Here is a 57671-nt window from a genome sequence, read left to right on the forward strand (position 1 = left end):
GCTGCAGCGAGCGCCTGCGGCGGCGCCCATGGGGCGCCGGCCGGCACGGCGAAGCCGGCCGCGCGCAGCTGCGCCGCTGCTTGCAGCGGCAGCGGCAGCACGCGCGGCCGTGCCGTTGCGCTGCCTGCACTCGCTCCCACATGCCCGCTCGGCTCTGCTCCGCTGCACGTAGCTCCCACACTGCTCGCTTCCGCTCCGCCGCCCACGGCTTGTGCTGCCCACGCCGATGGCGTCATCGTTGCACTAGCAACGCCATTGTCAATAACGATAACGGCGTCAGCGAGCGGCAGCAACGCCTCAAGGTCATGCGTTACAATAACTGCGCCGCCCCCTGCAGCGCGATGCGCTTCTAGCGCGCGACATAGTTGACGCGTACCGTCCATGTCCAGGCCTGCTGTCGGCTCGTCCAACAGCAACCATCGCACCTTGGTCACGAGCAGCATCGCAAGCGCAAGCCGTTTTTGTTGGCCGCCGCTTAACGTCCGTGGATCCTGAGACAGCAGCTCAACAGGCAAACCAACCGTTGATAAGGCCGACGCCATCGCTTGTCGACCAGCATCCACCCCATTTTCAGCCCGATAAGGTTTGAGCGTATAACGGAATTCTGCTTCCACTGTGGGCAAAAACCACTGCGAAGCTGATTGTTGAACAGCAACGCCGGCATGAAGCAGCAACAGTCGATTCAGCTTTTTGCCCCTCCATAACGACTGCTCCCCTAATAAAATGGACCCACTGCTCGGATAACGCAGGCCTGCCATCGTCTCCAGAAAAGTTGATTTGCCTGCCCCATTATGGCCAATTACGAGCGTAATCGTGCCAGGTGCGAACGTAGCGGCAGCTCCTCTTAAGATGTGATGGCCATTCACATGTGCATGAAGCTCATGAATATGCCAGCTAGCTTCCATAGCTCGCCACCGCCTTCACGAACGCATCCATCGATAGTGGCATAGCAGGAATCAGCTCGATGCCTTCCTGCTGCAGCCCCCAAACCGTTTGCACAACATAAGGTGCGATAAGCCCTGCACGTTCACATGGACTGCTTGCCTCACCTTCGAATCGGCCAAAAAATAATGGCGCCGCGCCGTCAAACACTTTATAGCCATTCGCAAGCGCAACGACCCGGTCACCCTCCCGCAGTTCCTCCAACTGCTGTGTAATCCATACGACCGTTGTCCCGCTTCGGTTCAGCTCCCGCACCGCCTGAAGAACCGCAGCGGAAGCTTCCGGATCCAACATAGAGGTCGGCTCATCTAGAATAAGGGCGTCGGCGCCAGAAGCAATACAGCCTGCAATGGCAGCCAATTGCTTTTGTCCGCCAGACAGCTGCCCTATCGGCTTATTTGCAAGGGAACCCAGCCCTGTCCGCTGCAATGCATCCGCCACGCGTGAAGGTATTTCGGCATCTGGAATCGCGAGCTGTTCCAATAGTAACATTGCATCCTCCGCTGCTGTCATGCCGACGATAGCAAGCTCTGGATTTTGCGTGACGAGCGGTGCGAATCCCATATTTCTGCCCCTATTGCTCTGCTCCAAAACCTCATTCGAGCGCTCATCGGCAAACCACGATAGGGCATATGTCTCGATAGATCCCGTAGCCTCATGCTGGCCAAATCCAGCTAGCACTTTCGCCAACGTGCTTTTGCCGCTGCCATTGGCACCGACAAGATTAACCCAATCTCCCGGTCTAATCGCAAGGTCGAGCCCATGCAACAAGCATCGCCTCTCTGCAAAACCATCCATATCTAAGCTATCCTTATTCGATGCTGCTTGCGTTGCGCTCAATGCAACATACACCGGCATAGTCGTATACACATTTACATTTTGTAACAGCCATCGATAGGCATACAAAAAAATCACCTAACCTCTTCCTAAATCGCCATACCTGTGCTATGATTCTGTTTGTTAACCGAAACATATAAAATTAGGTTAACATATATCAGCATACATAGGAAGGTGTCCCGCTCATGACTACATCACGATCCATCCGAAATCTCGTCTTTACCGCATTGTTTGCCGCCTTATTTATCGCGCTCAGTGCTGTCAAAATCCCGCTAAGCTTTAGCTCCGTACCCATTACGTTGCAAAACTTAGCCGTCATGCTCGCTGGCGCGTTTCTCGGCGCACGGCTCGGATTTTCCAGCATTACAATCGTGCTGCTTTTAGCTGCTACGGGACTTCCACTGCTCCACGGACAAGGCGGGCTTGCCTATATGACTGGCGGAACGGGCGGATTTTTGCTCGCATTTCCATTCGCCGCTTTAGCAATCGGATACTTCGTCGGCAAAATCTTGAACAGCCGAATTGCATCCAACCGTATTGCAACGATCATTCTGCTCTTCCTCGTATTCGAAGGATTCGGTTCGCTTGCTACCTATGTACTCGGCGTACCTTGGTTAATGCACGTCTATGATATGACATTTGCTAGAGCAATGACAGCCGGATGTTATCCATTCCTGCCGCTAGATGCATTCAAAGCTGCAGCTGCAACAGCCATTACGATGTCGCTCTTGCCGTTCTTGTCAATCAGCAGGCCACAATCTTCGCCGCAACAATCACTGCAAACACAAACAGGGACGAGCCGTTAATCGGCTCCCCCTGTTTTTTCTATCCCCGATTGTCCAGCTTACAGCTTACAGCGATAGGCGATAAATATCGACCACGTCTTGTTTCGTCAGCTTCCTGAAGTTTCCTCGTGTGCCATCTCCCACTGCTTTCTCCGCCATTTCCTCTAAGCGGCTATCATCGATGCCGTAATCCGCCAGCCGTGACGGTGCGCCGATGCTGTTCCAGAACTCACGCAGTGCTGCAATGCCCGCCTCAGCGATTTCTCGATCCGAATGTCCGTCCTCTTGAATGCCGAATACATTCACTGCGAACTGGCGGAATCGCGCGACGTTGTCGTCTAGCACATATGTCATCCAATTCGGGAACAAAATCGCAAGCCCTCCGCCATGCGGAATGTCATAGACAGCCGAGATCGCATGCTCCATATCATGATTTGCCCAGTCACCGACGATGCCCATCGACAAAGTGCCATTTAACGCCATCGTACCGCTATAAAGAATCGTTTCGCGAAGCTGAACGTTCGTAAGATCGTTTACAAGCTTCGGCGCTGCTTCTACAACAGCACGCAGTATGGACTCACTAAAGCCGTCCTGTACCGGCGTTTGATTATCGTGATGGAAATATTGCTCAAATACATGCGCCATCATATCCACCATGCCGTACACCGTATGGTCCTTCGGCGCAGAGGCTGTGTATAACGGCTCAAGAATCGAGAATGCCGGATACACATGAGGGCTCGCCCAGCCATGCTTCTCCAACGTCTCTTCATTCGTAATAACAGAGTTCGCGTTCATTTCAGAGCCAGTCGCTGCTAACGTTAAAATCGTGCCTAGTGGCAGAGCGGACTCTACAGCAGCCTTACGCGTCACGATGTCCCAGAAGCTTCCCTCATACTTCGCGGCTGCTACGATTGCTTTCGCGCAATCAAGCGTACTGCCGCCGCCTACAGCCAGCACCCAGTCGATGCCGTTCTCGCGAATCAATTCCGCCCCACGATGGACGGTTGACAGGCGAGGGTTCGGCTCTACACCAGCGAGCTCGGTCACTTTCGTACCTGCTTGTCCAAGCAAGCGCAGCACTTCTTCATACAAGCCATTCCGCTTAATGCTGCCTCCACCGTAAACGAGCAGCACACTTTTTCCATACTTCACTGCTTCTCCACTCAAATGCTGGAGCGATCCTTCTCCAAAATATAATCGAGTCGGATTATGATAGGCGAACGGTTTCATAAGTTATAAGCTCTCCTCTCCAAATGTACAGCTGATCGATATCTGTTGGCTCGAGCCATTGTTCCATTATAGTACGAACAATTCAAAAAGCCAAAGCAAGGCAGCATTCATGCAACAAACCGTATTATCGCACAAAAAAAGCTGCTCATTACGAGACAGCTTTTCCATACCCCACCTATTCCTTACACCTACTAGCCAGTTCAGTTAATTAGTTGCTGCACTCCGCTGGTTCTTCTGCTGGCGTAGCGTCTTCTACTTCCAGCTTCTCCGCTACCGTGTCACGTACGACGCCAATAACGAGCTGTAGCAGATAGTTAATATCAGATTGGCTTTGCTGGAACTGCGCAACGATCGGAATGCCATCCAGCTCGTCCTGCAACGATTCCATTTCTTGCTCGATTTTTTTCGCCATCGTTTCATTCTTAAACGTTTTCTCGAAAGCAACAACTTCTTTCTGCTTCTTCTTGAGCAAGCTCATGATCGACTGTACGCGATCATGCCCTTGAATCAATTTTTCCGCGCGGCGATACTGCTCAACTTCATCCGATGTTGTAATTAATTGAGCGAGCTCCTTCGCTTTCGCCAAAATATCTGCCCGTACAATCAGATCACGCGTATGGAAGCTAGGTACTCCGCATCCACCGTGCTCATGGTCATGGCCTTCCGTTCCACATTGTTTCGCCTGCTGCTCTGCCATCTATACTCGCCCCTATTCGATCTAATTAAATTACCGCTTTTTCGGTAAATGATACTGGTTCTGCTTTAATATACCACGTTTGCGCTTCAGTCACCCGAACTTGGATGAATTGGCCAATCCAATCCTTGGGCCCTTCAATGTGAACAAGCTTATTCGTCCGTGAACGGGCCGCCAGCACATTCGAGTTATTTTTGCTCTCGCCCTCTACAAGAACCTCAATCACTTGGCCTACCAGCCTCTGATGCCCGTTACGCCCTAATTCAGCCATTAGCTCATTTAATCGGGCTAGACGCTGCTTCTTCACCGGCATCGGCACGTCATCTTCCATATCGGCTGCTGGCGTACCTTCACGCGGCGAATAGATAAACGTATAGGCATGTTCGAACTCTACTTCCCGAACTAACGAGAGTGTTTCTTCAAACTGCTCATCCGTTTCGCCAGGGAAACCGACAATGATGTCCGTCGTCAGCACAGCATTCGGAATTGCCTGCTTAATCCGGCCAGCAAGTGATAAAAACTGTTCCCTCGAATACTTCCGGCTCATTCGCTTCAAAATCGCTGAGCTTCCCGACTGCACCGGCAGGTGGATATGCTCCACCAGATTGCCTCCGCGAGCGAGCACTTCGATCAATTGATCATCAAAATCTCTCGGATGGCTCGTCATAAAGCGAATTCTCGGAATCGCAATCTGCGAGATGTCTGCCATAAGATCAGCAAACAGATAGCTATTTTCCGTAAAATCTTTGCCATATGCGTTAACGTTCTGCCCTAGCAGCGTCACTTCCTTATACCCTTGCCGCGCAAGCTCGCGTACTTCAGCAATGATATCGGCTGGCAGCCTGCTGCGCTCCTTGCCTCGTGTATAAGGTACGATACAGTAAGTACAGAACTTATCGCAACCGTACATGATATTGACCCAAGCACGCATCCCTTCACGTTTCTTGGGCAAATTTTCGATAATGTCGCCTTCCTTAGACCACACCTCGACGACCATCTCTTTATTGAAATACGCGCTTTGCAGCAAATAAGGCAGCCGATGAATGTTATGGGTTCCGAACACGAGGTCTACGAATGGATGCGCCGCAAGAATGCGCCCAACGACGGACTCCTCTTGGGACATGCAGCCGCATACGCCGAGCAACAGATTCGGGCGATCCCGCTTCAATCCTTTCAGATGGCCTAACTCACCGAACACCTTATCCTCTGCATTCTCACGAATTGCACATGTATTCAGCAAAATAACGTCAGCCTGCTTGCGCTCCTCCGTTGGCATATATCCCATCTGTTCGAGCATGCCCTTCATCACTTCACTGTCATGCTCATTCATCTGGCAGCCAAACGTGTAGACCATATAATGCTTGCCAGCGCCAAGCGTTCGAAGTTCATCAGGAATGCCTTCCTCGTAGTGCACCTCGACCTGCTCTTTACCTCTGCGCTTCTCTTCCTTCTGGTTCGGTTCCGCTAGAATCGTAATATTGCGTCCATTCACCCGCATCCGCTTCGTGCCGTCCGCATCGACCGAAACTTTCAGATTCGAAAAGTCGAAATATTTGGCATAGTTGCTAGTGAGCTGGCCTTCTACATCCTCTGAATGATGCTTGTCCTTCGTCATCTCCAATCACTTCGTTTCCCTGATAAAATACACAAGCGGTGAAGAGGATATCACGTTAGTCAATAATCTCTGCATCCTGGCCGTTCTCCACGCCTGCAGCATTGGCCTCATCGGTATCGATATGCATATCTAGAGCATACTCAGGCGATACCCGTGCAATGACATGCTCGAACACAACGCCACGCTCTCCGCCAACCCGAACACGAAGCTGCTGCTTGTCCGCAATGCCCCAACGCTGTGCATCCTCTGTATGAAAATGAATGTGCCGCGCTGCAACGATAACGCCTTCCTCAATCGTTACCTCGCCAGCAGGCCCTTGAATGGTAATGCCAGCAGAGCCTTTAATATCGCCAGATTCCCGTACAGGCGGCTTTACGCCAATCGAGAACGCATCGGTGCGGGACACTTCTAGCTGCGTCGATTTGCGCGCAGGTCCAAGAATACGTACTTTGGGAAACGATCCTTTAGGCCCAATAACTGCTACAGTCTCCTGTGCAGCATACTGTCCTGGCTGGGACAAAGCTTTCATTTCCGTCAATTCATAGCCGCTTCCGAACAACACTTCAATATGCTCAGGCGACAGATGTATATGTCGGGCAGATACACCGACAGGAACTATTTTTTGCATCGTGATCGCTCCATCTATTCTTTATTATACACACAAGAAGCATACGGCCGTAGACGACCGTATGCCCCATTATACCTTTTCCTATTTGAACTCGGCAACCAGCTTGTCGAATTGGTCGCGCGTGATGTCAAGCGGCTGATGAGCAAGCGCCTCTTCTTTGAAGCCAACAATGAGATCTTCGTATGGCTTGCGTTCCTTGTTTTGATAGATTAAGCCTGTCAACATGCCGCCCGTTTCCATAATCTTCGTCATAGCGGCGATCCGGTTGCTCGGATCGTAATCAGGGAACTCATTCAAGTTGACGATATTCTCCTTGAACCAGTCATACGTATTGATTTTGTTGAACGTTACGCAAGGGCTAAATACGTTAATAAGCGAGAAGCCTTTATGTTGAATGCCCTGTTCGATCAAGGATGTCAGTTGCTTTAAGTCGCTGGAGAAAGACTGAGCCACGAACGTCGCGCCAGCCGATAGTGCGATTTCGAGCGGGGACAGCGTCGTTTCGATCGAGCCTTCTGGCGTCGATTTCGTCTTGAAGCCTTCAGCGCTGCGCGGCGATGTTTGTCCCTTTGTAAGGCCATAGATTTGGTTATCCATGACGATATAGGTTACATCAACGTTACGGCGAATCGCATGAACGGTGTGGCCCATGCCAATTGCGAATCCATCGCCATCACCGCCGGAAGCAATAACCGTCAGCTCGCGGTTCGCCAGCTTGACCCCTTGCGCGATTGGCAATGCGCGGCCGTGGATGCCATGAAGGCCGTATGCGTTAATGTATCCGGAAATCCGTCCAGAGCAGCCGATACCCGAAATGACTGCAAGCTGTTCAGGCTCAAGCCCAACATTAGCCGCTGCGCGTTGAATCGCTGCCTGAATGGAGAAGTCTCCGCAACCAGGGCACCAGTTCGGCTTTAGGTTGTTGCGAAACTCTTTGAATGTAGCCATCTTAGTTCAACTCCTTGCATGCTTTGTACACTTCGGACGGCAGGAACGGATTGCCGTCATATTTTAAGATGCTATGCATTTTTTCTGCGAAACCGGCATGCATTTTAATTTGTGAAACTAATTGGCCCGTTGCATTGTTCTCAAGCACAACGATACGTTTCGCGTTGTTCAAGTAAGGCTTTAATTGTTCGGTTGGGAACGGTGCAATCAAACGAATCGTTACATGATTCGTCGTGATGCCGTCCGCCTCTAAGCGTGCGCGTGCCTCGTCAATTGTGCCGCCTGTCGATCCCATGCCGATAATAAGCAAATCTGGATTGTCATGCGGAGCATCTACGCGAATCGCATCGCGGAATTGAAGCGAGTTGAGCTTATTCAACCGTTTGTCCATCATGTTCTTGCGGTTTATGGCACTCTCTGATGGACGGCCTACCTCATCGTGTTCAACGCCCGTTACGTGATGAATGCCGCCCTTCTCGCCTGGGATAACACGGGGAGACACGCCGTCTTCCGTTAACTCATAACGTTTGAACAGCTCATTGTTTTCTAATGCAGGCAAATCTGATACAAGCTTGCCGCGCTTAATCTGGATCGAATCGAAATCAAGCACTTCACAGGATTGTTTGCCTAGTGACAGCTGAAGGTCCGTCATAATAATGACCGGCACTTGGTATTGTTCGGATACGTTGAACGCTTCGATCATATCGTAGAAGCAGTCCTCGATTGATGCAGGCGCTACGACGACTTTCGGAATCTCGCCGTGCGTGCCGTATACCATCGCATTAAGGTCTGATTGCTCTTGCTTCGTTGGAAGGCCTGTCGATGGGCCGCCACGCTGGGTATCGACAATGACAAGCGGCGTTTCGGTCATGCCTGCAAGGCCGATTGCTTCCATCATGAGGGAAAGGCCAGGGCCGGCAGAAGCCGTCATCGTTCGAACGCCTGCATAGTTAGCGCCGATTGCCATCGTAACAGCTGCGATTTCATCTTCTGTTTGTACGACTGTACCGCCGAACTTCGGCAGTTTCTTGATCAAATATTCCATGATCTCGGACGCAGGGGTAATCGGGTAAGCCGACATGAGGCGGCAGCCCGCTGCAATCGTGCCCAGGCCTATCGCTTCATTGCCGATGATGAACAGCTTCTGCTTGCCGTCTGCTTCATCAAGCTTAAATTCGTCGATCGGGCCTCCCGCTTGCTCAAGCACAAATTCCGCTCCACGTTTTACCGCTTCGATGTTTTTGTCGACTACAGCTTGGCCTTTACGGCCGAACTCTTCTTCAACTGCTTTATTAAATACTTCCATTGGCAATCCAAGCAAAGCCCAAGATGCGCCGGAAGCAACCATGTTCTTCATGAGTGAAGTGCCTAGCTCTTCGGCAATGGCCGTAATCGGTACCGCAAACAGCCGCGCGTCTACGCCTTCAGGCACAGTTGGGCTGAATTTGGCATCTGCAACGATAACTCCGCCTGAACGCAGCTCATGCGAGTTAAGGTCTATGCTTTCTTGGTCAAATGCAACAAGAATATCGAGATCATCTGAAATGGCACGAATCGGATGCGTGCTAATTCTAATTTTATTGTTCGTATGTCCACCTTTAATGCGTGAAGAGAAATGGCGGTATCCGTATAAATAATAGCCAAGCCGGTTTAGTGCCGTCGAGAAGATTCTGTCAGTACTTTCAACGCCTTCCCCTTGTTGTCCCCCGATCTTCCAAGACAATTGACTGATCAAAACGTCCATCTCCTCTTTTTATAGAACGCTGTTGCATTCGATAGGTTCATTGGTATGGTTCAAAAAGTTTTTAATAATCATATAAATTTTATGAGTTGTGGGATCAAAATGCAAGAAGGAAGGCCCATTTTATTTATCCGCCTTTGCGATGGCACCCATAGCGGGACGGCATATATAGCAAGCCTTTTCCATCATTTCGGAAGCTGCTCCTGCAAAAACGTTAGCGCATTGCCCGACATAAATTTACGAACCTGCTGCTCCGAATAGGTTCGCTTCAGTTCGTTAATCAGATTAACGACTTCTGTCGGGTTAGCCAGCCCAGCAACATATTCCGAAATCCCATCAAAATCGGAACCCATCATAATATGGTCCTCTCCGCCTAATGAAACGATATGATCGATATGACGCACGACATCCGATATTTTCGCCCCGCCGCCCGCCTTCACAAAATAAGGGACATAGGTAATCCCGATTCGCCCGCCAATCGCGATAATTGCTTTGATTTGGTCGTCAGTTAAATTTCGCGGGTGATCGCATATCGCTCTTGCGTTCGAATGTGACGCGATGAATGGCCGGTTCACTAGGTCTGCCAGCTCCCAAAATCCTCGTTCAGTCAGATGGGATACATCAAGGATTATGCCGAGCTTCTCGCACTCCTCGACGAAAGCACGCCCTCTTGCCGTCAATCCGCCTTGACGGGGCTCTAGAACGCCATCTGCTGCCCAATTCGCATGATTCCAGGTTAACCCCACAGCACGAAGCCCAAGCTGGTAGAGCAGGCGGAGCATAACCAGGTCACCCTGCAGCCCGTCCACCCCTTCTAGCGAAAGCAGCGCGCCTGTCCGCCGGCTTGCGATCGCTGTATGGAGATCATTAACGTTTCGAACATGCATAATGCTTGGGCATGACAACACGTGTTGGTAAAAGAGATCGACGCTTTTCCAGATCGGTTTGGGCCCTTCCATTCGCTCAGGCACATAGATTGCGAAGGTTTGCAGAAGGGTAGACGAGCCTGCAAGCCTCGCAGCATTCACATCTAACCCCTCTGGATGGCCCGAACCGAAGGCAAGTTCCTCTTTCTCTAGCAGCTTCCATAATGCGTCACAGTGAAAATCAACAATGCTTAATGCCCCAGCAGGCTCCGTTTGCATTCGCCGTCCTCCTATCCAATTCGAGGTTCCTGACATGCAAAAAACCTGTTTACAGCAAACGTAAACAGGTTATCCATCCGTTCCAATCATCCAGATACGCAATAGTTTGTCGCTGATTATCTTGGTTCAACGATCAGTTTAATCGCCGTACGGTCTTCTCCATCGATGACAATGTCTGTGAAAGCGGGAATACAGATCAAATCTACCCCGCTCGGCGCGACGAAGCCTCTTGCAATCGCCACCGCCTTGATTGCTTGGTTCAATGCACCAGCCCCGATTGCCTGAAGTTCGGCGCCGCCACGTTCCCGCAACACGCCCGCAAGCGCGCCAGCAACAGAATTTGGATTGGACTTTGCTGAAACTTTTAATACATCCATGAAAAAGTACCTCCTCGGGAATGATGGATGGATTCCACTAGTTATAACTATTCGAGGAAGGCAGAAAGATTCCTTCTTTTACGGCCTGTACTTTTCGAAGTATTCTGAATTATTTGTCACTTTAAATAAATTTACTTAAAAGAACATTAGCGATTCTTCGGTTAACCTAATCTTCTGAATGGACACCGCTTTCCCCGTCGCATCGTCTGTTTCAAGAAGCAAAGCATGGAAATGCCAATCTCCTTCATCTACCACAAATCGCGTAGGCAGTTGTGTCAAAAACCGTCGAAGCACTGCCGTTCTTTCCATTCCCAATACGCCGTCCCGCGGTCCCACCATGCCAACATCGGTCAAATAGGCAGTTCCTTCAGGGAGAATCCGGTCATCGTTCGTCTGGACATGCGTATGCGTTCCAACTACGAGCGAAGCTCTCCCGTCCAAATACCAGCCCATTGCGATTTTCTCCGAAGTTGCCTCCGCATGAAAATCGACGAGGATGTGATTCGTTTCGCTGCGCATTTCATCGACTAGCTCGTCAGCAGTTCGGAACGGGCAATCAATCGGCGGCAAAAATGTCCGGCCTTGCAAATTAATAATTCCCAGTTTTTTTCCATTCACTTTAATGATTGCTGCCCCACTGCCTGGCGCGCCAGGGGGAAAGTTTGCTGGACGAACGATTCGTGGCTCATCATCGATCCACTCGAATAGATCGCGATTATCCCATGTATGGTTACCCATCGTAATGCCGTGCACACCGGCATCGAACAACTCCTTCGCGATTGCCGCTGTAATGCCGCGTCCTGCTGCAGCATTCTCCCCATTCGCAATGATGATGTGTGGGTTATATTTTGATTTTAGTGCTGGAAGCACCTTCTTAACCGCACCGCGGCCTACGCTTCCTACGATATCCCCGATAAATAATGTTTTCATGTGATTTGGCCTCCTCAAACCTCTGTCCGCAACACAGAGCCGCTCTCTTGCAGGTTCTAGTATGTACGAATAAAGGTCTATACAAACGACGAAAGTGGCTGACACGCAGCCACTTTCGTTTGTTCCGATTTGTTATTTTGCGTATTCGACCGCGCGTGTTTCCCGAATGACCGTAACTTTAATATGTCCCGGATAATCGAGTTCGCTTTCGATCTTCTTCGTAATATCACGTGCTAAGCGGAATGCTTCCGTATCATCGATCTTCTCAGGCTGAACCATAACGCGAACCTCGCGTCCTGCCTGAATGGCGTACGATTTCTCGACACCTTCGAACGATTCCGAGATATCTTCCAGCTTCTCCAGGCGCTTGATGTAAGTCTCCAACGTCTCGCGTCGAGCGCCAGGGCGAGCTGCCGACAATGCGTCAGCCGCACCAACTAGCATCGCGATAACGGAAGTTGCTTCACAATCGCCATGATGCGACGCAATACTGTTAATAACGACCGGATGCTCTTTGTACTTCTTCGCAAGCTCTACGCCGATCTCAACATGCGAGCCTTCGACTTCATGGTCGAGCGCTTTACCGATGTCATGCAGCAAGCCTGCACGCTTAGCGAGCGTAATATCTTCGCCGAGCTCGGCTGCCATCAGGCCAGTCAGGTAAGCGACTTCCATCGAATGCTTGAGCACGTTTTGGCCGTAGCTTGTACGATATTTCAAACGCCCTAAAATTTTGATCAGATCTGGATGCAGTCCGTGCACGCCTACCTCGAATGTAGCCTGCTCTCCGTACTCGCGGATACGCTCGTCCACTTCTTTGCGGGACTTTTCGACCATCTCTTCGATACGTGCCGGATGTATCCGACCGTCTGCTACAAGCTTCTCTAAGGACGTCCGGGCAATCTCCCGGCGGATCGGGTCGAAGCCCGACAAAATGACCGCTTCCGGTGTATCGTCGATAATGAGATCGATACCGGTCAATGTTTCCAGAGCACGAATGTTGCGTCCTTCGCGTCCGATAATGCGGCCTTTCATCTCTTCGTTCGGCAGTGCAACGACCGAAACTGTCGTTTCTGCAACATGATCTGCCGCACAACGTTGAATAGCCAGCGAGATAATATCACGCGCTTTTTTATCCGCTTCTTCTTTCGCTTGCAGCTCAATCTCTTTGATCATTTGCGCTGTTTCATGACGCACTTCCTGCTCGACGTTGGACAAGATGATACTGCGCGCATCCTCCATCGAAAGGTTCGAAATCCGTTCGAGCTCCGTCACTTGCTGTTTGTAGAGAACATCGATCTGTTCTTGCGTTTCCTCGATTCGTTTCTCCTTGTTGGCTACCTGCTCTTCTTTGCGCTCAAGCGCTTCTAACTTTTTATCCAGCGACTCTTCCTTCTGCTGAAGGCGTCGTTCCAATCGCGACGTTTCATTACGCCGCTCACGAATATCCTTCTCTGCTTCAGAACGGAGTTTGTGGACTTCATCTTTCGCTTCAAGCACAGTTTCTTTCTTCAGTGCCTCTGCTTCTTTCTTTGCATTTTCTACAATGACAGTTGCAGCTTGCTCAGCACTTTGAATTTTGGCTTCGGCGATCGACTTGCGAATGAAATAACCAATCCCAAAGAAAATCGCACCAACAACGAGAACGATCAAGATCCATACAGCCGTGTGCATCTTGTTCACCTCCCCGTTGCATACACCAAGGTCAACGCTTGGGATGATATTTTGTTTTCTTTCTTAGCCGGTTCCATACCGAATAATCGACTAAACTCAGGTGAAAATAATCTGTTTCGAATCAATTTTTGGAAGGAAAATCGATTCAAAAAGAAGGAATACAAATTCATTTTATCTTTTGACAAAATCAGTTGTCAAGCCAAACCACGTCTTCGCCATCATCTTGCTCATTCGATTGCGCCATTGCGCGCTTTACTGCAGCCATGGACACCTCCATCGGATACCCTCTACGCAGCAGAAATTGTGCCAATTTACGACGTTTTTCATAAGTTTCGCCTGATAACGAACGCCATCGCTTCATTGCAGCCTGATCAGCTGCAGCTTGTTCAGTTTCCTTGCTTAATCCAGCAGCAGCTTGATCTGCAGTATGCTTATCCACTCCGCGCATCTTCAATTCCTGCTGAATATACAGCCTTCCTTTGCCGCTTGAGCGAAGCCTGCTCTCAGCGAATCGCTTCGCATAATCCACATCATCGACCAGCCGCTCTTGTTGCAGCCGTTCAATTGCATAAGCAATCGGCTCCCCTTCGAGCTCCTTGCGAAGCAAATACCGCTCGATTTCCTTCGCTGTACGTGGACGTGCCCCAAGATAATAGATCGCTAGCGCATAGGCGCGATAACGGTCATCTTCGGCCACAATGTCTTCGATCATTTGGTCGGTTATCTCTAACCCTTTGAACAGCCTATGGCGTATCAGTAGGTCCTCATGAACCGAAAACATCGAATCTTCCGCTTGATCCACATAGATAAGATAACGGCGGCGTTGCTTTCGGTCTTGTTCGACTGAACGAATGGTGTAGCTCAAAACGGATGCCTCCAAATTAACAAGAAAAGGCACCTCGTGAAAGGTGCCATTCCCTATTGATTAATTCCTTCAACAACCAACAATCTACAGCAGATCGTCAAAGTTTGGTTCTTCTTCGTCTTCCTTCTCGCCTGCAAGCGTCGCTGCTTGGATAGCCGCATCAGAAAGCTGTGTCGCTTGGCGAATTTGTTGCTCAATCGTTGCAGCGACTTCCTTATGGTCTTTCAAAAACTGCTTGGCGTTCTCACGGCCTTGGCCCAGACGGTCGCCATTGTAAGAGAACCACGCACCGCTCTTCTGAACGATTTCATGCTCTGTACCGATGTCGATGATGCTGCCCTCACGCGAGATGCCTTCACCGTACATGATGTCCACCTCAGCTTGTTTGAACGGAGGGGCCACTTTGTTCTTAACAACTTTAATCCGCGTACGGTTACCGACCACGTCATTGCCTTGTTTAATCGATTCAATTCTGCGCACATCAAGGCGTACGCTGGAGTAGAACTTCAATGCGCGGCCGCCTGGCGTTGTCTCAGGGTTACCGAACATAACGCCAACCTTCTCGCGAAGCTGGTTAATAAAGATCGCAATCGTCTTCGATTTGCTGATCGCACCGGACAGCTTACGAAGGGCTTGCGACATAAGCCGAGCTTGAAGGCCGACGTGGGAATCGCCCATATCGCCTTCGATTTCCGCTTTCGGTACGAGCGCTGCAACCGAGTCGATTACAATAATGTCAACGGCACCACTGCGCACGAGTGCCTCAGCGATTTCAAGCGCTTGCTCGCCCGTATCAGGCTGCGAGAGGAGCAGTTCGTCAATATTGACGCCAAGCTTGCTCGCATATAACGGATCAAGTGCATGCTCCGCATCGATAAATGCAGCTTGTCCGCCCATTTTTTGTACTTCTGCGATTGCATGAAGCGCGACAGTCGTCTTACCGGATGATTCCGGACCATAGACTTCGATAATGCGGCCACGCGGAAACCCTCCAATACCGAGGGCAATATCTAAAGCAAGCGCCCCGCTCGATACGGTTTCCACTTGCATATGCGTCGATTCGCCTAACTTCATGATGGAGCCCTTACCGAACTGCTTCTCAATCTGACGGAGTGCCATTTCTAACGCTGCGCGACGATCTGACAACCAACTCACATCCTTCATTCATTATAGTATCTATAATAGCTCATTTCGTATCGGTTGCCAAGCATTTTTTCGAACATACATTCGCTTTTTTCGAACATGCCTGACGAACAGTCACCTGAGAACAGAAAAAGAACCGCAGCAAATGAATCATTCGCCGCGGTTCTTCCGTCAACTGTTCCTAATATATCATGAACCAACTCATCCGGCAACCGGAAATTGATATGCTTTAGCCAAGCTACGACACGCTACAGATTACGCTCAGAACCGCCTAGCGCTAGCCACAAGCGATATAAGACTGCTTTCACCGCCCGTACCCTAATGATGTCCCGCGAGCCGCCCAGGTGCATCGTATGCACGTCTGTTGGCTTTCCTTGTTGTGCAATCGCATAATAGACGAGCCCTACTGGTTTGCCTTCCGATTCTGCCGGGCCTGCCACCCCTGTAATGGAAATGCCGAAGTCAGCATCTGCCCGTTCCCGAACACGCTCTGCCATCATAGCAGCCGTCGACTCGCTAATTGCTCCTGGGGCGCCTTCCCCTTCCAGTTGTGCCATCGGTATGCCTAGCAGTTGATGCTTCATCACATTCGTATAGGTGACAACGCCTCCGGCAAATTCACCACTGCTCCCAGGTATATTCGTCACAAGCTCCGCGAACATGCCGCCTGTGCAGCTTTCTGCCGAAGCAAGCGTACGTTTGGAAGCACGAAGCAGACGAACAATCGTTTCCTCTAAAGGGATGTCCTCCTGTGCGAACATAAATTCACCTGCACGTTGGCAAATTTGCTCGACAGCAGCATCTATCGTTTGGTTCGCTTCGCCGGCCGAAGTCGCTTTGGTGGATATCCGAATCGCTACCTCGCCTTCCTTGGCATAGGGCGCAATCGTCGGATCTGTTTGCCCTTCAATCAAATCAAGCAGTGCGTCTTCCAGCTTCGATTCGCCAATCCCTGCAAATTTCAAAATTCGTGAAAACAGCGGAAGCGTTTCGCCTAGCTCAGCCAGTAGCCAAGCCGCACCAACGCCATCAAACATCGGTTTCATTTCACGCGGAGGCCCCGGAAGCAGCATATATCGCGTTCCATCCGCTTCAAGCGCATTGCCAACCGCAAGCCCCGCTTCATTAAACAATGGCGTTGCTCCAACGATTGTTGCCGCTTGCCGCTTATTGCTCTCAACCATATGTGCACCACGGGATTTAAAGAAATCGACGATTTTGCGCATGGACGGCTCATCGTATTCGAGCGTACGGCCCAAATAATCAGCTAATACATCTTTGGTCAAATCATCCTGTGTAGGCCCTAGCCCTCCAGTAAATACAAGCAAATCTGCCCGCCCTCTAGCTGTCTCGACCGCATCGCGAATGCGCAACGGATTGTCACCAACAACGGTTTGGTAATAAACATCAATCCCTAGCTCAGCCAATCGGCGGGACAAGTACTGCGCATTCGTATTCACAATTTGGCCAAGCAACAACTCCGTGCCTACCGCAATAATTTCAGCTTTCATTCCACGACCTCCACGTTGAAGCATAGGATTGGTTCATAAAGGAAAAGGAAGGACACCTTCCAACAGGAAGATGTCCAACGGGTTAAGCGATTGGGATTAAATTTTTGTTTTTGACAAAATAGTCAATGCCGGAGTAAACCGTTATTACCGCTGCGACCCAACTTGCAATGAGATCGAACCGGATATCGATAAACGTGAACGGGAAATTGTTAAGCATCAAAGCAATAATCATCGTAATCTGAATCGCTGTTTTCCATTTCCCCCACTTGCTCGCTGCAATAACTTTGTTCTCCAGCAATGCAATCTGGCGCAACCCTGTAACAGCAAATTCGCGGCAAATAATGACAACAGCAATCCATGCATCCAGCTTGTCCATCTCAACGAGTGAAATAAGGACGGCCGCAACTAGCACCTTATCTGCGAGTGGGTCCAGCAGCTTGCCTAAATTCGTTACGATCTTATTCTTGCGGGCGATATAACCATCCAGCCCATCGGTGCTAGCCGCAATAATGAAAATAAGTGCAGCAACAATTTGATTGTATGTAATGGAAAAGTCGGCGAATTTGATCGGCTCCAAGTCCATCTTTACGAGCAAGAAGATCATAATGATTGGGACCAAAAAAATACGGGCGAGCGTAATTCGATTCGCTAAATTCATGCGATTCCCTCCCTGATTAGGCCATGATGAATCGCAATGTTCCTGCTTCCTTGTTGATTCGTTAACTTTTCTCGTCCCGTCATACGTACTATCCCCCAGATCTGAATCCGTAAAGCAATCTTAATAAAGTATAATACATGCACTTTTGCGTGTCAAAAACACGAAAGGCTTCAGCCTAACGGTGCGGAATGCTCGCTTATCCGCTAGCGGAAGTTCGTAAATTGGAGCTCTACAGGCAGGTCAGCGCCCCGAAGCAGCGCCATAACCGATTGCAGGTCATCCTTGCTCTTCCCCGTTACCCGAATTTGATCGCCTTGAATCTGGCTCTTCACTTTAAGCTTAGAGTCACGAATCAGAATGTTTATCTTTTTGGCAGCCTCTTGGTCAATGCCCGTGCGGAGTTTAATCCGTTGGCGTACAGTCGATCCTGAAGCAGCTTCAATTTTGCCATAATCGAGGTTTTTAATTGGAACGCCTCGCTTGATCATTTTGGATAACAAAATGTCCAGCACCGCTTGGAGCTTATAATCATCGTCAGATGCGACGATTAGGTCCTCTTTATCGATTGCGATGCTGCTCTTGCTGCCTTTGAAATCAAATCGCGTATCAATCTCACGCTCTGCTTGTTGAATCGCGTTCGTAAGCTCCTGCATATCTACTTTGGATACGATATCAAATGCATTTTCATTACTCATATCAATTACAACCCCTTCATGAATGGTTAGCATAAAAACGAACGTTTTCTTGTGCCGTATTATAACTGATTCGATGGGCAAAGAAAAGGCATCCGCTCTAACAACTAGCGAATGCCCTTGTTTACGCTATTACTGAGCCGCGTTGTTATTTGTCCCCGCACCTGTTGTATCCGTTTGATTATTCGGTGCCGTGCTATCCGATTTAACTGGATCCAATTGCACGCGCTTGGAGCTGGCGCGATCTCCATCTTCAATTGCCACGCCATCCACTGCGATTTCAGCCAAATCAGCGCGGCCTACGTTAATGTAGAGCGATTTATCCAGAGGGAACGATTGAACCGTTCCGTCGGCTGCATTCTCATAGACTAATTTTTTGCCCTTAGAGCCGCCCTCACGGACTTCTAGCCAGTTCTTGCCGCCCTTGATCGTAATTTGCACCGTATGCGCACCAGCCGGCCCTACATCATAAAGATCCGTACGTCCTGACTTGCGTGCAAAAGTAACCGTCGTATCTGTCGGTGTTTCCGGAGTAGTCGGTGTCACATCGCCACCGGTGCCGTTCGAATTGCCGTTGCTTGTGCCTGTCTGCCCTGTACCGCTTGAATCTGCATTTTTGACTGGCTCTTTTGGCAGATCCGTGGAATCCGTAATCTTCGTTTGGTCATCAACTTTAGGGGCATCCTTGCTATCATTCGTGTTAATCGCATAGACCCAAATGATAACAGCTATTACGACTACAAAGGATAGCATGATCCCAGTGAATCCGAATTTGCTCCATCGATCCGAAGCGTTTTGTGACGACCTACGCGGTTGCTTAACGACTGGTTCTGTTGCGGGCTCAGGCGCAGGAGCCGGCATTTCATGCTTATATAGACGCAATACGTCATCTGCATCTAATCCTACAGCCTCAGCGTATGTTTTCACAAACGCACGGACGTAGAAGCTGCCTGGGAGCACCTTATAGTCGCCTGATTCTATTGCCTCCAAGTATCGTTTTCTGATCTTGGTCATTTCTTGAAGATCATCGAGTGAAAGTTCGCGCTGTTCCCTTGCCTTCTTCAGCAAATCGCCCAAATCCGACATGCCTGCACCTCCTGATGTTTGTAGTTAGCCGTGCAAGCCGCAGCTTATCACGGGTTAATGCTTCCAGGCATCAATTAAAAATCGTGAAATCCGTTCGTAATTTTTTCATAAGAAATTTCCTCATCCGGCGTATTCCGAAGCTCAATGATCGTATCAAAAGTGCTGTAATCAAAATGAGACTCTTTTACGAAAATATCAGGATGCTCGATAATTTTCGTGGAAGGCATAGCCATCAGCTCTTGAATAAGGGCATAATGCTTCTCATTAGAGCGCATCGTGCTTACGATTCCATCGATAATAAAAATGCTGTTCGGATTCATCTCTTCTTCCGAAAGCTGGCTTCTGACTGTCTGGCGCAGCAAGGTCGAGGATACGAATGTCCAACGTTTGTTAGAGCATACACTTCCGGCAATAATGGATTCCGTCTTGCCTACACGCGGCATGCCTCGCAGCCCGATAACCTGGTTGCCATCCCTTTTGAATATTTCACCCAAAAAGTCGACAAGTAAACCTAGCTCATCACGCGTAAAACGGAATGTCTTTTTATCATCTGAATCCCGCTCAATATATCGGCCATGCCGAACAGCGAGAATATCAAGCAAAGTTGGAGGGCGAAGCTTGTTGACCGTAATGTAATCCATTTTGGTTAACATCTTGCTAAGCAAATCGATTTTCTCATCATCGTCCGTTTCAAGCAGCATGCCTCGAGTCCGGTCTTCAACCCCATTAATGGTCAAAATGTTAACGCTCATCATGCCGAGCAGCGATGCGATGTTGCCAAGAAGCCCGGGACGATTCTTATGTATCTTATACTCCATATACCATTGTCTTGTTTCCACTATTCCACCGTCCCCCATGAGCCGTTCGTACTACAAAAAATAATTCTACAATTTTCGCCACTTTCCTGCAAGTGCTGCGCTCCATATTTCAAATGTTTTCCGTCATAAGTAAGCGGAACCACATGCGAATTCGCAGAAAAGCCCCCTTGAAGGGAGCCTCTCTGCTGAAATGCCGTTACGGGCTCACGAGCTTACACATCATGCGTGCAAGCGTCTTGCGTTCCTCTTCGTCGCCAGCATCCCAAATTTCTTTTAGAATGCGCTGCTCGTCATTTTTGGGATCGACGCGTTCGTCCAAGAAAGACCCGATCTCGTATGCGAGATTTGCAATCGTATCCTCAGATAAGCCCATCTTCTTGCCTTGCTCCATCCGCTCAGCCAAAAACTGTTTCCACGAATCGAAGTTAGTAAGGACGGTTGACACGGCTGTTCGCCTCCTTCAAATGTTGACTCAGCGTCTTAAAGAACAACACTTGTAGTGTGTGCCTTCACCCGTCCGCTTATACGACGAATAAGGAAAAACAAAAGTTTCAATTCAATTGCATGCCATGGCCACTATGAATGAATCTAAGTAACCCAACCGCCATTGGGGCTAATAACCTGCCCTGTTATGTAAGCCGATTCAGGCAACGATAAAAAATAAACAAGCGAAGCAATCTCATCCGGTTGCGCAAATCGCCCCAGAGGAATCTCTTGCTCCAGCGCTTGCTTCTCTCCGTCATCCAGCTTATCCAGCATCACGGTATCTACTGCGCCAGGAGCGACAGCATTAACGGTAACGCCCGAAGGAGCCAATTCCTTAGCCAATGCTTTGGTGAAAGCATTCATGCCGCCTTTGGTCGTCGAATAAAGGACTTCACACGAAGCGCCTGACATTCCCCATACGGAAGAAACGTTAATAATGCGGCCGAACCGTTGGCGTACCATCGATTCCATAAACATTTGGGTCGTTAAAAACATCCCTTTGAGATTGACAGACATGACATCTTCCCAATCTTCTTCACTTACATCTGAGAGCATGCCATAGTGGGCAATTCCCGCATTGTTCACTAATATGTCCGGCACCATGCCGCGATCCTGCAGCTTTTCCCTCATTCGGAGGAGCTGGTCTTTCGACCGTAAATCTGCAGAAATAGTCAGTACGTTAGCGCCTAATCGCATACAGCGGCGAGCTGTTTCGTTAGCCGCCTCGTGAGACTGCAAATAATGAATAACGATGTTCATCCGTTCCGCGGCAAAGCGCTGCGCAATTGCAGCGCCGATGCCACGGCTTCCCCCGGTAATGAGAACCGTCATTTCATGAAGCGGCTTGCTCAACCGATCTGCTCCTTAGAAGCAACGATCGAAACCGCGAGCTGATTCCAATCAAAATGCTCACGCAACCGGTCATTCAGGTCCTGCAGCGTGACTTGCTCATATTGCGATAATAGAGCAAATAAGTCACCGCCGCGGAAACGGTATCGTGTAAATTCGCCCGCGATTGCTTCAGGGGAGTTAAGCATGCGGAGATATCCGCCAATTTTTTTGCGCCGGGAACGCTCGAACGTCTCCTTCGAGATCCCTGATTCCAGCAGCTTATTAACGGCACCTTTCACCCGGCTAAGAAGCGCGTCTGGATCCTTCGTCTCGCCTCCAATAACGGAGAATGCATATTCTGGTGCAGAGTTATACTCATGCGAGAAGGAATCCGATATCAAGCCTTCGTCGTACAACGACTGGTAAAGCGGAGAGCTTGCGCCAAATACGGTGTCGAGCATGATACGTGTCACAGCTTCACGTTTCTGTAACGCCTCTCCCGTAAATCCAACCTTCGTTTCCTTTAGCCCAAACATACATTTTGGAAGCGATACGGGCAAATGCAGCACCCGCTTCTTGTCTTTGACCCCCGCCGGTTCCGCGTCGAAATCACGCACAATACGGCCTTGTGACGGGAAAGATTTGCTTGCTTGGTTCTTTCGCACGAGCTCAAACACGTCTTGTGCATTCACGCCGCCAACAACGAACAAAATCATATTAGTCGGATGATAAAACGTTTCGTAGCAACTGTACAGCGTTTCCTTGCTTATTTGGTAGATCGACTCCACTGTTCCTGCGATGTCGATGTGAATCGGATGCGCATGGTACATCGCGTCAAACAATCCAAAATATACGCGCCAGTCCGGGTTGTCTTGGTACATTTGAATTTCTTGCTCGATAATCCCTTTTTCCTTATTTACATTCTCATCTGTAAAATAAGGATGCTGAACAAAATTGATCAGCGTCTCCAAATTTGCTGGAATTTGCTCTGTTGCCGAGAAAAGGTATACGGTGCGGTCAAAGCTTGTATAGGCGTTAGCTGACGCGCCTTGATTCGAGAAGGTAGCGAAGATATCGCCAGTAGGCTCCTCGAACATTTTATGCTCCAAGAAATGGGCAATGCCATCAGGCACTCGCTCCAATGGCTTTCCTTCCACCGCGAAACGGTTATCTACCGAGCCATATTTGGTCGAGAACGTTGCATACGTTTTTTGGAACCCTTCCTTCGGAAGCACGAACACTTCAAGCCCGTTAGGCATAACTTCGCGATATAACGTCTCCTGCACGCCAGGATATGCTAAAGTTTCCATCCGTTTATGCCTCCTTCCCATCACGCAAAAAGTAGATCGTATCCAGTTCGATCTGTTTGGCGACACGGACAATGTCATCAGCGGTTACGCTGTTAACCTGTTCGATCAATTGATCGCCTGTCCTCTTGCTTCCTGAAAACACCGCATTAAAATCATAGCCGATCAGCTCGTAAGCGGAATCCTGCATCTCGCGCACATGGTTGATCAGCATCGCTTTGGTCTGTGTAATCTCCAGCTCCGACAATTTGCCAGCTTCAATATCTGCTAGCTGTTCGCGGATGATCGCTACCGCTTGCTCGTATTTATCGATTTCAATGCCGGATTGAATCGTCATCATGCCTTTATGCCCATCCAGCCGGGAAGAAGCATAATAAGCCAGGCTCGCTTTCTCCCGTACATTCAAGAACAACTTAGAGTGTGGGTATGCGCCAAGCACACCATTGTATACAAGCAAGGTTGCATAGTCCTTATCCCCGTATGAAATGCCGGTGCGAAGCCCTAGGTTGAGCTTTCCTTGCTTCACGTCCATTTTCTCAACTACTGTTTTGAGCTCGCCTGAATTAGAGAGCTTCGGTGCGACATCATAACCGCCACATTCGCCAGAAGGCAGCTTAAACGACTGCGCGACGATGGATTGGACCTCCTCTAGCGTTGTGTCTCCCGCAACATAGAGGTCAAACACGGCTTCATTCAGCCATTGATGATACCGCTCATACAACGCTTCAGCCGTCAGATTAGGCAAATCCGAGCGATTGCCCAATGCATGGAGGCGATAAGGATCGTCTTCGCACATCACCTCAACGCAGCGTTCTGCTGCATAGCGAATCTTGTCATTAATAATGGATTCCAGCCGTTTGCGAAGCGTCTCTTTCTCAGCATCAACATACTTGGAGACAAAATGGCCGTTTTCAAGAGCGGGCTCTGTTACCACCTCGCCCATATAACGAAGCGAAGCCGCAAGCAGAGACTCATTCGTCTGTACGAATTGATCGTGGATTACGTCCATTCGGAACTGAATAAACTGGCTATCTCCACGCTTAAATACATCAAAGCCGAAGCCTGCACCATACAAATCATCCAACCGTTCACGCAAAGCGATCGTCTCGGGCGTCCGGCTCGTACCGCGACGAAGGACGAAGGGCAGCAACGCTGTAGAAGTTACTTGCTTCTCATCTAACGGCATGCCTGCGTACAAAGTAATGGCGAACGTCTTAAATCGTTTCGTTGGCATTACGTGCAATCGAATGCGGTTGATTTGCCCCCGCTCAAAAGTGTTTGAACTCACGTCGCCAGCTCCTTCCATTTCCCAACATATTCATTTACACGCTATAGTCAATGTATTCCAAGCCATGATGTTCAATACCATTCTACCGGATTGGAAATGGCAGAAGCAACCTGCTCCATGAGGCAGGCTGCTTCTGTCACAAAATTATTTTTGAGCTTACATTTTTGAGCTTACATACAGAAGATATGTTTACCGATCGTCTTCACTTGGGGCCTGCTCCAAATCCACTTGGATGTAGCAGTAGCCGGGTTGAAGTAATAGATGCATCCGCCACTCGGATCATATCCATTAACGGCATCCTGTACCGCCTTCTTGGCGTTCTCGTTAGGAGTAAGGTAAATTTGTCCATCCGCTACTGCCGTAAACGCCCCTGGCTGGAAAATAACGCCTGAGATCGAATTCGGGAAGCTCGGTGACTTAAGGCGATTGAGGATGACCGCCGCCACGGCCACTTGGCCCACATATGGCTCTCCACGAGATTCGCCATACACGGCATTGGCCATAATCTTGAGATCATTGGCGGACAAGCCCAATCGATTCGATTTGTTTATCGTCTGGGCATTTCCTGTTGAGGTTGCTTTTTCACCGCTCCCAGCAGAATTGCTTGGCGCAGGCGAATCCGCCGCGGTTGGTTTCCAATTTTTCGAAGCTTCCCACAGCTTAAGCTTAGATTTTGCCCCGACGATGCCATCTGCTTTCATCCCAAATTTCCATTGGAACCACTTTACTGCATTTAAAGTTGTTGAACCGAAGTTACCGTCTACCTTGCCGCTGTAAAAGCCAAGAAACTTAAGCCGTCCTTGCAGTTCATAAACATCTTTGCCGGAGGACCCCATTTTGATCGTCGCACTGCTGAACGTTTCTGCAGATTTGCCTGGATCTGAGTAACGCAGTGAATATGCGCCAAACAGCAGCAGTACGATGACGATGGTCATCATAATCAGGCGATTTCTCATAGTGTCAGATCTGCCTTTCTCATGCAGGGTTGGTGCGCTTTAGTTGGAAGCGACTCTGAGGCTAGTATGAGAAACGGAAGTATATTCTATTCACGGAAAAAAAGGTCCGAAGCATGCTTCGGACCTTTCAAGAAATCATGATTTAATTAACAAAACAACTTGGAACTATTGTCCACCCACACGCCCTCCAGGATAGTCAGCAGAGATCAGAACTTCCCTTGGCTTACTGCCTTCATAAGGGCCTACAACGCCTCGCGCTTCCATCTGGTCGATTAATCGCGCCGCACGCGTGTAGCCAACTCGCATGCGTCTCTGCAGCAGCGAAACAGATGCCTGCTTGGCCTCGACCACAATCTGGACCGCTTGATCGAACAACTCGTCCACGATATCATCGGGGTCATTGTTTGAATCATCAATTTCCGGCACTAATTCAGGCTTATATTCGGCTTCGCCCTGCGATCTCGCATGTGCAACGACCGCTTCAACCTCTGGATCAGATAAAAACGCGCCTTGAACCCGAATCGGCTTAGACATGCCAACCGGCAAGAATAGCATGTCACCTCGGCCAAGCAGCTTCTCTGCTCCCGCCATATCGAGAATCGTACGGGAATCGACTTGCGAGGATACGCCGAAGGCGATGCGGGATGGGATGTTCGCCTTTATAACCCCCGTAATAACGTCTACAGACGGTCGTTGGGTTGCAATGATAAGATGTATGCCCGCAGCACGCGCCATCTGAGCCAAGCGTGTGATCGCATCCTCTACATCATTAGCGGCGACCATCATCAGGTCAGCAAGCTCATCGACGATAACAACGATATAAGGCAGTACCGCAGCAGGATTAGATTCCATTAACGTGTTATAGCCTTCGATATTCCGCGTGCCTGATTTGGAAAATAGCTCGTATCGCTTTTCCATCTCGACAACGATCTTCTTCAGTGCGAGTGAAGCTCGCCGTGGATCGGTTACGACAGGCGCAAGCAAATGCGGGATGCCGTTGTACATGTTAAGCTCTACCATCTTAGGGTCAATCATCATAAACTTGACTTCATCTGGCTTCGCCTTATATAGAATGCTTGTAATAATCCCATTGATACAAACCGACTTGCCAGAGCCTGTAGCGCCTGCTACAAGCAAATGGGGCATTTTCGCTAGATTGCCAACAATCGACTGTCCGGATATATCGCGGCCAAATGCTATCGACAACTTGGAATTCGAGTTCTGAAACGCTGAAGTTTCCATCACTTCGCGCATCGTCACGACAGACACTTCCGAATTCGGAACCTCAATGCCGATGGCGGACTTCCCAGGGATCGGCGCTTCCATCCGAATGTCTTTGGCAGCTAACGCTAGTGCAATATCATCCTGCAATCCGACAATGCGGCTGACCTTTACGCCTGTTGCAGGCTGAACTTCATAACGAGTAACAGCTGGCCCTTGAACAACGTCCAGCACCTTCGCACGCACGCCGAAGCTCTCCAATGTCGCTTCAAGCGTTCGTTGCGATTCCATTTTATCTACGCCATCAGTGCCTTTAATGCCGCCGGCTGGTTTGAGCAATAACGATAGTGATGGCAGGCGGTAAATTTTAGGCTTCAGTGCAGCTATTGGAGTTGTAGGTGAAGCAGCATGCTGCCCATCTGGCGGCACTTCATCCGAAAGTTCTTCGATTGGGTGCTCTTCATCGCTATATCCGGCATCTTCATCGGTGTAGGCACCTTGCTCAGAATCGCCATATAAATCCATGGAATTGCCATCACTTTCACCATCTTCAAATGCTGGCGAAAGGGACGAAGGGGATACACGCGTCTGCGGTACGGTCTCTTCATGCTCTTGGCGGTCACTATCCCAATCAGGATCGGCAACAGCATTCGATGGAAAATCGGCATCTTCATTAAACTCGTTCGGATGATTGGACCATGTTGGGCGATCCGTACGGCTTACAAACTGCTCATCCTCATCAGCGTAACGCTCATCCTCATCACCACGTTCTGCCGCTTCCCGTTCATCGACAGAAGGCTTCCCAGCTCTGCGCAACATGCGGCTTAACAACGTATCCCCTTCCGGTTTGCGTGCTTCCGGCTGGTCTTGTGACCGATTGGAACGGATGCGAACGACTGGCGTTTTACGTTCCTGTTCGTGATCATCATCATCATGGTCCATGGTCCATTCCCGAGAATCGGATGCATGCTCTGTCGAATCATGCTGCTGGTCCCTCATCCACGAGAAAAACATGGACTTCCGCTTATTCGCGTCTGCTGTATCAGGAAGATCGTCATCCTCATCGTCTGCATCATCATCAAAATCATCAATTGTACGGCGCATACTCGGAGACTGGCTATTGCCCCCTGCCGTAGCGCGTGCTGTAACAGCAACTGTTCTAGGCCGCCGTCCAGCATATTTTGCCCTAATCAGCGTTATAAGGCGGGCAAGCCTAGTGCGAATGCCCTCCGCTATATCGACGTACGACCTGCCTGTAATTAACATGATGGCAATTGCGTACATGACAATCATCAGAAATTTGGAGCCATACTCCCCGAATAAAGCATACAGGACCGTATATTGGACTGCGCCTACATATCCGCCTGCGATATCACGCGACATCACTGGCGTATTTGGGGCATCCGGCGACAGCAGCTCTCCTTGAAGATCACTGCCTAGTTGATGCAAAATACCGCTGGATGTCAATTCAACAGATGTGGCTACAGGATCAAACTTTCGTCCGATTTCCGAAATTGAGCTTGTTAAAGTTAACGCAAGCACAAGAACGAGCAAGCCTGATTTGCGATTGGACCATCCTTTAGGCCATGCGCGTTTTATCATGACTGCAAGGCCTACATAAATGCCCACCAGCGCGATTACAAAGAAAAACTTGCCTAATAGCAACCCGAACAGCTTGGACAATGAGCGGCCTACTGCCGCCTCTCCAGACAGTGCAATAACCGATATCGTGATGAGCAGAATGCCATATATTTCGTACTTTAAGCTTTCGCCAATGGATTTACGTTTCTTCCGTTTTCGCTTCGCCATTATGCTCACCTCTAATATATCATTATACCATAGGTGGACAATTGTTCCTATCGAACAAACAGCAAAAAGCCCGTCCATTAGGACGGGTTAGCGCTATATGTGATTAAAGAACCAGGATAGTACTTTGGATTCAAATACTGCTGCAACGGGGCATGAACCAGCCTTACGATTTTGCCAATGCCAGGTGCAACAGGCTCTACTTGCAGGAGTGCACCGTCCAACTCTAACTCTACGCAAGGCTCCCGCTCTTCGTTCATTCCAGCTAATACGAGCTCTAATGGCATGTTGGTATACAACGTCATGAAGGCAGCACCCCACCTGGCATGCTTCTGCGTTGATCCATCATTGAATTCAATGTAAGCAAGGCATCCCCAATTCCGCCAACTGCATCAATGAGGCCGTGCTTCACAGCGTCAGAACCAATGACGGTCGTCCCAATATCACGCGTTAGCTCCCCGGTTTTGAACATAAGTTCTTTGAACAGCTGCTCTGTGATGTTCGAGTGTGAAGTGACGAACCGAACGACACGCTCTTGCATTTTATCCAAATACTCAAATGTTTGCGGCACCCCGATAACCAAGCCGTTTAGGCGAATCGGGTGAATCGTCATCGTAGCGGACTCGGCAATAAAAGACCGATTGGCCGCGACGGCTATCGGAACGCCAATGGAATGGCCCCCGCCGAGCACCAGCGTTACGGTTGGCTTTGTTAAGGATGAGATCATCTCCGCAATCGCGAGTCCAGCCTCTACATCTCCGCCTACTGTGTTCAGCACGATGAGAATGCCCTCAATCTTAGGGTTTTGTTCAGCTGCAACCAACTGCGGGATGAGATGCTCATACTTCGTTGTTTTATTCTGGGGCGGCAACACGAGATGCCCTTCCACTTGTCCAATGATCGTCATGCAATAAATGTTTGAATCGGCAGGCGCGGGGGTTGAGGTCTGGCCTAACTGCGTAATCGTATCAACGACGGAAGCGGCTTTCTTCTTATCATCTGTCGCGGGATCCGGCTGTTCGGATTTCATGTAAGCGAACTCTTCGTTCATCGTATAGGCTCCTTTTTCTCGTACGAGTACGAAAGTGTGGCTCGTCATAGTATGGTATCGAACCCTGTGATTATTCCCTATTCCATAAAAAAAGGACCTGCTATCACTGCCGCACCCGGCAAGCGATAACAAATCCTATGTCGTTTCTTATACTTCCATAATAATCGGCAAGATCATTGGACGGCGGCGCGTTTGCTCATACAAGAAACGGCCAAGCGCGTCTTTTACGTTCGTTTTGAGCGAAGCCCACTCGTTTACATTGTCGTTCATCAGCTTGTTAAGCGTCGATGTCACGATGCGGTTTGCTTCATCCAGCAATCCTTCCGATTCGCGTACATAGACGAAGCCTCTGGAGATAATGTCCGGACCGGACAGGATCGTGCCATCTTGCTTGCTAAGCGTTACAACGACAACGAGAATGCCGTCTTGCGAGAGCAGCTTGCGGTCACGCAGAACGATATTGCCAACGTCGCCTACGCCCAAGCCGTCAATCAGAACGTTGCCTGCTTGAACTTTAGAGCCTTTGCGAGCGTTGCCGCCTTGGAATTCAACCGTGTCACCATTATCGATAATGAAGATGTTTTCACGTTCGATACCAACCGACTCACCGAGTTGCGCATGATGGCGAAGCATCCGGTACTCACCGTGAATTGGAATAAAGAACTTCGGTCGAATGAGGTTCAGCATCAGCTTCAGCTCTTCTTGGCTGCCGTGGCCCGACACGTGAACGCCGGATACGGAGCCTGGACCATAGATGACATGTGCGCCGAGACGGAACAACTCGTCCACTGTGCGGCCTACATGGCGTTCATTGCCTGGGATTGGAGTAGCCGCAATAATAACCGTGTCACCTGGCAAAATATCGATCTTGCGGTGAGTTGAGCGCGCCATACGTGTAAGCGCCGACATCGGCTCGCCTTGGCTGCCTGTGCACAAAATAACGACACGGTCTGCAGCCATTTTATTTACTTCTTCAGGCTCAATAATCATGCCTTCTGGAATGTTCAAGTATCCGAGATCGCCTGCAATGGAGACGACGTTAACCATCGAACGGCCAACAACAGCGATTTTGCGGCGGGTCGCTGCTGCAGCATTTACAACTTGTTGAATGCGGTGCACGTTCGATGCAAACGTTGCAACAACTACACGTTGTGTCGCTTTACGGAAAATCTCTTCTAGGTTCGTGCCTACAACGCTCTCTGAAGGCGTGAACCCTGGACGTTCTGCATTCGTGCTATCGGAAAGAAGGGCCAGAACACCCTCGCGGCCGATTTCGGCAATTCGTTGAAGATCAGCAAATTCGTTATTAACAGGCGTGTGATCGAACTTAAAATCGCCTGTATGTACAACGCGGCCTTCTGGCGTATCCAAGCATACACCCAGCGAATCAGGAATGCTGTGGTTCGTTTTGAAGAACGTTGCAACGATGGAACCTAGCGGCACTTCTGAATCGGCATTAATGAGAATCCGTTTCGTCTCGCCAAGCAAGCCAGCTTCCTTCAGTTTGCCTTCGATGAGACCGAGTGTCAGCTTCGTGCCGAATACTGGAACATTCAAATTCTTGAGAACGAATGGCAAGCCGCCAATGTGATCCTCGTGGCCATGCGTAATGAGAATGCCGCGAACTTTGTCGCGATTTTCCGTTAAATATGAAATGTCAGGAATAACGATGTCGATTCCTAACATATCTTCCTCTGGGAATTTCAATCCTGCGTCGACTACAACGATGTCGTTGCCGTATTGGACAACGTACATATTTTTACCAATCTCACCAACTCCACCTAGAGCAAAGATGAGCAATTTATCTTGAATATTCTTCTTTGACAAATGAATCTATACCTCCTACAAGCTCTGCGTAAGCGTAACCAGCCTCCGTAAGCGTTGTTATTTTGTTATTTTATATAAATTGGATCGCCGCTCTAACGTTATTCGGTTATTAATCCCAATACTTGCCGCACCGAGTCACTTGTACCCCATTATACATGATACAAAAGATGGAATACAAGTGAGCAAGTTATCGCTCATAATGCTATGCTACCCAGCAAAATAAAAACCGATGCTTGGCCTGCAAGCAATGCTTGCGGCCGTTGCACCGGTTTCAATCCCGCTTCAGATCGATCATCCAACGACACTTAGACCGATAAAACAAGTTGGCGCAAGTATTCGCCTTCTTCGTCCGTGAGTGTGACGAGCGGCAGGCGTACGCCCCCCACTGGAAGGCCGTTCAATGCTAAGGCAAATTTGACGGGTGCTGGGCTCGGATAGACAAACAAGCCTTTAAACACTGGCAGGCATTCTGCATGCAGTTGCGCAGCTGTTTTCACATCGCCATTCAAATATGCGTTAATCATCTGCTTCATTTTGCTGCCAATCACATGGCTTGCGACACTTACGATACCGTAAGCACCTACGGCGAGTGCTGGCAGTGCTGCACTGTCATCACCACTATAGACACGGAAATGCTCAGGCGCTTGAAAAGCGATCTCAGCAAGTTGGTCAAGTGGAGCACAGTCTTTAGTTGCCACAATATTCGGAATTTCAGCCAAACGAAGCGTTGTCGCTGCCGTCATGCTGACACCAGAACGCGATGGAACATTATAAAGCATGATTGGAAGTTTCGTCGATTGTGCGACTGCTTTGTAATGCTGGTACAAACCTTCCTGGTTAGGCTTGTTGTAATAAGGCGTTACAAGCAATATGCCATCTACGCCACAATTTTCTGCAACTTGGGTCAAATGAATGGTATGAGCGGTATTATTGCTTCCCGTACCGGCGATAATTTTGGCGCGGCCGCCAGCACGTTCAACAGCAAAGCGGAATAAGCTTTCTTTCTCCTGCTCGGTTAAGGTTGGAGATTCACCTGTCGTGCCTGAAATGACAATACTTTCGTTTAATTGGTCTTCAATTAAGTGATCAATAAGCCTTCCTGTCGCTTCCCAATCAATGGCGCCATCTGCATCGAATGGCGTTGCCATTGCTGTTATTAGTCTGCCAAAATCCATAACGACCCCTCCTGCTTAATTGAAACTGCTTCTATTTCTGCTATTTATGCCATCATCTATTTAACAAGAGAAATTTCATGTCTCGTTATTTTCATTATAAATGCAGCTCGAATTTGGCATGCAGCGCTCGAAGTGCTGTGACCATATCTTCTTGCTGTACAAGAACCCAAATTGTCGTGTTCGAATCTGCCGATTGCAAAATGGTCACGCCAGATTCGCTCAGTGCCTCGACAATTCGTGCCATAATGCCAGGAACACCATTCATGCCCCCGCCAATAACCGAAACCTTAGCGCAGCCATTAATCATGTTCGGGATATATCCGAGCTTCTCAAGCACATCAACGGCTTTCGCTGCGTCATTGTCAAATACCGTATACACTGCCCCTCCTGGCGTAACGTTAATAAAATCAACGCTTATGCCATTACGGGCCATCGATTGAAATACTTGGAGCTGCACATCATTCTGGCCGTCTTTAGCAAATACTGAAAGTTGAGTCACCCCTGCGACATGCGCAATGCCTGTTACATGCTTATCACGAACCATGGGGTTGGACACCGTTCGATCATCAGTAACTAGCGTACCTTCATCATCCGAAAATGTTGACCGTACCCGTAACGGAATGCGTGCTTGCTGCGCAATCTCGACAGCACGAGGATGAATAACCTTGGCGCCTTGGCGTGCCATATTGCAAATTTCAGCGTATCCGACTGTCGTGAGCGGCTTCGCTTCAGAAACAAACCGCGGATCTGCTGTCAAAATGCCGTTCACATCGGTGTAAATGTCTACGCGTTCAGCACGTAAAGCAGCCCCGATAGCCGTTGCAGACGTATCGCTGCCCCCTCTGCCAAGCGTTGTCAATTCACCTTGATCAGTACGCCCTTGAAATCCGGCAACGATAACCGTTTCACCTTGTCTTAATCGATCCAGCACCGCTTCATTCTGAATATCGATAATGCGCGCCTGGCCAAATGAAGCGTCGGTTACAATGCCAGCGGCACCGCCAGTTAAAGCGACAGCGGGAATTCCCTCTGCGCGTAAGCGGCTGCACAAGACGGCTGCCGAAATAATCTCTCCGCATCCAAGCAGCATATCCTTTTCCTTAGCCGGCAGCATATCGCCATTCTCGCTAATCAGACGGAGCAAGGTGTCGGTAGAATAAGGATCCCCGCTCCTCCCCATTGCAGAGACCACGATGACTGTTGCATATCCAAGGCCGCGTTCCCTTGCAATATGACGAACGACGAATTCCCTCGCCTGCGCTGTGGCAAGCGAGGTGCCCCCGAACTTCTGTACGAGTATTCGCATGTTGTCAATCCTCCGTTTTGTTATGAAGACAACAGGGACGCCGGGAGCCATTCATTCAACTTATATTTGTACTTATTAACGATAGGTTCATCAATTTGAACGGCGTGCCATACAGCGCCCTTCAGCAAGTTATCAGAAACGATCCATTTGATTAGTAATCATTCAACGAGTCGTATACTAGCATCATTAATTATGAAAGTTAATTATATTGGAAGCGCTCAATTAGCATCGGCTGAAGCTGTTGCCCTCGAAGTGCAGCGTCACATGCCTCTACAACAAGGTCCATGCGTGCAACTAACGAGTTCGGCTTCTGCTCTGGATTATCCTGGCCAAACGGGACAAAATAGATGTTCTTTGCAACGAGCAACTTCGCAATGTTGGAGGCATTCAGCCCGAGCCCATCATTCGTCGAAATCGCTAAAACGACAGGCCTGCCGTTACGCATTTGAGCTTTCGCAGCCATAAGGACTGCGCTATCGGTCAATGCATTCGCCAAGCGGCTTGTCGTATTGCCCGTGCAAGGCGCAATAAGCAGGACATCTATCAGCTTCGACGGCCCTAGCGGCTCTGCCTGAACAATCGTCGAGATGATTTCATTGCCCGTTATCCGTTTCAATTCCGATTGCCAATGTTCTGATGTGCCAAAACGGGTATCCGTCGTCATCAATGTATGCGATGCAATCGGTACAACATTAGCTCCAAGATCAACAAACCGTTGAACATGAGGCATAACCTCAGCAAACGTGCAGTGCGACCCCGTAAGAGCATATCCGACCGTTTTCCCCGACCAACTCATGGCCTATCCCCCCATAGCTTCGCGTTGTCCATAATTAGCTGACACAAGCAATCCGCTATGATTCGTCCAGCCGTCTTCGGCGCGACAATACCCGGGAGACCAGGGGCCAGCATCGCCTTCATGCCTCTCTTCTCAGCGAACCTAAAATCGGTTCCGCCAGGCTTCGAGGCAAGGTCGATAATGACCGCTCTAGAGGGCAAATTCGCAATAATTTGCGCTGTGACTATCATAGTCGGAATTGTATTAAAAAGCAAGTCAATGTTGCCAACTTCATGCAGCAAACGGTCGATGTAAAAAGGCGAAAAACCCATCTCCCACGCCCTTGCAAAGTGCTCTTGGCGCCTAATTCCGATCTTTACTTTGGCCCCTAAACCTTGCAGCGTGCGAGCTAAAGTTAGCCCTGTTCTTCCAATGCCAAGTACCATGCAAGTGGACCCGTGAATCGTAATATCCGTATTCTGAATGGCCATCATAATGGCACCTTCAGCGGTCGGAATGGAGTTATAAATTGCAACATCGTCACGCTCGAATAGCTCCATTAGCCCGATTCCGTGCAACGCACATAACTGGGCCAAATAGGGCTTCGCCATCCCTGCATATACCGTTGCATGCTTTGGCAACCGGCCGATTTGCGCTTCCGTCAATCTCAATTCACGGTCGCTAAATACAGCCGTGATCAGGCCATTATCATCCGTTCCAACAGCTGGCAGAACCAAAGCATCGGCTGAATCGAACAACTCATCGCGCAGCTCTGCATGGATTGCCCCATCCAGAGGCGTATGCAAACCTTCGAAGCCGACGACTGTGACAGAAGCGTCAAGCTCCGTCAGCTTCCGGATCACTTCCAGTTGCCTGGCATCGCCGCCGATCAGCAGCACCTGAACGCCGGTGAGCATGAAGGCTTCACTCCTTTCTGCGCTCGTAAGATATAAGTCATCGTATGCGTCCGCCTATGTGGGGGTGCGTGAGGAAACAGCGGTTCAAAAGATAAAAAAAAGAGGCCGGTTACATCTCCGGCCTCTCTTCAAACATGAATCACTTGTATCACGTCAATCGTAAGCTTTAAACTCCTGTATGCCCAAAGCCGCCCGCACCTCTTACCGTATCCGGCAGCTCTTCACATTCAGCTATTGAAACAGCCGGAACAACTTGAAATACCATCTGAGCGATACGCTCTCCGCGTGTAATGGCAAATGGCTCCTGGCCCAAGTTTACGAGGAGCACCTTAACTTCACCACGGTAATCGGCATCAATCGTTCCTGGCGAATTCAAGCAAGTGATGCCATGTTTATAGGCAAGGCCGCTTCTAGGGCGAATTTGCGCTTCAAGCTCGCCTGGCATTGCCATTGCAAAGCCTGTTGGAATCAATTTGCGCTCACCTGGAGCAAGATAAACAGGTTCAGTTACTGCTGCATGCAAGTCAAAACCGGCTGCAAGCTCAGACATTTTCTGAGGAAGATTCACATCTTCATTGCCAGCCAGCCGCTTAAATAGTACCTGGTACAAACTGATCCCTCCTGAGATTGGCTGCCGCCTTATCGTTCGTGCCGACGACGGCCACTGAGAACGGAACGTTCAGCATTCGTTTGGTCATATTGGCAATATCATTCATCGATACTTCATCGATGCGATCGAGCATTTCATCTAACGTATAGTGCCTGCCCAGCATAAGCTCGTTTTTGCCGTTGCGGTTCATTCGGCTGCTTGTGCTCTCCAAGCTCAAAATCAAGCTGCCCTTAAGTTGCTCTTTGCCCCTGTGCAGCTCTGCATCCGTCAAGCCCTTCACAGCAAGCTCACCTAACAGCTCCATCGTAATGTCGAGCACTTCAGTCGTTTGCTTAGGTGCGGTACCTGCATAAATCGTAAACAGCCCACTGTCAGCGAACGAAGTATGATAGGAGTATACCGAGTAAGCCAAGCCGCGTTTTTCACGAATTTCTTGGAAGAGGCGCGAACTCATTCCGCCGCCAAGCGCGTTATTGAGCAGCACCATTGCGTATAAGTTCGGGTCAGCAATCGAGCAGCCTGGGAACGAAAGGCAAATATGGTTTTGCTCCGTTTGCTTCTGATGGAACAAATAATCGCCTCTAAACGTTGGCTTACTGAGCGCGGCTTCCGTTCCTTGATTAGCAAACGCGCCAAAGTGCTGCTCAAGCAACACCAGCAAGCTCTGTTCTTCAATGTTGCCGGCGACGCTAATTACGACGTTATCGATCCGATATTGCTTGCGCATATAATCGCGCAAGTCATCCCCCGTCATAGCCGTCAATCGATCCTCTAGCCCAAGGATCGAATAAGCAAGCGGATGGTCGCCATACGCTGCACGGGACGCTTCATCATGCACTTTATCGTCAGGCGTATCTTCGTACATTGCGATTTCTTCCAATATAACGTTCTTTTCCTTCGCAAGCTCCTCGGCATCGAACTTCGATTCAAAGAACATGTCGGCCAATGCATCAACGGCAATCGGAAGATGCTGGTCGAGCACTTTAGCAAAATAACAGGTATATTCTTTAGAAGTAAATGCATTCACATTGCCGCCAATACCGTCGAACAGGTCTGCTATATCTTTGGCTGTGTGGCGCTGCGTCCCTTTAAAGAGCATATGCTCGATGAAATGGGATACTCCGTTATCTTGCTCGTTCTCATGGCGAGATCCGGTTTTGACCCAAATGCCGAATGATACCGATCTGCATGTCGGAATAGGCTCTACGACAACGCGCAAGCCGTTACTCAACGTATATTTTTTCACTCGGAACCCTCCTTCGTTATGACGGAACTAGACGTTGTTCGCACGAGGAGCAGCAGTCTGACCGTATGTTGAATAGTACCACTATAACAAAATAAGTGAGGCTGCTCAACCGTTCGCATCGATTCGATCAGAGGACAACGTCTGGCTGACCGTCCCAATCTGATACCCTTTAGCTTGAATAACTTTAATCATATCCGCCAAAGCATCTCGCGATGATGCCGTTGGATGCATGAGGATCAATGACCCTGGCGCCAGCTTTGATCGAATTCGGGACACAATTGTTGAAGGAGCTGGCTTCATCCAATCGATCGTATCAATCGTCCAAAGCACTGTCCGTAACCCTTGGCTATGCGCGACTTTGACCGTATTTGTATTAAAATCCCCTGACGGAGGAGCGAACCAACGGTTCTTTACGCCCAGCGTCGATTGCAGCAAGCTTTCGGTTTTCACAATTTGTTGATATTGCGCATCCCTGCTTAATTGGCTCATCTTCGGATGGCTATAGGCATGATTGGACATTTCATGGCCATGGGACTGAATTTCTTTGGCGAGCTCTGGGTTGCGCTTCAACCAGCTTCCATCGAGAAAGAATGTCGCCTTCACTTTATAATCGTCAAGGGTTTTAAGTATTGCGCCTATGTACTCATTTCCCCATGCTACATTAATCATAATTGAGACCATCTTCTTATTTGGATTGCCTCGGTAAGTCGGCTCAACGCCAAGATCGTCTAATCCTACCTTAGGCTGAATCTGTTTATAAATAAGCTGCAGGGGGGCACCAGGCGCATTGCCCAAATTAGCCTGATAGGTTCGGTTAACGTCGACCTCTACACCATTATAGCCGGGTATCGCTTTCCACACCCGGTCTACTACTGCATCGACTGGGGCAATTCGGCGTTTCGCCGCTTCCTCATGAATTGATGCCAGCAATCGATCATTCTCACTTATGCCATATGCAGCTTCGGCGGTGCTGCTGCTTGCTTTGATTGACGCAATATAACGGTTCATTGAACCGTTAGCATTCGCTAATAAAACGACAGCGAGCATACAACCAGCCATTGCAATCGTTTTGCCGTACTTCATTCCCGCTCCCCACCTTCCTATGTCTTCAATTTTATGAAAAGAAGGACGAGATTATGCGGTTGTCCGGGCAAAGTAAAAAAGAGACAGATCAAATCTGGCTCTTCATGGCATCACTCATATGATTATGGTGCTGCGTGTGTCTCTCGGCATAGCCGTAAACCTCACGCAGTTCCATTATTGTGCAGGCACTTCCGATTCCGGAGTCAGTACCGCTTTGCGAGACAAATTGATACGTCCTTGTTGATCAATTTCCGTTACTTTCACCGTAATTTGATCCCCGATTTTGAGAACGTCTTCGATTTTTGCGATTCGTTCCGTAGACACTTGCGAAATATGAACGAGACCGTCTTTGTTCGGAAGAATTTCGACGAATGCGCCGAATTTCTCAATCCGCTTAACCGTTCCCAAATAAATTTCGCCAACGACTACTTCTTTCACGATGCCTTCGATAATCGCACGAGCCTTTTGGTTCATCTCTTCATTGGAAGAAGCAATGTAAACCATGCCATCTTGCTCGATGTCGATTTTGACGCCTGTTTCTTCAATAATTTTGTTAATAATTTTGCCGCCAGCACCGATAACATCACGGATTTTATCCGGATTGATGCGAAGCGTCATAATTTTCGGAGCATATTTCGAAAGGTTTTTGCGCGGCTCGCTCATGATATCAAGCATTTTTCCAAGAATGTGCATACGGCCTTCTTTTGCTTGCTCCAAAGCTTGCGTCAAAATCGCACGATCGATGCCTTCGATTTTGATATCCATTTGGATAGCGGTAACGCCTTCAGCCGTTCCTGCAACTTTAAAGTCCATATCGCCGAGGTGGTCTTCCATGCCTTGGATATCGGACAAGATGGAGAAATGCTCTCCGTCTTTAATGAGGCCCATTGCAATGCCCGCTACTGGCGCTTTGATCGGAACGCCTGCATCCATCATTGCGAGCGTGCTCGCGCAAATGCTTGCTTGTGAGGTCGAACCGTTGGACTCAAGGCACTCAGATACAAGACGAATCGTGTACGGGAACTCCGACTCAGGCGGAATCACTTTCGACAATGCACGCTCACCGAGCGCACCATGTCCAATTTCGCGGCGGCCTGGAGGACGCAGCGGACGCGCTTCGCCGACTGAGAATGGCGGGAAGTTGTAGTGATGCATGAAACGTTTGGACTCTTCTGGCGAAATGCCATCCAAGATCTGTACATCGCCGAGAGCGCCGAGCGTACAAACGCTGAGTGCTTGCGTTTGGCCACGCGTGAACAAGCCGGAACCGTGCGTACGTGGCAGCAATGCAACATCGCAATCAATTGGACGAATCTCATTCAAGCCTCGGCCGTCTGGACGAACCTTGTCATGCGTAATGAGGCGGCGAACTTCTTCCTTGACGATGTCGTACAATACTTCCTTCACGTCATCCATCAGTTCAGGCGTTTCTGCATAAATTTCATTGAAATGAGAAACCGTCTCCACGTTGATTGCGTCAATCGCTTCTTGGCGTGCATGCTTCTCAGCAATGCGAATCGCTTGCTTCAAGCGCTCGGATGCATAAGCACGAACGTCAGCGTTAACTTGCTCGTCAACGGCATGCAGCTTCACTTCCATCTTCGTCTTTCCTGCGATGGATTGGAACTCTTCGATTGCTTTCACGATGTTTTTGATCTCGTCGTGTCCGAACATAATCGCTTCGAGCATTACGCTCTCAGGAACTTCGTTCGCTTCCGCTTCAACCATCATGATCGCGTCTTTCGTACCCGCGACGACAACGAAGATATCGCTCAAATCTACTTGTTCTGCTGTCGGGTTGATCACGAATTTGCCATCGATACGCCCGACATTGACGCCGCCAATTGGGCCATTGAAAGGAACATCCGAAATCGACAATGCCGCAGACGTACCGATCATTGCAGCGATTTCTGGCGAACAATCTTGATCAACGCTCATGACAAGGTTCACGATTTGAACATCGTTACGGAAGCCTTCCGGGAACAATGGGCGAATCGGACGGTCCGTTAGACGGCTCGACAAAATCGCTTTTTCGCTTGGACGGCCTTCGCGTTTAATAAATCCGCCTGGAATTTTGCCTACCGCATACAGCTTCTCTTCATAGTTCACCGTTAGCGGGAAGAAGTCCAAATCTTTCGGCTCAGTCGAAGCCGTTACCGTACAGAGAACGACCGTCTCGCCATATCGTACTGTAACAGCAGCGTTAGCTTGTTTCGCCAAACGGCCTGTTTCGAGCACGAGCGGACGACCGCCAAGTGTGAATTCAACTTTTTGCAACATCGTATCCCTCCTGTCAATCTTCATTATTGTGGCTATCATGGTAAATCATGCTGAAATCTGTATCATTACAAAAAGCAACCCGTCGCTGTCCGCCCGTATGACGGGCCGAAAGTTGACCAGGTTGCTTTTCCCCATGCTTATCGGCGAAGGCCGAGTTTTTCGATCAATGCGCTGTAACGTTTAACGTCGTTGTTTTTCAGGTATGCCAGCAGTTTACGGCGCTGACCTACCATTTTGAGCAAACCACGGCGCGAGTGGTGGTCTTTCTTGTGCGTCCGCAAGTGGTTCGTCAAGTTCACGATGTTCTCCGTAAGGATAGCGACTTGAACTTCAGGTGACCCTGTATCGCTCGCGTGTTTCTTGTGCGTATCGATGATTTCATGTTTACGCTCTTGTGTAATTGCCATCCGATGTTCACCTCCTAATCATATAATCGCCATCAGCCTCGTAACCGCCGGTGAGAGCGAGCAACCAAGCTGAGGTTCAATTGCTGCCGGATATAGGCTAACGCCAATTCCAACAACGTCATTCAGTATAGCACAAATGCTAGTCCTATGTAAACTGAACAGCTGCTGCTTATGAATAACACAATGCTAGACAGGCCGTTTGGTCGGGGAAACTATCGCTTCCGCTGCTTGCGCTAAACGATTTTGCGCTTCATCGCGATCTCGGCTAATTTGCGCTATCAGCTCGTCAATTGACTCGAATTTGCGCTCTGCCCGCAGAAAAGCGTGGAACCGAACGGCCATCTTTTGGCCATAAAGATCACCAGCGTAATCTAGCAGATGAACCTCCATAACAGGCGCTGTTTCGCCATCCTTGAAAGTTGGCTTCATGCCATGGTTCATTACCGCAGAATAAGTTACACCACCGACTTCTGCAAAAACCGCATATACGCCAAGCCGAGGCGTGACATATGGCGCTATTAGCCCAAGATTTGCAGTCGGAAATCCGATCGTACGCCCGCGTGCATGGCCATGCACGACCGTTCCTTGCACTTCGTACGCGCGGCCTAGCAAATGTTGTGCGAGCTCGGGATCTCCATCGCTAAGCGCTTCCCTGACATAGGTACTGCTTACCTTCTTGCCATTCAACAACAACGGCTCAACGACCTCTGTCGTGATGCCCAGCTCGCTGCCGAGGGAAGCCAGCTTATCGGCATCCCCTGCACCACGATGCCCGAATCGGAAATCAAAACCGATCAAAGCATGGCGAACGCCGAGCGGTCCGAGTACATCCGATACAAATCGCTCCGGCGATACGTTCGCAAAGTCTTGGTCGAATTTCATAACAAATGTATAGTCGACGCCGAGCTCAGCAAACCGTTCCAGTTTGACATCCAGAGGCGTCAGGCAATTTCCGTACTGCTCGCCTTGCGATAGCACATCTTTGGGATGAGGATGAAATGTCAAAACGGCAGACTTCCGTTGCTGGCTCCGAGCAGCTTCAATTGCACGCCGGATGACATTCTGATGCCCTTTGTGCACGCCGTCAAAATGCCCGATCGCAATCGAAAGCTCCTCACCCGCGTCCATGACCGATGCCATATTCAACGGATAACCAATGGGAATCAATTTCATAGACCTAACACCCGCATTCCACTCATTTTCCAAAACAAAATCTAATTAAATACTTTTACCGGTTTGAGCAGGTTCAAGCTTTGATCCCACTCGAACACGCCAAGAAAACGCCCATCCTCATCATATAAGCGAGCTGGCCCTTCTGGCGCGAGTTCGGCTAATCCCTTCACCCGGTGAGCTGGGAGTTTACGGCCTTGCAAGGCAATTACCGCAGAAGCGGAATCCGTAACGAGCTTGGCCATATGCGAGAGCGCAACATCCGATGGGAGCAATTGCGATTGCAACTGTCCCTCCTGCTGCAAAGCAGCAATTTGCTCGATCGTGTAACAATGTTCGCGCGTTAAGCCTCCAGACATTGTACGCGTCAGTTCTGCCATGGTTGCCGGTACGTTTAGCCTTTTCCCAATATCCACACAAAGCGTTCTGATGTATGTGCCTTTGGAGCATTCCACATCAAAGCGAATGCGTGGACGGCGTTCGTCTTGTACGAATTCCAAGAGGCGAATGCTGTAAATATGCACCTTCCTTGATTTCCGTTCCACCGTTACGCCTTCACGGGCTAACTCATACAGGCGTTTCCCATCAACTTTCAAAGCCGAAAACATAGGCGGCACCTGATCGATCTCGCCGATAAAAGCAGCGAGGGCTGCTTCTACTTCCTCACGCGTGACAGAAACCTTATCCACTTCCTCGACAGGTGTGCCCGTCATATCCTCCGTGTCAGTCGCGATGCCTAGCTGGAGCACTGCTTCATAAGCTTTAGGCCGTTCCTGCAAATATTCAACGACTCGTGTCGCCCGTCCAATGCAGAGTGGAAGGACACCAGTTACTTGAGGATCGAGCGTTCCTGCATGCCCGATGCGCTTAACGCGCGTAATCCCCCGAACTTTAGCCACGACGTCATGGCTAGTCCATCCTGCTGGCTTCCATACTGCCAAGATGCCATCCATTAACTGCTCAACGCCTTTCTAACAGCTTCAACCACTAGTTCAATCGATTCAACCATAGGAGTATCCAATCGACAGCCTGCCGCCCGCACATGCCCGCCACCGCCAAACGACTGCGCGATCGCTGCCACATCTGCACGGCCTGCTGAACGTAGGCTAACCTTTACAGAGCCGTTCAACATCTCTTTGAACAATATGCCAACTTCAACGCCATCCACATTGCGTGCGTAATTCACAAGCCCTTCTAGATCCTCTGGTGCTGCCCCTGTATCTGCTAGGTCAGTTGCTTCTATGTACAACCAGCCAATTGTAGCATCCTGCGAGAAAGAAAGCCGATTAAGTGCAAGCTGCAACAGCTTAAGCTGCGGCATTGTCATTCTTTCAAGCAAATAATCTGCAATCCAATGGCCCGAAACGCCCAGTTGAAGAAGATGAGATGCGATTTCCATCACGCGAGGTGTTGTGTTCGAATAGCGGAAGCCGCCTGTGTCTGTCAATAAACCTGTATAAATAGCAGTAGCAACCGGTTCATCCAATTGGATTGCCGCTTGCTCGAGCAGTTCATACAAAATTTCAACAGTTGCAGCAGCGAAAGGCAAAACGAGGTTAACGGAGCCAAATAAATCGTTGGTTGGATGGTGGTCAATATTAAGCAGCTCGTAACCTTCTGCAAAGCAGCTTGCAACATCGCCAATTCGCCTAAAATCAGCGCAGTCCACGGCAATAATTCGTTGATAGGTACGTTCTGGTTTGTTGAGGCTATAGTTAACAATCGTATTTGACTGATGAAGATAATGAAGCCGTGAAGGAGATGCGCCTTCATTAATTAAAGTGTATCGTTTGCCAAGCTTCCCTAACAGCCATCCAATGACGACTGTTGAGCTGATGGCATCGCCATCCGGCTGTACGTGAGAGACGACTAAGAAGTCGTCTCCTTCACGCATGAATGCCAACGCTTGTTCAAGCAGATCAGCTATCGGCACATAAACCGTGGAGCCGCTCATAGCGAACGCTCTCCACCGTTAATTTGCTCAAGCAATGCTTCAATTCTGCTGCCATACGCAATGCTCGCATCAAATTTGAATAGAAGCACTGGCGTATGGCGCAGACGCATACGCTTGCCTAGTTCTGACCGGATAAAGCCTGTTCCTCTTGCGATGGCCTTGAGCGTTTCTTCCTTCTGCTCATCGCTGCCAAGCACGCTGAGGTACACTTTCGCTTGAGACAAATCGTTGGTTACATCAACGCCGGTAACGGTAATAAACCCGATGCGCGGATCTTTTAATTCCGTCTGGATAATTTGGCTCAGCTCTTTCTTAATCTGCTCGCCGACCCGTCCCACTCGGACTTTTGCCATTACGCGATCACCTCTCTACCTTTTCCATGACGAAGGCTTCGAAGATGTCCCCTTCTTGGATGTCGTTAAACTTGTCAAGCGTGATGCCGCACTCATAGCCTTGTGCAACTTCTTTAGCATCATCCTTGTAACGTTTCAGCGAGTCGATCTTGCCAGTGAACAAGACGATGCCGCCGCGAGTTAGGCGAGCTTCTGCCGAACGTGTGATTTTGCCGTCCGTTACCATGCAACCAGCGATCGTACCGACCTTGGTTACTTTGAACAGGTTGCGAACTTCTGCATGACCAATAACAACTTCCTTGAACACCGGATCTAGCATGCCCTTCATCGCGTGTTCAATTTCATCAATAACATTGTAAATAATGTTATGGAGACGAACATCGACTTTCTCCTGCTCCGCAGCTGCACTAGCTTGCGGTTCTGGACGAACGTTAAAGCCGATTACGATTGCATTGGATGCAGAAGCCAAATTAACATCGGATTCTGTTACAGCGCCAGCGCCGCTATGAATGACTCTGACGCGAACGCCTTCGATGTCGATTTTCGCAAGCGCGCCTTTCAATGCCTCTACCGAACCCTGTACGTCACCTTTAATGATGACATTCAGATCCTTGATTTCGCCTTCTTTAATATGCTTGTAAAGGTCATCCAGCGTAACGCGAGTCGTCGTCGTAAGCTCGGATTGGCGAGCTTTCGTTGCACGCGTTTCGGCAATTTGACGTGCTTTGCGCTCGTCTTCGAATGCCAGGAACGGATCGCCTGCAAGCGGAACTTCTGTCAAACCTGTAATTTCCACCGGAGTCGATGGGCCTGCTTCTTTCAGGCGGCGGCCTTTGTCGTTAACCATTGCGCGAACGCGGCCAAAGCTGTTGCCAGCTACGAAAGCATCGCCGACTTTGAGCGTACCATGCTGTACGAGAACCCGTGCTACTGGGCCTTTGCCTTTGTCGAGCTCGGCTTCAAGAACCGTACCGCGAGCGCGTTTGTTCGGGTTCGCTTTGTAGTCGTTCACTTCCGCAACGAGCAAGATCATTTCAAGCAGGCCTTCTAAGTTAATGCGCTGCTTCGCTGACAGGTTAACGAAGATCGTATCTCCGCCCCACTCTTCCGGTACGAGGCCGTATTCAGTCAGCTCTTGCTTGATTTTATCCGGATTAGCGCCTTCTTTATCGATTTTGTTAACCGCAACGATGATCGGTACGCCAGCTGCCTTAGCATGGTTTACCGCTTCAACTGTTTGTGGCATAACACCGTCGTCAGCAGCTACTACGATAATGGTAATGTCCGTTACTTGTGCACCGCGGGCACGCATGAGCGTAAACGCTTCGTGGCCAGGGGTATCAAGGAACGTAATTTTCTTATGGTTAACTTCGACTTGGTAAGCACCGATATGCTGCGTAATGCCGCCTGCCTCGCCGCTTGTTACGTTGGATTGGCGAATTGCATCAAGCAATGTCGTCTTGCCGTGGTCAACGTGGCCCATAATCGTAACAACAGCTGGACGTGCTTCCAAATCGGACTCTTCGTCATTTTCTTCCACTGTCTCGAATTGGTCATCCTCGACGCGGATCTTGATCTCTACTTCTTCAACACCCAGTTCCGTAGCGATCAATTGAATCGTATCCAGATCAACCTCTTGGTTGATGGTTGCCATTACGCCCATGAAGATCAGCTTCTTGATGACTTCCGAAGCATCCTTATGGAGCAGCTTCGCAAGCTCGCCAACCGTCATATTGCCGCGAACGATAATTTTCTTCGGCGTGTTGTCAATTTTCTCGCGGTGGACTTGTGGTGCGTTGCCACGGCCGTTTCTGCCGCCTTTGCCTCCACGCCCGTTGCCACGGAAGTTGCCGCCTTTGCCATCATCAAAACGCCTGCTGCCGTTATTGTTGTTGCCGCCTGGCTTCGTCTTTCTCGATGCCCAGTTATTGCCGCTGTTGTCCGACGGGCGTGCGCCTTGGCCCGAACGGGAGTCAGTCGCTCTGCTCGTGCCGCTTGGTGCGCCACCGCGCGGTGCAGACCCTTGCGAGCCGCCGCCAAATCCGCCTGGACGTCCACCGCCCTGGCCTGGTGGACGGCTTCCGCCCTGTCCGCCTTGGCCGCTAGGACCGCGATATCCGCCACCTTGGCCGCCTTGGCCTGGTGGACGGCTTCCGCCCTGTCCGCCTTGGCCGCTAGGACCGCGGTATCCGCCGCCTTGGCCGCCTTGGCCTGGTGGACGGCTTCCGCCCTGTCCGCCTTGGCCGCTAGGACCGCGGTATCCGCCGCCTTGGCCGCCTTGGCCTGGTGGACGGCTTCCGCCCTGTCCGCCTTGGCCGCGATATCCGCCACCTTGGCCACCTTGGCCTGGCGGACGGCTTCCGCCCTGCCCGCCTTGGCCGCGGTATCCGCCTTGGCCGCCTTGCCCTTGTGGGCGGCTTCCGCCCTGTCCGCCTTGGCCGCGGTATCCGCCGCCGCCTTGGCCCGATTGTTGCTGACGTGGAGCTTGTTGTTGTGTCGGCTGTTGTGCCGTATTGCGCTGTTCTTCGCGCGGCTCCTGTTGCTCGCCTTGTTGGTTGGATGTATTCGTAGTCGTTTTAATAGAATTCATAGTCCCCTGTCTATCCTGTATAAGATTTTTTGGTTCTGATGAAGGCTGAACCGAAGCCTGTTCAGTAGCCGCGCTTGGCTTGTGCTGCTCAGGTTGGCGCTGCTGCTTAGCAGCGGACGAAACCGTCGCGCTTTCCGAAGCTCGCTTCACTGCGGCGTTCTGCTTAATATCACGGAAAAATCCTTCAACTTTGGAGACCATTTGGTTCTCCATAACACTCATATGATTGTTGACTGGCAAATCCAGCCGTTTCAAAATCGTAATGATTTCTTTACTGCTCATGTTGAGCGATTTGGCATATTCGTATACGCGAAGCTTATCTTTATTGTTATCCTTGCTGTCCGGTTGTTTTGTCAATATGGTCCACCTCCGAATATGAGGTCAACTGGGTGGCAATCATACGGGCAAAGCCAGCATCGGTTACTGCGATAAGCACCCGCGCTTCCTTGCCAATTGCCTTGCCCAGTTCCACTCGATCGAACGCTTCAGCCAATTTCACGTTATAAAACCCGCATTTGTCACGAAATTTTTTCTTCGTGTTGTCTGAAGCATCCCCCGCAACGATGACTAGATGTGCTTTACCTTGACGTATAGACTTTAATACCGTGTCATCACCTGTAACAAGCTTGCCAGCTCTCATTGCCATGCCGAGATGCGAAAGTGCTTTACTCATCGTCCCCTGCACGCTCCTTGCCAGCAACAAAATCCACCTCAACTGCGATAAAGTCCTGCTCCAGTTGGTCGTAGATAGCCGGCTCCACCTGGGCCTTAAGCGCCCGATCGAATGACCTGCTCTTCTTCGCCAACCGGAAACAGCTGACTTGTCCGCATAAGTATGCGCCCCTGCCTGCTTTCTTTCCTGTCAAGTCGATAAGCACATCCCCATCCGGCGTCCGAACGACGCGAATGAGTTCTTTCTTCGCTTTCATTTCTTGGCATGCTACGCATTTGCGCAATGGCACCTTTCTCGGTCTCACCGTGCATCCCCCCTTTCCGAAGCAAGCTTTTCTCTTTAATGCCGATTAGTAAATTAATCGATAGAGACGGAATCTTGATGCATCGTATCCGACTCGTCCGATTTAGGGCGCCCGAACTCTTGTTCAGCCTGCGTCTCGCTTTTGATATCGATTTTCCAGCCTGTCAGCTTCGCCGCAAGACGGGCATTCTGGCCTTTAATGCCGATTGCAAGAGATAGTTGATAATCGGGTACGATTACGCGAGCCATCTTCTCCTGTTCAAATACGATTACTTCAAGCACCTTCGAAGGGCTCAGTGCGTTTGCTACATATTCGTCGATATTTTCCGACCAGCGGACAATATCGATCTTCTCGCCCTTCAGCTCGTTGACAATCGTCTGAACACGCATGCCTTTAGGACCAACGCATGAACCAACAGGATCAACTTCAGCGTTGCGCGAGTGAACCGCAATCTTCGAACGGAAGCCCGCTTCGCGTGCGACCGAGCGAATCTCTACAACGCCGTCATAGATCTCAGGCACTTCAAGCTCGAACAACCGCTTCAACAGTCCTGGATGTGTCCGGGACATGATGATTTGCGGCCCTTTGGTCGTGTTTTCAACTTTCGTAATAAACGATTTGACACGGTCGCCATGCTTAAACTTGTCGGTAGGCATCAATTCTGTAAGCGGAAGCACTGCTTCTACCTTGCCTAAATCAACAAACAGATTACGCGTATCTTGACGCTGAACGATACCATTGACGATATCTTCTTCTTTATCAATAAACGCGTTATAAATAAGTCCCCGTTCTGCTTCGCGAATGCGCTGCGTTACGACTTGCTTCGCGGTTTGTGCCGCAATACGGCCAAAGTCACGCGGAGTCACTTCGATATCAGCGATGTCATCGAGCTGGTAATGAGGGTTAACTTCCCTCGCAGCCTCAACGGTTATTTCCATGCGCGAGTCGAGCACCTCGTCGACAACCGTTTTACGCGCATACACTTTGATTACGCCCGTAAAACGGTTCACGTCGACGCGCACGTTCTGCGCAGTGTTAAAATTGCGCTTATAGCTGGAAATGAGCGCTGCTTCAATTGCATCAATAAGGATATCCTTACTGATCCCTTTCTCTCGCTCGATTTCCTGCAAAGCTTCAATAAACTCCATGCTCATTAGAATGAGCTCCCCCTTTCATACAAAAACAAACGTGCTAGAATACGATAGCCAATCGTGCGGAAGCAACCTTCGCATACGGGATCTCAAAATTTCGTTGGCCCTCACGTATCGATACAACTTCCCCGTTGAACGACTGCAGCAAGCCTTCAAATTCCTTCTGGCCCTGAACAGGTTCATACGTTGTCATATAGACATGCTTCCCGACAGCTTTATGCACGTCTTCCGGTTTCTTAAGCGGACGCTCCGCACCAGGTGATGAGACCTCAAGAAAATAGGCATCCGTAATCGGATCCTTCTGGTCGAGCTGCTCGCTCAAATATTCGCTGACACGACCGCATTCATCAATGTCAATGCCGCCTTCCTTATCAACGAAAACGCGAAGGAACCAATTGCTGCCTTCCTTCACATATTCCACGTCCACAAGCTCGAACCCATTCTCGTCAATGAAAGGTTTAACCATTTCTTCAACGGTGCTTTTGATTATCGAAATGCTCAAATGTTACGGACCTCCCGAATATGACAATGGAAAAATGGCGAGACAAAACGTAAAGAGTGGGTTTCCCCACTCTTCGTTAGCCAGCCTATCCACATCTTTACCAGAAAAATTATAACATAACCATATCACAGGTGACAACCGCCTATTCGAAAAGCGCAGGCGCTATCAGCGTTGCGGCTGTTCTCCACTACTAGAAGAGCGAGAGCTGATTCGATTCCGGCAATCCCCGGAAGCAGCCCATCGATCCAAGCACCTCGATAATCGTCTTAGTCGCCTTGGACTTCATTTGGAAGTCTTCAATCGATAAAAATTCGCCATCATCCCTTGAAGCAGCAATATTGCGTGCCGCGTTGTCTCCAATTCCAGCAATCGCAGCGAACGGCGGTATGAGCGATTTGTCATCCACGATAAACTTCGTCGCATCCGAACGGTACAAATCGATAGGCTTGAACGAAAATCCACGAGCGGTCATTTCAAGCGCCATCTCCAGCAGCGAGACGCTGTTCTTTTCCTTTGGCGTGGCGTTGAAACCCTTCTCCTCAATTTCGACTAGCCTTCTCATGATTGCTTCATAACCTTGGCATAGCAGATCAAGGTCGAAGTCCTCTGCACGAACAGTAAAATACGTCGCATAGTATTGAATCGGGTAATAGAGCTTAAAGAATGCGGTACGAACGGCCGAGATGACGTAAGCAGCAGCATGCGCTTTCGGGAACATGTACTCGATTTTGAGGCAAGAATCAATGTACCACTGCGGCACTTTGCATCGCTTCATCTCTTCGATCCACTCTGGCGTTAGCCCTCTGCCTTTACGTACGCTCTCGGTAATTTTGAACGCAAGCGCAGCATCCATTCCCGCCTTATAAATAAGGAAGAGCATGATTTCATCCCGGCAACCGATTACGGTTTTGATCGTACAGGTGTTATTTTTGATTAGTTCTTGTGCATTGCCCAGCCAAACGCCCGTACCATGTGAAAGGCCCGATATTTGGAGCAAATCCGCAAAGGTTGACGGCTTTGTTTCCTCAAGCATTTGCCGTACGAACTTCGTGCCCATCTCTGGAACGCCGTAGGTCGCAACAGCCGAACGGATCTGCTGTGGCATTACGCCGAGCGCATCCGTCGAGTTAAACATGCTCATAACCTTCGGGTCATTCATCGGAATTGTCGTCGGGTCCACGTCAGTCAAATCCTGCAGCATCCGCATCATCGTTGGATCATCGTGCCCGAGTATATCAAGCTTAAGCAAGTTTTCTTCGAAGGCATGGTAGTCAAAATGGGTCGTTTTCCACTCGGCAGTCACGTCATCCGCCGGATATTGAACCGGTGTTACGTCCTCAACTTCGATATAGGTAGGAACAACGACGATGCCGCCTGGATGCTGTCCCGAGCTGCGCTTCACGCCTGTACAGCCGGAAGCAAGCCGGCTAAGCTCTGCTCCACGCCATTTCTTCCCTTGCTCCTCCTCATACTTCTTGGCAAACCCATACGCCGTTTTCTCAGCAACTGTACCAATCGTGCCCGCACGGAATACGTTTTTATCGCCAAACATAATCTTCGTATAGTTATGGGCAATCGGTTGATATTCACCAGAGAAGTTCAAGTCGATATCGGGAACTTTGTCCCCCTTAAATCCAAGGAACGTCTCGAACGGAATATCCTGCCCTTCGCCTCTCATGTTCGTTCCGCAGTTCGGGCATGCCTTGTTCGGCAAGTCGAACCCGCTGCGAATGCTGCCGTCCAGGAACCATTCGCTGTGCTTACATGCTTCGTTCGGGCACAAGTAATGCGGCGGGAGCGGATTAACTTCCGAAATGCCAAGGAACGTTGCTACGATTGATGAGCCTACGGAACCCCGAGAACCAACCAGATAGCCGTCTTGGTTCGATTTTTTTACCAAACGCTCGGAAATCAAATAGTTGGCAGAGAAGCCATAGCCGATAATCGGAACAAGCTCTTTCTCTAGCCGCTGCACGATAACGTCTGGCACTTCTTCACCGTAGAGGCGCTTGGCCGTATCATAACAGGTCGTCCGAATTTCTTCTTCTGCCCCTTCGATAATTGGCGTAAATAGCTTAGAAGGGAACATGTCGAACTTCTCAAATCGGTCTGCCAGCTCGTTCGTGTTGCGCACGACAACTTCGAATGCCTTGTCTTCGCCAAGGAAAGCGAATTCCCGAAGCATCTCGTCCGTTGTCCGGAAATGCGCGTCCGGCTTGCGCATCCCTTTGAGCGGGCTGAAGCCTGTAATGCCTTGAATGGTAATATCACGGAACACTTTGTCACGCGGGTTCAAATAATGCACGTTCCCCGTTGCAATGACCATCTTGTCCAGCTTTGCCCCTATTCGGATAACCCGGCGGAGCGCCTCTTCAATCTCTGCCCTGCTGCTTACTAAGCCTTTCTCAACGAGATGCATATAAAAGTCGACAGGCTGGATTTCAAGGACATCATAGTACTGTGCAACATCCTCGGCTTCTTCCTCGGTCTTATTGAGCACACTCTCGAAAAATTCGCCCTTCTCGCAGCCGGAAATGATCAGCAGTCCTTCGCGAAGCGATGTAAGCTTGCTCTTCGGAATGCATGCGACCCGTTTGAAATGCTCTGTATGCGAAAGCGAAATCAGCTTAAACAAATTTTTCTTCCCTACAGCGTTTAAGGCGTAAATTCCGCAATGGAAAGGACGGCTATTGGACAGGTCCAAGCCGGCATAGTCATTTAATTGATGAAGGCCCGTTACATTGCGTTCGTTACAGTCTTTGATCAAGCCATATAAAATGCCGCCTAATGCGATGGAATCGTCGATCGCGCGGTGATGGTTTTCAAGATTGATTTTATAACGGGCCGATAGCGTGTTGAGCCTATGATTTTTCATCGTCGGATGAAGGAAACGTGCAAGTTCTAGCGTATCGAGCACCGGATTCATAATCTCTGGCAATCCAATCGCTTTACAATTCGCCTGAAGAAAACCGATATCGAACCGGGCATTATGGGCTACTAAGACGCAATCGCCAATAAACGAAATAAACTCACGAAGCTTCGGCTCAAGCTCTGGCGCATCTGCGACCATTTCATCCGTAATATTCGTTAACTGCTGGATATGATAAGGTATTTTCTCGTGCGGATTAATGAATGTGGAGAACCGGCCAATTTCTTGTCCGCCACGCATCTTTACGCCCGCGAGCTCGATAATTTTGCAATTAATGATCGACAAGCCCGTAGTCTCGATATCAAATACGACATATTCGGTATCCGCAAGCGTCTCTTCCCTCGGATTGATGACCATCGGTACCGCATCATTGATGACGTTCGCTTCTAAGCCAAACAACACGTTAATGCCATGCTTCTTGGCCGCTTTCGCTGCCTCTGGATAACAGTGCACATTGCTATGGTCAGTAACCGCTATTGCCTTATGTCCCCATTTGGCGGCGGTCTTCACATAATCGCTAATCGAAGCAACAGCATCCATCGTACTCATCGTGGAGTGCAAATGGAATTCTACCCGTTTCTCAGCCGCTTCATCTTTTCGGTCAGCAGGCGCTTTTACTTCATGCAAATCATTGGGCATCATAACGAGCTCAGGCTCCATCATGAAACGATCGTATTCGACGCGCCCTCTTGCTTTAATCCATTTGCCATTCGACAGCTGGCTGAGTATTTTAACGTCTTCCTTCGTCTTCGCAAACATTTTCATTGCAATCGAATCCGAGAAGTCAGTGACGTTAAAAGTGAACAAGGTGCTGCCGTTTCGCAGCTCCTTCGATTCCAAGCCGAATACGGTACCTTGAACCGCGATCTTCTTCTCTTCTTCCCGAATATTCATAATTGGAACAGCCTCGTCCCGAATATCATACCCGACAGCCAACGGCAGTTCGCCATCGTCCACCGGTTCGTCAAACGATTCTGGTGGCGAGCTTTCCATGATTTGCTGTATCGCTTCGCGCTCTTCCCGCTCCACTTTGCGCTGAAACTCTTCATAGGCTTCTTGCCGTCCCTGATTGCTCTGTGCGCCTGCTTTCAGCTTCACATGCACAGTCCGGGCGAATCGGTCCATATAAAAGCGAGCAACCGCCTCATCAATACCCTTTTTCTTCGCTAATTCTAGGCCTGTGGCATCCATCATGCTCAAGGTAAACTGGTCGCCATCCGCTTCATATCCAGCTCGTGAAAGCCAGCCATTCACGGAAGCCATCTCCCGCTGTGCCCATTTTACGAACAACGGCCAATATTCTTGTGTAATGGCTGACGTTTCAACCGATTGGTCATAATGCATAACGACTGTGATCGCCGCGATATGGGATAACCGTTCAGAAACCGCTCTGCAAAATAAAGAAAAGGAAGCCCACGGCACGATCGCCGTTTTGTGAAGGTGAATCGTCCATTCACGATTGCTCTCGCTTACGACGACACGTTCAATCTGCCCATCTTGAAAGTTAGACCGCATCAAATCTGCGGGAATTTGTGCTTGGTTCATAAGCAGCTCAAACCGTTCACGCTTATGATTAGTCATGTGCCTCTTGCCCCTTCCATCGGCCTTGTACCCGTACTCATCGACAAGTGTCTAGCCATGTCGAATCTTGTGTTCATCGAATCTCATTATACTTGATTCTCAGCGGTTATGGCATGCAGGAATTGTTCCAATTAACGCCGAAACGAAAGCGGCTCCCCTCTCTTGCAATAGGGGAGCCGCTAGTAGAGCATGCTAACAACAATTAGTACGCTCTTGCGAATACAACGGTGTGTTCGGATTTTTCGCCGCAAACGAGGCAAGTCGATTTCTGGGAAGTCGGCTCGAATGGAATATTCCGGCTCGTTGCGCCTGTCTCTTCTTTGACGGTTTTCTCGCATGCTGCGGAACCGCACCAGCCAGCCTCGACAAATCCACGCTTATCTTCCAAGAACGCCTTCATTTCATCCAACGTTTCAAGCGACTTGAAGTTATCTTCACGGAATTGTTTTGCGCGCTCGAACATATCATGATGAATTTCCTCGAGCATCCGCTCGACTTCCTCCACCAGATTTGCTTGCTGCACAATACGCTTCTCGCCTGAGATCCGGGATACAAGTACAGCTTGTCCATTCTCGCAATCGCGCGGCCCAATCTCAATGCGAAGCGGAACGCCGCGCATCTCATATTCATTGAACTTCCAGCCCGGGCTTACGTCCGAACGGTCGTCTACGCGTACGCGTACACCCGCTGCTTTCAATTGCGCAAACAGCTCATCTACACGCGGCATAACGACATCCCTCGTCTTAGGAGGGCCAATTGGAATCATCATGGCTTGCGTAGGCGCAACCTTCGGCGGAAGTGCCAAACCACGGTCGTCGCCGTGAACCATAATTAACGCACCAATCAGGCGTGTGCTGACACCCCATGAAGTGGTATGCGTAAATTGCAGTTGGTTTTCCCGGTCAAGGAATTTGATATCAAAAGCGACTGCGAAATTCGTGCCCAAGTAGTGGGAGGTGCCAGCTTGCACAGCACGGCCGTCTTTCATCATCGCTTCAATGGAGTACGTATCGACTGCGCCAGCGAATTTCTCCGAAGGCGTCTTCTGTCCCATCACGACCGGAATCGCTAAGAAGTCTTGTACGAAATCTCGGTAAACGTTCAGCATGCGCATCGTTTCTTCGCGAGCTTCCGTTTCGTTCTCATGTGCCGTGTGGCCTTCCTGCCATAGGAATTCACTCGTACGAAGGAATGGCAGCGTACGTTTCTCCCAACGAACGACGTTTGCCCATTGATTAATGAGAACTGGCAAATCTCGGTACGATTGAATCCACTTCGCATACATGTGGCCGAACATCGTCTCGGATGTCGGGCGAACAGCTAGACGCTCTTCGAGCTTCTCGCCAGCTGCTTCCGTTACCCAAGGAAGTTCCGGATTAAACCCTTCGACATGCTCTTTCTCCTTCTGGAAAAAGCTCTCAGGAATAAACAGTGGGAAATAGGCATTGCGATGTCCCGTTTCCTTAAACCGGCGGTCAAGGTCGCGTTGAATATTTTCCCATAGTTCATAGCCTTCTGGACGAAACACGATACAGCCCCGAACTGGGGAATAGTCCATTAGCTCTGCTTTCTTAATAACATCAATATACCACCGCGAGAAATCTTCACTTTGCGGCGTGATTTCGGTTACAAAACCTTTATCCTTCGCCATGATGCCTTAATGCTCCCCTCTAAACAATCGCAATATATCGTTGTAGGTGACAACGACCATTAATAACATAATCATCGCAAACCCAATGAAATGAACCAAGCTCTCCCGATTCGGATCGAGCGGTTTGCCACGTACAGCTTCGACGCCTAAGAAGATAAGCCGGCTGCCATCAAGTGCTGGGATTGGAAGCAGGTTGAAAATGCCGAGATATAAGCTTAGCAATGCCGCCCAGCTCGTTAACTTCGTAATTCCCTGTGCTGCAATTTGCCCCGTTACTTCAGCTGTCCGGACAGGCCCGCCTAGATCATCCATTTTGAACTGGCCAAGTACGAGTTTCTTGAAACCTTCAAATATGGCAACGGTCATGTTTTTCATATATTGGCCTGATAATGAAATGGTTTCGCCAATGGAGGCTGAACGTGTAGGGTACGCGAACCCAACACCGATTTTGCCAACCATTTTATTCGTTATCTCATCTTTGACCAAGACAGGCGTAATTGAAATTGTTCGGACGCCACCATCGCGTACGATTTCCCAAGTCGTTGGTTTGCCGGCTGACTCACCAATCATTTTAATGATATTCTGCTCTGCGCCAACGACAATCTTAATTCCATTAACCGACCTGATTTCATCGCCGACCTTCAGGTCAGACTGTGCTGCCGGCCTTCCATTGACGATTTCGCCAACGAGCACTTTATCCGGATTGTCGACTGTCACGCCAGTTAACTGGATGTAGATGCCAACTAGCACAAACGCGAGCACAAAGTTCATAAATGGGCCAGCAAAAATAGCTAATGCACGTTGGCCAACCGTTTTGCTTCCGAACTGGCGGTCAATTGGTGCAATTTGCGTTTCTTTGCCTTTGGTAATCATCAAAGCTTGCGGGTGAATGCGATACGTCTCCGCAACACCGTCCACATCAAGCGTAACGGATAGATTCCGTTCCAGGTCAATAGCGATGACTTCACCACGAACGACTTGGCTCCGTTCATCCAGACGATCCAAGTAAAGGCGCGTCACTTGATCCTTCGTAATCCGGACAGCGATGGTCTGGCCCTCGGCAACATCGACGATCTCCGGATCTTCACCGGCCATCCGAACAAAGCCGCCCGCTGGAATTAAACGAAGCGTATAACGCGTCTCGCCACGCTTGATTGACAGCAGCTTAGGCCCAAAACCAATTGCGAACTCGCGGACGAGAATGCCTGCTCGCTTAGCAAAATAGTAGTGCCCCCATTCGTGAATCGTTACGATGACGAAAAAAACGAGCACAGTCAAAAAGATGACTTGTATCATAGGCATGGCTTGGCAGCCTCCTGTTCCTGATCCTGTATGTGCCGGTATCGGTAAAGCTTGTTACTAATTTATCATTATTCTGCTACCCGATACAAGAGAACCCGTCCATTAGGATCTACGCTATAGTAGACGCATTCCTTGCCCAAGCATCAGCATCAGTAATCGTCGCCTGATCAGGATTTGCGAGGGGAACATGCTTCTCAAGGGCTGTCTCTACGATTCGCTCAATGTCCAGAAAACCGATTTCACCTTGCAAGAATCGAGCAACCGCGACTTCATTCGCAGCGTTAAATACCGTTGTTGCCGTACCGCCTGCCCGTCCTGCTGCATAAGCAAGACGCATCATCGGGTAACGCTGCTCATCCATTTCCCGAAAATGAAGTGAGCCTTGTTTAACCAAGTCAAGCCGCCCTGTCGGCGTCGGGCGCCGCTCAGGATATGTAAGTGCATACTGGATGGGAACACGCATATCTGGCAAACCAAGCTGTGCCATGACGCTATGGTCCTCGAATTCAACATACGAGTGAATGATGCTTTCCGGGTGGATAACAACGCCGATATCGTCGTAACTAATGTCATAAAGCCAACGGGCTTCAATCACTTCAAGCCCCTTGTTCGCCATCGTC

51 protein-coding genes (1 of these 51 running past the window's edge) are annotated in these 57671 nt (G+C 49.6%); 1 reads left to right on the forward strand and 50 read right to left on the reverse strand.

Annotated elements, in window-relative coordinates; genetic code table 11:
• On the reverse strand, positions 1-905 hold a 905-nt coding region (locus GON22_RS00005), incomplete at its 3' end, for an ABC transporter ATP-binding protein (protein ID WP_160394084.1).
• Positions 895-1857: an ATP-binding cassette domain-containing protein gene (locus GON22_RS00010; protein WP_160394085.1), complete on the reverse strand. Its 963-nt coding sequence runs from the start codon at positions 1855-1857 to the stop codon at positions 895-897. The genes GON22_RS00005 and GON22_RS00010, both read right to left, overlap by 11 nt.
• A gap of 107 nt (positions 1858-1964) precedes the next feature.
• Here GON22_RS00010 and GON22_RS00015 point away from each other — a divergent pair, with 107 nt between their 5' ends.
• The gene (locus tag GON22_RS00015; protein WP_160394086.1) at positions 1965-2585 is read left to right on the forward strand and encodes a biotin transporter BioY; all 621 of its coding nucleotides are present in this window, start codon (positions 1965-1967) and stop codon (positions 2583-2585) included.
• A gap of 45 nt (positions 2586-2630) precedes the next feature.
• On the opposite strand, the gene GON22_RS00020 is transcribed toward GON22_RS00015, so the two are convergent.
• From GON22_RS00020 to GON22_RS00255, 48 genes are all read right to left on the reverse strand, one after another.
• Positions 2631-3794: an iron-containing alcohol dehydrogenase gene (locus GON22_RS00020; RefSeq protein ID WP_160394087.1), complete on the reverse strand. Its 1164-nt coding sequence runs from the start codon at positions 3792-3794 to the stop codon at positions 2631-2633.
• A gap of 208 nt (positions 3795-4002) precedes the next feature.
• On the reverse strand, positions 4003-4491 hold the full coding sequence (locus tag GON22_RS00025; protein ID WP_160394088.1) for a RicAFT regulatory complex protein RicA family protein: 489 nt from the start codon (positions 4489-4491) through the stop codon (positions 4003-4005).
• Positions 4492-4516: 25 nt separating this feature from the next.
• Positions 4517-6103, reverse strand: coding sequence for a tRNA (N6-isopentenyl adenosine(37)-C2)-methylthiotransferase MiaB (gene miaB / locus GON22_RS00030; protein ID WP_160394371.1), 1587 nt, complete (start codon positions 6101-6103; stop codon positions 4517-4519).
• A 55-nt stretch (positions 6104-6158) separates the two neighbouring features.
• Positions 6159-6731: a phosphate propanoyltransferase gene (gene pduL, locus GON22_RS00035; RefSeq protein ID WP_160394089.1), complete on the reverse strand. Its 573-nt coding sequence runs from the start codon at positions 6729-6731 to the stop codon at positions 6159-6161.
• A gap of 81 nt (positions 6732-6812) precedes the next feature.
• Positions 6813-7679, reverse strand: coding sequence for a 2-oxoacid:ferredoxin oxidoreductase subunit beta (locus GON22_RS00040; RefSeq protein WP_160394090.1), 867 nt, complete (start codon positions 7677-7679; stop codon positions 6813-6815).
• Between the two features lies 1 nt (position 7680).
• Complete coding sequence (locus GON22_RS00045) at positions 7681-9414, reverse strand: 2-oxoacid:acceptor oxidoreductase subunit alpha (protein WP_160394091.1); 1734 nt, start codon at positions 9412-9414, stop codon at positions 7681-7683.
• 191 nt (positions 9415-9605) lie between these two features.
• Positions 9606-10565 (reverse strand): dipeptidase, encoded by a 960-nt coding sequence (locus tag GON22_RS00050; RefSeq protein ID WP_160394092.1) that lies wholly within the window; start codon positions 10563-10565, stop codon positions 9606-9608.
• A gap of 116 nt (positions 10566-10681) precedes the next feature.
• On the reverse strand, positions 10682-10942 hold the full coding sequence (locus tag GON22_RS00055; RefSeq protein ID WP_006036664.1) for a stage V sporulation protein S: 261 nt from the start codon (positions 10940-10942) through the stop codon (positions 10682-10684).
• Positions 10943-11077: 135 nt separating this feature from the next.
• A complete protein-coding gene (locus GON22_RS00060; protein ID WP_160394093.1) occupies positions 11078-11872 on the reverse strand; it encodes a TIGR00282 family metallophosphoesterase in 795 nt (264 codons plus the stop codon).
• A 132-nt stretch (positions 11873-12004) separates the two neighbouring features.
• Positions 12005-13546 carry a ribonuclease Y gene (rny, locus tag GON22_RS00065; RefSeq protein ID WP_160394094.1) on the reverse strand — a complete coding sequence of 514 codons (1542 nt, stop codon included), beginning with the start codon at positions 13544-13546 and terminating at the stop codon, positions 12005-12007.
• A 187-nt stretch (positions 13547-13733) separates the two neighbouring features.
• Positions 13734-14411 (reverse strand): RecX family transcriptional regulator, encoded by a 678-nt coding sequence (locus GON22_RS00070; protein WP_160394095.1) that lies wholly within the window; start codon positions 14409-14411, stop codon positions 13734-13736.
• An 84-nt stretch (positions 14412-14495) separates the two neighbouring features.
• On the reverse strand, positions 14496-15557 hold the full coding sequence (gene recA / locus GON22_RS00075) for a recombinase RecA (protein WP_160394096.1): 1062 nt from the start codon (positions 15555-15557) through the stop codon (positions 14496-14498).
• Between the two features lie 245 nt (positions 15558-15802).
• The gene (locus GON22_RS00080) at positions 15803-17065 is read right to left on the reverse strand and encodes a competence/damage-inducible protein A (RefSeq protein ID WP_160394097.1); all 1263 of its coding nucleotides are present in this window, start codon (positions 17063-17065) and stop codon (positions 15803-15805) included.
• Between the two features lie 82 nt (positions 17066-17147).
• Complete coding sequence (gene pgsA / locus GON22_RS00085; protein WP_160394098.1) at positions 17148-17723, reverse strand: CDP-diacylglycerol--glycerol-3-phosphate 3-phosphatidyltransferase; 576 nt, start codon at positions 17721-17723, stop codon at positions 17148-17150.
• Positions 17724-17926: 203 nt separating this feature from the next.
• Entirely contained in the window at positions 17927-18418 is a 492-nt protein-coding gene (locus GON22_RS00090) for a YajQ family cyclic di-GMP-binding protein (protein WP_160394099.1), read from the reverse strand.
• 129 nt (positions 18419-18547) lie between these two features.
• Positions 18548-19501 (reverse strand): helix-turn-helix domain-containing protein, encoded by a 954-nt coding sequence (locus GON22_RS00095; RefSeq protein ID WP_160394100.1) that lies wholly within the window; start codon positions 19499-19501, stop codon positions 18548-18550.
• Between the two features lie 74 nt (positions 19502-19575).
• Positions 19576-20340: a DUF3388 domain-containing protein gene (locus GON22_RS00100; RefSeq protein WP_006036654.1), complete on the reverse strand. Its 765-nt coding sequence runs from the start codon at positions 20338-20340 to the stop codon at positions 19576-19578.
• A 175-nt stretch (positions 20341-20515) separates the two neighbouring features.
• Positions 20516-20764, reverse strand: a complete 249-nt coding sequence (locus GON22_RS00105; RefSeq protein ID WP_006036653.1) for a DUF3243 domain-containing protein — start codon at positions 20762-20764, stop codon at positions 20516-20518.
• Positions 20765-20907: 143 nt separating this feature from the next.
• On the reverse strand, positions 20908-21636 hold the full coding sequence (ymfI, locus tag GON22_RS00110; RefSeq protein WP_160394372.1) for an elongation factor P 5-aminopentanone reductase: 729 nt from the start codon (positions 21634-21636) through the stop codon (positions 20908-20910).
• Between the two features lie 17 nt (positions 21637-21653).
• Positions 21654-22946, reverse strand: coding sequence for an EF-P 5-aminopentanol modification-associated protein YfmH (gene yfmH, locus GON22_RS00115; RefSeq protein WP_160394101.1), 1293 nt, complete (start codon positions 22944-22946; stop codon positions 21654-21656).
• 4 nt (positions 22947-22950) lie between these two features.
• Positions 22951-24231: an EF-P 5-aminopentanol modification-associated protein YfmF gene (yfmF, locus tag GON22_RS00120; RefSeq protein ID WP_336604246.1), complete on the reverse strand. Its 1281-nt coding sequence runs from the start codon at positions 24229-24231 to the stop codon at positions 22951-22953.
• Between the two features lie 170 nt (positions 24232-24401).
• The gene (sleB, locus tag GON22_RS00125; protein WP_160394103.1) at positions 24402-25187 is read right to left on the reverse strand and encodes a spore cortex-lytic enzyme; all 786 of its coding nucleotides are present in this window, start codon (positions 25185-25187) and stop codon (positions 24402-24404) included.
• A gap of 165 nt (positions 25188-25352) precedes the next feature.
• On the reverse strand, positions 25353-28217 hold the full coding sequence (locus GON22_RS00130) for an FtsK/SpoIIIE family DNA translocase (protein WP_160394104.1): 2865 nt from the start codon (positions 28215-28217) through the stop codon (positions 25353-25355).
• A 77-nt stretch (positions 28218-28294) separates the two neighbouring features.
• Positions 28295-28519, reverse strand: coding sequence for a YlzJ-like family protein (locus tag GON22_RS00135; protein WP_160394105.1), 225 nt, complete (start codon positions 28517-28519; stop codon positions 28295-28297).
• Positions 28516-29265 (reverse strand): ClpP family protease, encoded by a 750-nt coding sequence (locus GON22_RS00140; protein WP_272898754.1) that lies wholly within the window; start codon positions 29263-29265, stop codon positions 28516-28518. The genes GON22_RS00135 and GON22_RS00140 overlap by 4 nt, the downstream gene beginning before the upstream one ends.
• A gap of 147 nt (positions 29266-29412) precedes the next feature.
• Positions 29413-31092 (reverse strand): ribonuclease J, encoded by a 1680-nt coding sequence (locus GON22_RS00145; protein WP_160394106.1) that lies wholly within the window; start codon positions 31090-31092, stop codon positions 29413-29415.
• Positions 31093-31397: 305 nt separating this feature from the next.
• Positions 31398-32267, reverse strand: coding sequence for a 4-hydroxy-tetrahydrodipicolinate synthase (gene dapA / locus GON22_RS00150; protein ID WP_160394107.1), 870 nt, complete (start codon positions 32265-32267; stop codon positions 31398-31400).
• Between the two features lie 94 nt (positions 32268-32361).
• Complete coding sequence (gene dapG, locus GON22_RS00155; protein ID WP_160394108.1) at positions 32362-33573, reverse strand: aspartate kinase; 1212 nt, start codon at positions 33571-33573, stop codon at positions 32362-32364.
• Between the two features lie 199 nt (positions 33574-33772).
• The gene (locus GON22_RS00160) at positions 33773-34369 is read right to left on the reverse strand and encodes a dipicolinate synthase subunit B (RefSeq protein ID WP_160394109.1); all 597 of its coding nucleotides are present in this window, start codon (positions 34367-34369) and stop codon (positions 33773-33775) included.
• A complete protein-coding gene (dpsA, locus tag GON22_RS00165; RefSeq protein WP_160394110.1) occupies positions 34366-35265 on the reverse strand; it encodes a dipicolinate synthase subunit DpsA in 900 nt (299 codons plus the stop codon). Before dpsA ends, GON22_RS00160 begins: the two co-directional genes overlap by 4 nt.
• A gap of 166 nt (positions 35266-35431) precedes the next feature.
• Entirely contained in the window at positions 35432-35875 is a 444-nt protein-coding gene (dut, locus tag GON22_RS00170) for a dUTP diphosphatase (RefSeq protein ID WP_160394111.1), read from the reverse strand.
• On the reverse strand, positions 35856-37121 hold the full coding sequence (locus GON22_RS00175) for an insulinase family protein (RefSeq protein WP_160394112.1): 1266 nt from the start codon (positions 37119-37121) through the stop codon (positions 35856-35858). Before GON22_RS00175 ends, dut begins: the two co-directional genes overlap by 20 nt.
• A 105-nt stretch (positions 37122-37226) precedes the next feature.
• Positions 37227-38204, reverse strand: coding sequence for a polysaccharide deacetylase family protein (locus tag GON22_RS00180; RefSeq protein ID WP_160394113.1), 978 nt, complete (start codon positions 38202-38204; stop codon positions 37227-37229).
• 174 nt (positions 38205-38378) lie between these two features.
• Entirely contained in the window at positions 38379-40484 is a 2106-nt protein-coding gene (gene pnp / locus GON22_RS00185; RefSeq protein WP_160394114.1) for a polyribonucleotide nucleotidyltransferase, read from the reverse strand.
• Between the two features lie 137 nt (positions 40485-40621).
• The gene (rpsO, locus tag GON22_RS00190) at positions 40622-40891 is read right to left on the reverse strand and encodes a 30S ribosomal protein S15 (protein ID WP_006036636.1); all 270 of its coding nucleotides are present in this window, start codon (positions 40889-40891) and stop codon (positions 40622-40624) included.
• 186 nt (positions 40892-41077) lie between these two features.
• Positions 41078-42064: a bifunctional riboflavin kinase/FAD synthetase gene (locus tag GON22_RS00195; protein ID WP_237178913.1), complete on the reverse strand. Its 987-nt coding sequence runs from the start codon at positions 42062-42064 to the stop codon at positions 41078-41080.
• Positions 42065-42105: 41 nt separating this feature from the next.
• Positions 42106-43014 (reverse strand): tRNA pseudouridine(55) synthase TruB, encoded by a 909-nt coding sequence (gene truB, locus GON22_RS00200; RefSeq protein WP_160394115.1) that lies wholly within the window; start codon positions 43012-43014, stop codon positions 42106-42108.
• Complete coding sequence (locus GON22_RS00205; protein WP_160394116.1) at positions 43014-44015, reverse strand: DHH family phosphoesterase; 1002 nt, start codon at positions 44013-44015, stop codon at positions 43014-43016. The genes truB and GON22_RS00205 overlap by 1 nt, the downstream gene beginning before the upstream one ends.
• Positions 44012-44368 (reverse strand): 30S ribosome-binding factor RbfA, encoded by a 357-nt coding sequence (gene rbfA / locus GON22_RS00210; RefSeq protein WP_160394117.1) that lies wholly within the window; start codon positions 44366-44368, stop codon positions 44012-44014. The genes GON22_RS00205 and rbfA overlap by 4 nt, the downstream gene beginning before the upstream one ends.
• A 7-nt stretch (positions 44369-44375) precedes the next feature.
• On the reverse strand, positions 44376-47315 hold the full coding sequence (infB, locus tag GON22_RS00215; RefSeq protein WP_160394118.1) for a translation initiation factor IF-2: 2940 nt from the start codon (positions 47313-47315) through the stop codon (positions 44376-44378).
• Complete coding sequence (locus GON22_RS00220; RefSeq protein WP_160394119.1) at positions 47287-47631, reverse strand: L7Ae/L30e/S12e/Gadd45 family ribosomal protein; 345 nt, start codon at positions 47629-47631, stop codon at positions 47287-47289. Before GON22_RS00220 ends, infB begins: the two co-directional genes overlap by 29 nt.
• Positions 47624-47935, reverse strand: coding sequence for an RNase P modulator RnpM (rnpM, locus tag GON22_RS00225; RefSeq protein WP_160394120.1), 312 nt, complete (start codon positions 47933-47935; stop codon positions 47624-47626). The genes GON22_RS00220 and rnpM overlap by 8 nt, the downstream gene beginning before the upstream one ends.
• A gap of 53 nt (positions 47936-47988) precedes the next feature.
• A complete protein-coding gene (nusA, locus tag GON22_RS00230) occupies positions 47989-49089 on the reverse strand; it encodes a transcription termination factor NusA (RefSeq protein WP_160394121.1) in 1101 nt (366 codons plus the stop codon).
• 37 nt (positions 49090-49126) lie between these two features.
• Positions 49127-49588 (reverse strand): ribosome maturation factor RimP, encoded by a 462-nt coding sequence (gene rimP / locus GON22_RS00235; protein ID WP_160394122.1) that lies wholly within the window; start codon positions 49586-49588, stop codon positions 49127-49129.
• 190 nt (positions 49589-49778) lie between these two features.
• The gene (locus GON22_RS00240; RefSeq protein ID WP_160394123.1) at positions 49779-54098 is read right to left on the reverse strand and encodes a PolC-type DNA polymerase III; all 4320 of its coding nucleotides are present in this window, start codon (positions 54096-54098) and stop codon (positions 49779-49781) included.
• Between the two features lie 202 nt (positions 54099-54300).
• A complete protein-coding gene (gene proS / locus GON22_RS00245) occupies positions 54301-55749 on the reverse strand; it encodes a proline--tRNA ligase (RefSeq protein ID WP_160394124.1) in 1449 nt (482 codons plus the stop codon).
• Between the two features lie 6 nt (positions 55750-55755).
• Positions 55756-57051, reverse strand: a complete 1296-nt coding sequence (gene rseP / locus GON22_RS00250; protein WP_160394125.1) for an RIP metalloprotease RseP — start codon at positions 57049-57051, stop codon at positions 55756-55758.
• A 109-nt stretch (positions 57052-57160) separates the two neighbouring features.
• Positions 57161-57671 carry the 3' end of a 1-deoxy-D-xylulose-5-phosphate reductoisomerase gene (locus GON22_RS00255; protein ID WP_160394126.1) on the reverse strand. Its footprint extends 632 nt past the window's final position, so 511 of the gene's 1143 nt are visible here — the last part of the coding sequence; its start codon lies beyond the right edge, outside the window; its stop codon occupies positions 57161-57163.

It is taken from the genome of Paenibacillus sp. MMS18-CY102 (genome assembly GCF_009789195.1).
Lineage (GTDB): Bacteria > Bacillota > Bacilli > Paenibacillales > Paenibacillaceae > Paenibacillus_T.

Bases quoted from the DNA above. Each gene is read 5' to 3' on its own strand.
- rseP (WP_160394125.1), bottom strand. From the start codon at position 57,051: ATGCCTATGATACAAGTCATCTTTTTGACTGTGCTCGTTTTTTTCGTC.
- sleB (WP_160394103.1), bottom strand. From the start codon at position 25,187: ATGAGAAATCGCCTGATTATGATGACCATCGTCATCGTACTGCTGCTG.
- GON22_RS00055 (WP_006036664.1), bottom strand. From the start codon at position 10,942: ATGGATGTATTAAAAGTTTCAGCAAAGTCCAATCCAAATTCTGTTGCT.
- GON22_RS00060 (WP_160394093.1), bottom strand. From the start codon at position 11,872: ATGAAAACATTATTTATCGGGGATATCGTAGGAAGCGTAGGCCGCGGT.
- rbfA (WP_160394117.1), bottom strand. From the start codon at position 44,368: ATGGCAAAAGTCCGAGTGGGACGGGTCGGCGAGCAGATTAAGAAAGAG.
- GON22_RS00180 (WP_160394113.1), bottom strand. From the start codon at position 38,204: ATGAAGTACGGCAAAACGATTGCAATGGCTGGTTGTATGCTCGCTGTC.
- GON22_RS00135 (WP_160394105.1), bottom strand. From the start codon at position 28,519: ATGACGTTGTATACCAACATGCCATTAGAGCTCGTATTAGCTGGAATG.
- proS (WP_160394124.1), bottom strand. From the start codon at position 55,749: ATGGCGAAGGATAAAGGTTTTGTAACCGAAATCACGCCGCAAAGTGAA.
- GON22_RS00015 (WP_160394086.1), top strand. From the start codon at position 1,965: ATGACTACATCACGATCCATCCGAAATCTCGTCTTTACCGCATTGTTT.
- GON22_RS00240 (WP_160394123.1), bottom strand. From the start codon at position 54,098: ATGACTAATCATAAGCGTGAACGGTTTGAGCTGCTTATGAACCAAGCA.
- pnp (WP_160394114.1), bottom strand. From the start codon at position 40,484: ATGTTGCAAAAAGTTGAATTCACACTTGGCGGTCGTCCGCTCGTGCTC.
- GON22_RS00020 (WP_160394087.1), bottom strand. From the start codon at position 3,794: ATGAAACCGTTCGCCTATCATAATCCGACTCGATTATATTTTGGAGAA.
- GON22_RS00130 (WP_160394104.1), bottom strand. From the start codon at position 28,217: ATGGCGAAGCGAAAACGGAAGAAACGTAAATCCATTGGCGAAAGCTTA.
- GON22_RS00195 (WP_237178913.1), bottom strand. From the start codon at position 42,064: ATGAAATTGATTCCCATTGGTTATCCGTTGAATATGGCATCGGTCATG.
- GON22_RS00160 (WP_160394109.1), bottom strand. From the start codon at position 34,369: ATGAGTTGGTCGGGGAAAACGGTCGGATATGCTCTTACGGGGTCGCAC.
- GON22_RS00050 (WP_160394092.1), bottom strand. From the start codon at position 10,565: ATGCAAACGGAGCCTGCTGGGGCATTAAGCATTGTTGATTTTCACTGT.
- miaB (WP_160394371.1), bottom strand. From the start codon at position 6,103: ATGACGAAGGACAAGCATCATTCAGAGGATGTAGAAGGCCAGCTCACT.
- yfmH (WP_160394101.1), bottom strand. From the start codon at position 22,946: ATGGAAACTTTAGCATATCCTGGCGTGCAGGAGACGTTATATCGCGAA.
- GON22_RS00040 (WP_160394090.1), bottom strand. From the start codon at position 7,679: ATGGCTACATTCAAAGAGTTTCGCAACAACCTAAAGCCGAACTGGTGC.
- rpsO (WP_006036636.1), bottom strand. From the start codon at position 40,891: ATGGCAATTACACAAGAGCGTAAACATGAAATCATCGATACGCACAAG.
- GON22_RS00220 (WP_160394119.1), bottom strand. From the start codon at position 47,631: ATGAGTAAAGCACTTTCGCATCTCGGCATGGCAATGAGAGCTGGCAAG.
- ymfI (WP_160394372.1), bottom strand. From the start codon at position 21,636: ATGACGGTTCTCATTACCGGGGGAAGCCGTGGCATCGGCGCTGCAATT.
- dpsA (WP_160394110.1), bottom strand. From the start codon at position 35,265: ATGCTCACCGGCGTTCAGGTGCTGCTGATCGGCGGCGATGCCAGGCAA.
- dapA (WP_160394107.1), bottom strand. From the start codon at position 32,267: ATGGATTTTGGCAGACTAATAACAGCAATGGCAACGCCATTCGATGCA.
- GON22_RS00090 (WP_160394099.1), bottom strand. From the start codon at position 18,418: ATGAGTAATGAAAATGCATTTGATATCGTATCCAAAGTAGATATGCAG.
- pduL (WP_160394089.1), bottom strand. From the start codon at position 6,731: ATGCAAAAAATAGTTCCTGTCGGTGTATCTGCCCGACATATACATCTG.
- dapG (WP_160394108.1), bottom strand. From the start codon at position 33,573: ATGCGAATACTCGTACAGAAGTTCGGGGGCACCTCGCTTGCCACAGCG.
- rny (WP_160394094.1), bottom strand. From the start codon at position 13,546: ATGCACACGGCTGTATGGATCTTGATCGTTCTCGTTGTTGGTGCGATT.
- truB (WP_160394115.1), bottom strand. From the start codon at position 43,014: ATGGATGGCATCTTGGCAGTATGGAAGCCAGCAGGATGGACTAGCCAT.
- GON22_RS00095 (WP_160394100.1), bottom strand. From the start codon at position 19,501: ATGTCGGATTTGGGCGATTTGCTGAAGAAGGCAAGGGAACAGCGCGAA.
- GON22_RS00205 (WP_160394116.1), bottom strand. From the start codon at position 44,015: ATGAGCGGCTCCACGGTTTATGTGCCGATAGCTGATCTGCTTGAACAA.
- pgsA (WP_160394098.1), bottom strand. From the start codon at position 17,723: ATGAATTTAGCGAATCGAATTACGCTCGCCCGTATTTTTTTGGTCCCA.
- GON22_RS00025 (WP_160394088.1), bottom strand. From the start codon at position 4,491: ATGGCAGAGCAGCAGGCGAAACAATGTGGAACGGAAGGCCATGACCAT.
- nusA (WP_160394121.1), bottom strand. From the start codon at position 49,089: ATGAGCATGGAGTTTATTGAAGCTTTGCAGGAAATCGAGCGAGAGAAA.
- GON22_RS00080 (WP_160394097.1), bottom strand. From the start codon at position 17,065: ATGAAAGCTGAAATTATTGCGGTAGGCACGGAGTTGTTGCTTGGCCAA.
- GON22_RS00140 (WP_272898754.1), bottom strand. From the start codon at position 29,265: ATGAACGAAGAGTTCGCTTACATGAAATCCGAACAGCCGGATCCCGCG.